Here is a 47569-nt window from a genome sequence, read left to right as displayed (position 1 = left end):
ACACCCAACACCCAACACCCAACACCCAACACCCAACACCCAACACCCAACACCCAACACCCAGTGCATTCTCCAGTCTGCCAGTTTCAAAATAAATCATCACTCAAACAAATTCGTCAGCCCTGAATCACAGACATAAAAAAAGACGCCGTAGCGCCTTTCAGACTGCTGACAAACCCCGATGACTCGATCGATAACGGCGAGGATAGGCAGAAGAGTAAAGCGTCCGCGCCAGGGAGGGCGCGGCTCGAGCCATCAGGGATGATTTTACGGCGTCTTTACGATCTGCCTGTTCTCTCTGCTCAGGCGGCTTTGTCAATAACCTCAAAGGCGCCGTAGCGCCTTTTTAGAGAGTTTTTTCTGAAGCTTAGAGCACCAGGCCGGCGATAGAGGCGGACAGCACACTGACCAGTGTAGAGCCGTATAGCAGTTTCAGACCGAAGCGAGAAACCACGTTGCCTTGATGTTCATTCAGACCCTTAATCGCACCGGCTACGATACCGATAGAAGAGAAGTTAGCGAATGAAACCAGGAATACCGACAAAATACCCACGCTACGTGGTGAGAGTTCTGATGCGACTTTCTGCAAATCCATCATTGCCACGAATTCGTTAGAAACCAGTTTAGTTGCCATGATACCACCGACTTGCAAAGCTTCATGAGTCGGTACGCCCATGACCCAGGCAAACGGGAAGAACACATAGCCCAGGATCCCCTGGAAGCTAATCCCGAACAGCAAGCTGAATAAGGCATTCATTGCGGCAATTAATGCGATGAAACCAATCAGCATAGCAGCAACGATAATGGCTACTTTGAAACCGGCCAGGATATATTCACCCAGCATTTCAAAGAAACTTTGGCCTTCATGCAAGTTGCTGAGTTGTAACTCCTCTTCATCTTCCGCTTTATACGGGTTGATCAACGACAACACGATAAAGGTACTGAACATGTTAAGCACCAGTGCTGCGACCACGAATTTCGCGTCCAGCATTGACATATAAGCACCGACAATCGACATAGAGACTGTCGACATTGCAGTCGCCGCCATGGTGTACATGCGTTTTTCAGACATTTTGCCCAAAATGTCTTTATAAGCGATGAAGTTTTCAGACTGGCCCAGAATCAATGAACTGACGGCGTTGAATGATTCCAACTTGCCCATGCCATTAACTTTGGATAATAAAGTCCCGATAATCCGAATAACGACCGGCAGCACTTTGATGTATTGCAAAATACCAATTAGAGCAGAGATAAAGACGATAGGGCATAACACTCTCAGGAAGAAGAATGCGAGACCTTTATCACCCATATTGCCAAAGACAAAATCAGTACCGGTCGCGGCGAATCCAAGTAATTTGTCGAATAGACCGGCGAATCCTTTCACAAAACCTAATCCAGCTTCCGAATGAAGGAAGAAGTACGCCAACAACACTTCAATAACTAGCAATTGAATAACAAACCGAATGCGAATACTTTTACGATCTTTACAGATCGCCAAAGCTAATATGGCCACCACGACTAAGGCCAACGCAAACTGCAGAATATGGGACATGTGTGCTCCAAATTTGAGGCAGGCTAGATTTTGGTGGACATTTTATGTAACGGCTACATTAAAAACGAGATGTAGGCAGCAAATATAGAAATTCGTTTTCATAAATGCAAACAAATTAGTGGGGTTGGTCACAAAAAAAACGCTGTTAATCATTTGCTGTGGCAGTAGGTTAGCTATGCTAGCTTGAATAATTGTAGCGCCTGCCTTGAAAATAGTAATGTCACATTTAGCTCTACTTTCTAGCAATCAAAAGCCAATGATAATGAGATGGCAGATTAATTGGGATCGTCTATTAAAGAGATAATTTTTACTGATCTAAATGCGCTTGATAATTATTATCATTTAGATATTATGAATAGTAAGTAAAGAAGACCTCATTTTCCAAGGGTAATACTGAATGCTAAATAGCCGTGCTGTCGATACATCCCGCCGTACATCAAGGAGAGTTAAACTTTCCCTGATGGGGCCTGCTTTTATCGCCGCCATTGCTTATATTGATCCCGGTAATTTCGCGACTAATATTCAGGCCGGTGCCTCGTTCGGTTATACCTTGCTATGGGTGGTGGTGTGGGCCAACGTGATGGCGATGTTAGTTCAGCTGCTCTCTGCCAAACTCGGTATTGCGACGGGCAAGAATCTGGCGGAGCATATCCGCGACCGCTTCCCACGACCCGTGGTTTGGGCATACTGGGTGCAAGCCGAGATTATTGTGATGGCGACCGATCTGGCTGAGTTTATCGGGGCCGCCATCGGCTTCAAATTACTGCTGGGGGTTACGCTACTGGAGGGGGCAGTGTTAACCGGGATTGCCACTTTCCTTATTCTTATGCTGCAAAATAGGGGGCAAAAGCCTATCGAGTTGGTGGTCGGCGGCTTGTTATTGTTTGTTGCGGCCGCCTATATCGTCGAGCTGATTTTCTCTCAACCCAATATTGCGGCACTTGGTCGTGGGATGCTCATCCCAAATTTACCCAATGGTAACGCGGTATTCTTAGCTGCCGGTGTGCTGGGGGCGACTATCATGCCGCATGTTATTTATCTGCATTCAGCATTAACTCAGGCGGAAGGGAGCGAGTCCAAAGCTCAGCGTTATGCTTCGACCCGATTTGATGTGGCGATTGCGATGACCATTGCCGGTTTCGTCAATCTGGCGATGATGGCAACTGCCGCCGCGGCTTTTCATTTCAGCGGTTATCAGGACGTCGCTGAGATAGAAGAGGCCTATTTGACCCTACAGCCCCTGCTGGGTAATGCCGCCGCCACTGTTTTTGGTTTGAGCTTAATCGCGGCGGGGCTTTCATCCACTGTCGTCGGTACGATGGCGGGGCAAGTGGTTATGCAGGGTTTTGTCCGGTTCTATATTCCAATGTGGCTGCGCCGCTCGGTGACCATGTTGCCCTCCTTTATTGTGATTCTGGTAGGAATAGATGCAACACAAATATTAGTGATGAGTCAGGTATTACTGAGTTTTGGTATTGCGCTGGCGCTGGTGCCATTGCTGGTTTTCACCGGTAATAAAGAGTTGATGGGGGATTTGGTTGATACAAAATTCACTCAAATTCTGGGTAAATTAGTCGTCTTATTCGTGATTGGGCTAAATGCTTATCTGCTGATTAGCTTAATTTAACCTATTGAGGCGGGCGGAGTTAAATAACCTGCCTGCGCCTCTTTAGTTAATCATCATCGTGATGATCGTGGCCGTGACCTTTACCTCGAGGGTGGTTTTTACCTTGATAATCCTTTTTACCGTGTTTGTCATAGTGCTTATCGTATTTCCAGTAGCGGCCTTCACGGTAATAATAATTCTTCTTCCACCAATCTCTATCTTGCCAGCGATGTCCATCCCAGTAATGCCCATGGCGGTTACGTTCACCTAAATCCCGCCCTTGATGATCTTGCCACCATTGGCGGTCACGCCAGTCATAACCATCCCAATAATTCCCGCTACGATCTTGCTCGCCAATGTTCAAAGTAACACTGGGCAATAACTCAATGCTCTCAGCATTGGCCATCGGAATGAGCGGTAGCCAGGCTAATATTGTTAGCAGCAGCAGGGGTTTTACTCTTCTTGGTCTTACGACACTCAGTTTCAACATCGTCGACTTAAACTCGGTCACCTTTAGCATGATTGATCCTTACCAGACCTTATTTGTATGTTCGTATCTTAAACGGTTCACCCGCTGCTGGGATTCGGATAAAACTGTAAAATATAGATTTAGGATTTATCTGTGGGAGTGATAGGGGCGAATGGATCAGGGGCCGTTGAGTACCCCTGCCGATGTTTTAAAGGGAGAGCGTTTACACCAAAATGGCTTCGATTATGCTTATCTCTTCAGCGCTGAATTCACTATTCGCCAACATCCCCACGGCGTCATCAATCTGGCTGATTTTGCTGGCACCAATCAGTGCTGATGTCACCCGCCCATCGCGTAATACCCAAGCTAAAGACATCTGCGACAATTTCTGCCCACGAGCAAGCGCCAGCTCATTGAGTCGACGAACTTTAGTCAGTTTTTCTGCCGTAAGTTGTTCAGGATTAAGGAATTTACTGTTGCTGGCGGCACGAGAGTCCTGCGGTATACCCGCTAAATAGCGATCCGTCAATAATCCTCCAGCCAGTGGGGAGAAGGCTATCGACCCCACGCCGTATTCATCCAGCGCATCTTGCAGGTCGGCTTCAATCCAGCGTTCAAACAGGGAATATTTAGGTTGATGGATCAGACAAGGTGTACCCAGCTTCGCCAGAATTTCAAATGCCTGACGCGCTTGCTCAGCAGGATAGTTGGACAAACCGATATAGAGTGCTTTCCCCTGGCGCACCAGCAGATCCAAGGCGGCCATGGTCTCTTCCAATGGGGTATTAGGGTCGGGACGGTGATGATAGAAGATATCAACATAATCCAGCCCCATACGTTGCAAGCTTTGATTGATGCTGGCTACCAGATATTTCTTCGAACCCCAGTCACCGTAAGGGCCGGGCCACATGGTGTAACCCGCTTTGGAGGAGATAATTAGCTCATCACGATAAGGGCGCAGATCCTGCTGTAGGATCCGACCAAAGTTCAGCTCAGCAGAGCCGGGAGGAGGGCCATAGTTATTGGCTAAATCGAAATGAGTGATGCCCCTATCAAAAGCGCGGTGAATGAGATTACGGCTATTTTCATACAGCGTGCTGTCACCAAAGTTATGCCACAGGCCCAGAGAGATGGCGGGAAGCATTAGCCCACTACGACCACAATGATGATATTTCATCTCCTGATAGCGGGAGGACGCTGCTTGATAGACCATGATGCCCCTTATTGAAGAGAGTAAATGACACTTTAGTGTATGCGTTTTCACTGGTTGATGAAGTTGGCAGGATCACAGAGTTGATCAGCAGTGGTTCGTCCCAGAATAGGGAGGGCAGTAAATGATGACGGTGTTAGCTAATCAAAGCGCTTGAAGCTCGGAATGGGGCTATTTGATATCACCGGTTAACTGCTCCAACAACCAATAGCCTGCCGGACCTGGCGGGCTTTTTTTCGACCAAACTGCATCAATAGAGATCATTTTTGGCCAGCCAATAGTCGATAACGGCACCAGTTTTCTGCGGCTGTATTGATCAACCAGCCAGCGAGGCAAAATCGCCCAACCGAAGCCCTGCTCGGCCATTTCCAACAACATTAAATAACTGGGTGCCGACCAGATTAATCCCTGTGGCTGATTGCGTTCGGTGCGATTGTAGGTGTTGAGACAGAGTTGGCGGGTGGTGGCCAACTGCTCGCGGTGAACTTGAGGCAGCTTTGCCAGCGGGTGGTCAGCTTGCACAAATATTGCCATTTCAGTTTGAGCGGATAAGCGGCGGGCTGCAACGTCCGGCGGATAGCTGCTTTGAACCTCTACCACACCAATGTGCGCGCGCCTGAGCTGTAATAGGTCAATGACGTCGGCATCTTCGGCGATCAGGCACTCAAATTCGATATCAGGGTAGCGCTGCTCAAATCGGCGCAGCAGATTTTCATGATGTGTCGGCTGATAGGTGTCGGACAGTACAAAGGTCAGTCGGGTTTCAACCTGACCGGCCAGACGAATTGACAGCGAATCCAGCCGTTCGCTGGCGGCCAGAATCTCTTGCACGTGGGACAACACTCGGCGGCCATGATCGGTTAACACTGGCTGGCGTGCCTGTCTATCAAATAGCGACAACCCCAGATCTGCCTCCAGATTGGCGATGGCGGTGCTGATCGTCGACTGACTTTTGCGTAGCTTACGGGCGGCCGCCGAAAACGAGCCGAGTGCGGCGGCTTCAACAAAGGCAATCAAAGCTTCGGGAGAATAGTGCATAAAGTATCTATTTTATCGATGGGTTCTATTTTCAATCTATCTTAAAAAGCGATGATAATCACCCCAGACAATCAATTGTCGGTTAATTAAATAGGTGTTTTATGCAAGTTCATCACAAATCTCTTTCTGAGCGGTTTATCCATGCTATCGGTTTTGAAGTGATCGCCGTTGCGATTTGTGCACCAATTGGGGCATGGTTGCTGGATCGTTCAATCCTGCAAATGGGAACCTTGACTATTATTCTCTCTTCCGTGGCGATGCTGTGGAATATTATTTATAACAGCCTGTTCGATTATTTCTGGCCCGTTAGCCGGGTAGCCAAAACTCTGGGTGTGCGAGTACTCCATGCCTTGGGCTTTGAAGCCGGTTTTATCCTGGTTGGTTTGCCGATTGCGGCTTATGTATTGGGCGTTTCGCTGCTACAGGCACTTATGCTGGAGATCGGTTTCTTCCTGTTCTTCCTGCCTTACACCATTGTTTATAACTGGGCCTATGACGGCTTGCGGATGCGAATTATCCGTGTCCGTCAGCCTGCGATGTTGGTCCCAGCACCAGAAAAAGGTCGAGGATCATCTGAGAGTTAATCGCCATTTTTCACTTTCAGCAGCGGTATTTTGCCGTTGCTGAAACGTTTTTATGTGATCGTCATCGCAAAGCGAAAGGGTTTACCGCATTGAGATTGTTGTTTCTCCAACCTAATTTTACAGTGGTGAAAGTAGAAGTTAAGCATCCCTGTAACGGAGAAGTTTCTGATGACGAGCTATGCCCTGGTGGGTGACGTTGGCGGCACTAATGCCCGTTTGGCGCTTTGCGCTGTGGCGACGGGCGAAATATCACAAGCAAAAACATATTCAGGGCTGGAATACGACAGTTTGGAAGATGTGATTCGGCAATATTTGTCAGAGCATACAGTGACAATAACAGATGCCTGTATCGCCATTGCTTGCCCAATTACCGACGATTGGGTCGCAATGACCAATCATACTTGGGCATTTTCCATTGCCGCCATGAAGCAGAGTTTGGGGCTGAATCATTTAGAAGTGATTAATGATTTCACTGCGGTATCGATGGCGATCCCGGTGCTGTCCGCGCAAGATGTGCTGCAATTTGGCGGCACTGCGCCCCAGCCGGGCAAACCGATAGCAGTGTATGGTGCGGGTACTGGGTTGGGGGTGGCGCATTTAGTTAATGTGGATCGCCGCTGGATAACTCTGCCGGGTGAGGGCGGGCATGTCGATTTTGCGCCAAATAGCGAAGAAGAGGACCGGATCCTGGCGGTATTGCGTCAGGAACTGGGCCATGTCTCTGCCGAGAGGGTACTCTCTGGGCCGGGGTTGGTTAATCTCTATCGGGCGATCGTTATCTCTGATGCCCGCCTGCCAGAGAATCTGGCACCGAAAGATGTCACAGAGCGGGCGCTGGCTGATAGCTGCACTGACTGTCGCCGCGCATTGTCGCTGTTCTGCGTCATCATGGGGCGTTTTGGCGGCAATTTGGCGTTGAATCTCAGCACCTTTGGCGGCGTATATATCGCGGGCGGTATCGTGCCGCGCTTTATGGAGTTCTTTAAAGCCTCCGGTTTCCGTGGTGCTTTTGAAGATAAAGGCCGCTTCAAAGATTTCCTGCATGACATTCCGGTTTATATGATTACCCATCAACAGCCGGGATTATTGGGCGCGGGGGCTTATCTGCGCCAGACGCTAGGTCATACCCTTCGTCCTTGAAGCCGCAGGGGTGTTAGCTTTCGTGTTACCCGTTGAAGCAAGCAAAGCTTTGGATCTGCTTCAGACTGATAACAAATCTCGACGACTCGATCTCAAGAGGTGAGGGCAGATAGAAGAGTAAAGCGTCCGCGCCAGGGAGGGCGCGGTTCGAGCCTCCATGGATGGATTTACGGCGTCTTTACGATCTACCTGCCCTCTCCGCCGCTGGCACTTTGTCAATAACCTCAAGCAGAGCTAAGGCTCTGCTTTTTTATGGCTAAATAGTCTCACCTATCAAGCATGGCTACTGGCGGTGGTGCCGGCAGGGGCGGAAATAGTGCTTTCTGCCTCGGTGGCGGCACCTTTTGGTGGCTTGATAATGAGAGTCAGCAGCAAGGAGAGCACTGACAGCACCGCGATGACGATAAAGGTGGCGTGATATCCCCCCAGCCGCGCGGCAATAAATGAACCTGCCAATGCGCCCAATCCAAAGCCCTGATAGATGACCCCGTAGTTTTTGCTGTGGTTTTTCAGGCCAAAGAAGTCGCCGACGATGGCGGGGAACACGGTGATATTGCCGCCGAAACAGAAAGCAATGGCCCCAACGCACAGGAAGAACAGGGCGTGAGTCAGCGGCACAAAGGTCAACACGGATACCGCCAGGGTGGTGACCAGCAAGGTGAAACTAATCACCCGCAGGCGGCCCACTTTATCGGATAGCGCCCCCAAAATAATTCGTCCGGCGGTGTTAAAGATGGCGATAGCTGAAACGGTATTTGCCGCCGTAGCTAAATCCATCCCTGCCAGCTGTACACCTAAGTCTTTCACGATACCAATCAGATATAGGCCACTCATACAGGCGGTGAAGAAGATGATAAACAGGAAGTAGGACTCTTTGACCGCCAGCATCTCACCAACGCTAAAGTCGCGCCCCGCGTTAGCTGTTGGTTGGCTGTTGGCAATTGGTGGTGTGACCACTTTTTCCCGCAGCAGGAAAGAACCCGCCCCGACCAATAGCATCACAATAATACCCCAGTAGAAGAACGCCAACGACACGCCCTGATTAGCAATTAAGCTGGCATTCACATATTTGAATAGCAGGCTACCGGTGCCAAATGCCCCGACGGAGATACCTGAAATCAGCCCCTTGCGTTCCGGGAACCACTTAATCAGATTCGACAACGTGGTGATGTAGGCGGTGCCATCGGCAAAACCAACCACAATCCCCGCCAGCAGATAGATCATCCCCAGTGAGGTGGCAAAGGAGCTGGCAATCAATCCCAAACCGAGAATGATGCCGGAAATCAGCGTCAGCTTGCGGATACCAATACGTTCTTGCAGGCGACCTGCAAAGAGTGTCGCAATAGCCAGAGAGAAGCTGGTGATAGAGAAGGTGGTTGCAACCGCCCCCAATGACCAACTGAACTTCTCCCCCAGGGGCTGATTAAATAAGCTCCATGTATAGATTGTGCCCAGACCCATCTGAACAATGATAGTACCTACAACGATTAGCCAACGATTTACCGGTTTACTGCTCATGCCGGACTCCTTAAACATCAATGCAATGTGGCCCGAATATGGCTATTGATGGAGATAAATAGCGTCGGAAGCCTAAAAGTTACGCGCTGATGGAGCACCAGAAATCTTGTGTTGAGGTGTTATCAGCCCGCCGAATGAAGCCAGTATACGGGCGGGCTAATAGCTATAGATCGAAAGGGGAATGAGCTGCATTCCACGTGGAGTGAAATGCACTTAAAGGCGCATCAGTTGCCTAAACTCTTTTATCTTGCTGCGGCTGACCGGGACTTCAAAGTCCAGCTCACTGAGCCGCAGGATGTAAGTGTTGTTAAACCAAGGGACGATTTCACGGATTTTGGCTAAATTGACGCAATAAGAGCGGTGGCAACGGAAGAAATACTCCTCCGGCAAGCGGCTACAAAACTCAGTGATATTCATCGGCATGATGAATTCTTCGCGGCGGGTGTAGACCAGCGTGACCTTCTCCTGCGCCGTCGCATAGTAGATATCATTGATGTCAGTGACGATGATGCGTTCGTCTTTCATCAGATTGATGGTATGTGCCGCTGCACGGGGAGTGGGGCTGCTGGTTTGCTCTCTATTTTGACCATCACGCTGATGCAGTGCTTCCAGCTTTTGCAGCATGGTGACGATACGTGACTCATGGTACGGCTTCAAAATATAGTCGAATGCTTCAATCTCAAATGCTTCAACCGCATGTTCTTTATAGGCGGTGATAAAGATAATATAGGGTTTATGGGTAAATTTGCTGATGTTTTGAGCCAGCAATACGCCATCTAACGACGGAATATTAATATCGAGAAAAATAGCATCAACCTGATGATTTTGCAGGTATTTAAGCACATCTAACCCATCTTCAAAAGTGGCCTCAATGGTGATGTGGCTGTGCTGGTGAATCAGGTAGCTCAACTCTTCCTGAGCCAGAAACTCATCTTCAACAATGATTGCTTTCACGGGTTAAACTCCGGCTGAAATGCTGGGTTCTGCATGGATTTTGCCGCCATTTTTGCTGATATAAAAAGAGATTTCGGTGCCCGGTTCCATGCGGCGGATCTGTAAACCCTCGCCATAGAGTAATTTCACCCGATGATGCACATTCAGTAAACCGATTTTATTGCCCGGCATTTCATTATTGGCGACGCGCTCAATGGTTTCTGGATTAATACCATTACCGGTATCTTTCACTGAAATTTTAATTTGATCGCCCTGCTCTTTGACCGCAATGACCACCACGCCTTTGCCACGATAGGGCTGAATGCCGTGCACAATGGCATTTTCCACCAAAGGTTGGATCAGCAGGCTAGGGATTTTCAGCGCAATATCGTCGTCAATATCATAAATAACCGTCAATTTGCTGCCGAACCGGGCCTGCTCAATGGCGATATAGTCCTGAATTTGATGGAGTTCTTTGCGGATATCAATTTGTTCATCATTTAGCTCAAGGTTATAGCGCAAGTAGCGAGATAAATTGATGATCAATTGACGGGCGGTGTCTGGATTAATGCGGATTGACGACGAAATCGCATTCAAAGCATTAAATAAAAAGTGCGGGTTAATTTTGCTTTGCAGTGCGCGCATTTCCGCTTTATTCGCCATTTCACGCAGTTGCTCGATGCGGGAAACCTCAATTTGGGTTGAGATAATCTGCGACAAACCCACCGCCATGACTTTCAGCGAATAGGTGATTTTATGGGCATGGCAATAATAGATTTTCAGCGAACCCGTGACTTCACCTTTTTCCCATAACGGGATAATAATCAGCGAGTGAATTTGCGGTGTGCGGTGAACTTCATCGTTATTGCGGATGGTAATTTTACCGCGCTGAATACTCTCTTTGGTGATATCACTGATAATCTCATGGCCGATATCGTAGGTTTCAACCCCGACTCCCACATAAGCCAAAATATTCTGGGTATCGGTGATAGCGACCGCATCTGCTTTGATATCGTTGCGAATAATTTCGCATACGCTACGTAAGGATTCGCCATTAATATTGCGGAAATAGGGCAAGGTTTTATTGGCGATATCCAGGGCGAGTTTGGCCTGCCGTGCCGCAATCACCTCTTTTTCATCCTCGACACTCTGCACCAGCAGCACAATCAGCCCGATACACACCGCGCCTAAAATCATCGGAATAGCAATTTTAGAGACAATATCGATGCCTAATGCCGTCGGTTTGGCCCAGATGACCACCAATAGCATGGTCAGTGATTCGCAAATCATGCCCGCTAAAATACCGACACTCCATTGCCGCTCTTTCTTCACTTTCAGGTTGATGTAGCCCGACATCAGGCCAGCAATAATACTGGTAATCAGGCAGGGAACCGAGGTAATACCATCAATATCAATCAAGTAGCGGTGAGATCCGGCGATCAATCCGGTCATGATCCCGACCCATGGGCCAAAGAGAATTCCGCCAGACATGACGGCAATAACACGGACATTGACCAATGAACCTTCGACGTTAATACCGGAATAAGTACCGAAAATCGCGAATAGCGAGAAAATTGCCGTCACGGCAGCCAGCTCCAGCGGGGTGTGCTTCTCTTTTTGCAGTAACTGACGGAACAGGCGGGTGCGGGTCAGGAAGAACAGGCAAATTAGCATTAGTGCGGCGCGATCAAACACCGCCAGTAGCATTTCAAATATCTGGTGCACGCTATTTTCTCTTGGCTACGAGCTGGGATCTTAGGTCGAAGATAGTCAGATCTTGAGGCGAATAAGCGGCTAACTATAAGGAAAAGGGCAGCTGACTGCTACTTTATCCGTGCTATCGAGGGGCTGCCGGAGGCCAGGCTCCGGCAGGGAGAGTGGCGGGATAAAATTATTCAGTCATCCCCAGTTGCTGCTTGCCTATCGGGGTCAGGTTTTCGGCAGTCGCTCTGCCGGAAAAATCAACTTCGAAATCATCGGCGGCGAAGTCTGGTGGCGAGCGACCATCAATAAAGCTGGCTAACTGGCGCGGCAAGTAGGCGGCGTTTTTTTCGCACCATGGGGCGGCGGCGATGTACATCACATTGCTGTCAAACTCACCATTATGCTCGTTTTCTACTGAGTGAATCACATCGCAATGCCAAAATACGGTGTCGCCCGCTTCCAAGTCAGGAATAGGGGAAATCGCTTCGATTAAAAGAGGATGCCACTGTTCGGAAGCTGACAGTGCACGACCTGGCGCGGCACCACAGAGGTCATCGTCGGCAACATCATCCTGAATAGCCCGCAACAAGATATAGGCCATGGCATTGGCGATTGGGATAACGTTTAATGTTCCGGCATGAGTACGTTGAGGTGTCAGCGCGGTCCAGCCCTGGAAGGTGCGGAACATCGAGCATACTGCCGGTGACGGGAACTCGCGCACTTCTGGGCGACCTTCTGCCGCGAATGGATCATACTTCTGCCATTCACCAGAGAATACGTGACGATAGACATGGCGGAAGTTTTCATCCAGCCAGCGCTCAATGGAGCCGCCATCCACATGGGGTGACAGGCCCAGAGAGGAGGATTTTGGCGGGCGGCGACGAGTGCGGTCAGCATAGGTCACGACGCGGTTAGCATCAAAATGCTGCTTGCCGTTGCTCTCGGTTTGCCACAGATTATTCAAGAATATCTGTACCGCATTCATGCGCTGATCCTGACGGGCTTCAACTTGCGGTGTTGACCAATAAATACCGTAAATTTGTGGCTTGCTGGCAGCCAGGGCGCCAAAGTAATTATCTTCGGCGGCATTTTTCAGGCGCTCGACAAAGTTATTACGATCCAGATAGTTACCGATTTCACGGTTCCAGGCGGCGGCTTTTTCTGTCGGGAAAACACCAAGAATGGCACAGCATCCCCGTTGCTTTATTTGCGCTTTTTGTTCATCAGTCACTTTGCCATTGATAATATCATCAGCATGAATACGTGGGACGGGGTTTTCACCCTGCGCCAGAGTGCGGCGAATTTCGGTAACTTGCTGGCGAATGTTCTCTTCAACGGCTTGAAATACCTGCTGGTAATCAGGTAGCGCCTGACGTAATTGTTGTTTCACCGCTTTGATTGCTGCGGGAATATCGTCTATTTGTAATGAAGCCATAATGCTGATTCTCCGATAGCGGTAGGGTTGAGGCGGTGGCACGGGTCGGGTGGTGCTGACCATTTGTTTGTTTTTTGTTATCTTGGAGTAAACATTATTCAAGTAAAATGGAGAAGAATAAAGGGATGAGGTTATGACGAAATTTCCCCTTTAATTTTCGATCCTCTTTTTCTGGCTAACATCATAATTTGAGAGAAAAATGGCACCTGTGATTCAAATGTTCAGTCGTTCCCCTATTTCACTAAAAACACCACGGCTGCTGCTCGATAGTCTTAACGAGCAGGATTGGCCGCTGTTTTTACGTTTATATCAAGACCCAGAGATCCAGCGTTATATCTCTGATCCGATGGATTTAGCTGAAATTCGTGCGCGGTTTGAGTCGCGGTTGCTGCCGTGGGAAAAGAGCGCCAGCCATTGGCTATGCCTGGTTATCCGCGAAAAGAGAAGCGGGCAACCCGTGGGGTTGACGGGATTTTTAGCTGAATGGTTGTCGTTACAGCAAGCTGAGGTGGGCTATGCCATGTTGCCCTCTTATCAGGGCAAAGGTTTTGCCAAAGAGTCACTGATGGCGGTATTGGCGTTTGGCTTCCAGCAGTGCTTGTTCCATAAAATGAAAGCGACTGTCACGGTGGGAAATCATGCTTCTCGGGGGCTGCTAGAGCGCTGTGGTTTTCAGTTGGAGGGCACTTTGCGTGATAACTATCAGTTGGGTGGGCAGTGGTGTGATGATTGGGTTTTGGGGATGCTTAACCACGAATTTCAGCCGTAGTCACTTCTCCGATGAGTGAGATATTTATGAGCAGCCACTCGACACCAATACGGCACTGGGATATGTTCATAAATAGACCATTTGCTGGTCTGCGTCGCTCGGATGGTCCGGGCGCTCACGTATCCCGAGGAAATTATGGCTGAATCCCCTTCCAAACGTCGTTTTACCCGAATTGAACGTCTTCCCCCTTATGTTTTCAATATCACCTCTGAGCTAAAAATGGCGGCGCGCCGTCGTGGTGAAGACATTATTGATTTCAGTATGGGTAATCCGGACGGCCCGACACCGCCACATATCGTTGAGAAAATGTGCAGTGTCGCGCAACGTGAAGACACCCACGGCTATTCAACCTCCCGTGGGATCCCACGCCTGCGCAGGGCCATTTCCCGCTGGTATGCCGATCGCTACCAGGTGGAGATTGACCCGGAAAGCGAAGCGATTGTCACTATTGGCTCGAAAGAGGGGCTGGCGCATTTGATGCTGGCAACACTGGATCACGGTGATACCGTGCTAGTACCAAACCCGAGCTACCCGATTCATATTTATGGTGCGGTCATTGCTGGCGCACAAGTGCGTTCGGTGCCACTGACTGAGGGCATTGATTTCTTCGGTGAGCTGGAGCGCGCGATCCGCGAAACCATTCCTAAACCGAAAATGATGATCCTCGGCTTCCCCTCTAACCCGACGGCACAGTGTGTCGAACTGGACTTTTTCGAGCGAGTCGTGGCGCTGGCGAAGCAATATGACGTGCTGGTGGTGCATGACCTGGCCTATGCCGACATTGTCTATGATGGCTGGAAAGCGCCGTCAATCATGCAGGTTCCTGGTGCGAAAGAGATTGCGGTTGAGTTTTTCACCTTATCCAAAAGTTACAATATGGCCGGTTGGCGCATTGGTTTTATGGTCGGCAATCCTGAACTGGTCAATGCGCTGGCGCGCATTAAGAGCTATCACGATTACGGCACTTTTACCCCACTACAGGTTGCGGCCATTGCGGCGCTGGAGGGGGATCAGCAGTGCGTGCGAGATATCGCCGAGCAATATCGCCAACGTCGTAACGCCTTGGTGCGCGGGCTGCATGAAGCGGGCTGGATGGTCGAAAACCCGAAAGCCTCGATGTATGTTTGGGCTAAAATTCCAGAGCCTTACGCGCATTTAGGGTCGCTCGAGTTTGCTAAACGTCTGCTCTCACAAGCGAAAGTTTGTGTCTCGCCGGGGATTGGATTTGGCGATTACGGTGATACCCATGTTCGTTTTGCGCTAATTGAGAACCAAGACCGGATCCGTCAGGCGGTGCGCGGCATTAAAAGTATGTTCCGCGCTGATGGTTTGCTAAAACCAAGTAAACCTACACCAGATGAAACGGCGTAACGCGCTGTTTTAGCCATGTAATCACGATTCTGGCTGATTGCTTAAGGTGATCGGTCAGAATAACAGTGCTCTTTTGCAAAATAATACCAATAGCTCCTTAATGTTCTCTTCAGCTGTGATACACCATACTCATCATTGATGAAGCAAATTTTTGTGACATATTGGAGTGGGCAGCTATGAGAGATCGCTATTCGTTACCCCAAATAACCCTGCATTGGCTAACCCTATTGATGCTGATTTTGACCTATGCGGCCATGTTGCTCAGTGACAGCGTGCCTGATGAAGATCGAACATTAGTGAAAAATCTGCATTTCAATTTTGGTATTTCTGTCTGGCTATTGATGCTGATGCGCCTTTGGTTGCGCCATCGAAATGTGACACCCGCTATCACCCCGAAATTACCGGATTGGCAGCTGTTAGGTGCTCATATTTTGCATTGGGGGCTGTATCTGATGTTCTTATCTTTGCCGATACTGGGCGTACTGGCGCAAGCTTACGGCGGGAAAACCTGGTTTTTACTGGGCTGGCAGGTGCCGCAGTGGGTGACACCAAATGATGAAGCGCGATCCTACCTTAAGCAGACCCACGAGCTAATCGCCAATTTGGGCTATTTTGTGATTGGGGTTCACGTTCTGGCGGCACTCTATCATCACTATATTCGCGGTGATGATACATTGCGCAGAATGATGCCGGGCAGATGAGTCGCTAAACATAAGAATGATAAAGGGCGCAAATGCGCCCTTTATACGATGTCAGATGGTGAATGGTTCGAGTCAATATTACTCGACCATCATCATGAAAGTACCAATCCAAACCACCAACATGATTGAGATACCCATAAAGAAATATTTCACTGAACAACTCCCCTTGGAGCTACCTCGCCAGTAACGATCCCAATTGCTGTGCTGAGTATCAAATGGATGAATAGGATCGCGCTAATGTAATCGCAACAAGGAGAGACTTACAATACTGTAATTTTATGCATTAGATCACAATTCCACACATAAGTGGCAAGTATTGTTAGCCAATGTATTGAAGTGTGAAGCTATTAACGTTTTTTTTAATTATCTATAGATAACAATTTGTTACTTTGTTGACTGAATTTTAAGCCGCCTAACGGCGTGTTAAGGCCATCAACTGATCTTTCTGACCGCGACATCTGCCTCAAAGCCCAGTAGATACAGGGCTTGCTCCAGTGCTTCAACTTTAGAGGCGTAATAGACATCCAACAGGCGATCCATCTGTGCCGCATTCAAACCGAGCTTGCGAGCCATATCGGCTTTACGGGTATGGGTGGTGAGCATGGCATTGTGCAATTCAGCTTTCAGGCGCACCAAAATTGGCACGTGAACGGATATATCACCAGCTTGCAGCGCCGACGGAGCAGGGACTGGACGACGCTCTTCCATCTCTGCGGCGATACCATTCTTAATGCCATCCTGTGCTTCCAACTCAATATCTTCCAGGGAGTAAGTCACTGAGGCCAATTCAGGGAAGTCGCGATACTGAATGTGGTATTCGCCGCTGGCTTCATCGAGGGTATAACTGACTGGATAGTGGAACACGGTGTTACTCCTGTGGGGAAACGTGGTACTCAAAGTACTGGCATTGTACTGACATCAGCCAGTCTGGGTTACTTATTTAATGTATTGATCCAAATGATGGCAATTTATCAGCGTTAGCCGAAATTTATTATTCTACCCGCTAATTATCTTGTTTTTCAGGCGGCGCAGTAACGAAAAAAAAACATCCATTATAACTATTTTCATACAATTGGTTACTACACAATCAACGATAATAATAAGTGATAAACTAATTTCGCTTTAAATAAAATGCGTTTTTTAAACATTAAGTAAAATTTAGCTACATAGATTGGGTTTAATATTTCAAAATATATTTTACATCTGCTATTATCCACCCGCTTAAATCCTTTTTAAATCAATGATAAATATGTGTGCATTTATCAGTAATAACTCTTTGTTATTATTATCTCTCTATGCTATTTAAGGTCTAATAATTTATCTTAAGTTAAATTATTACTATTTATTTCTTCCAGTTATGGCGTTCAATCTTTTATTGAGAATATTGCTTTTATGATGAAAAAAATATTTTTAGCTTCCACGTTAATAACCGCGTTCTTATTAAGTGGATGCGCCTCTGAGTCCTCCCGTTCGTTAGAAGTGGCGAAAGTTGCCTCTTACGGCACGCAATATAACGGCCCCCGCAGCCCTATTTCTGTGGGTAAATTCGACAACCGTTCAAGCTATATGAGCGGGATATTCTCCGATGGTGTCGATCGTTTGGGGAACCAGTCAAAAACCATTCTGGTGACGCACTTACAACAAACTGGCCGCTTTAACGTATTAGAGCGCACCAATATGGAAGAGCTGAAAACAGAAGCGGCCATTTCAGGGCAAAACCAGCAATTGAAGGGTGCGACCTATGTCGTGACCGGCGATGTAACCGAGTTTGGCCGCAAAGAGACAGGCGATCGTCAGCTATTTGGCATTTTGGGCCGGGGCAAATCTCAGATTGCCTATGCCAAAGTCAATCTGAATATCGTCAATGTAAAGACCTCTGAAGTGGTCTTCTCTTCACAGGGTGCTGGCGAGTATGAACTCTCCAACCGCGAAGTGATCGGTTTTGGTGGGACGGCAAGTTACGACTCAACCTTAAATGGCAAGGTGCTGGACTTGGCTATCCGTGAAGCTGTCAACAATCTGGTTGCTGGTATTGAATCGGGTGCATGGCAACCGGCGAAATAAGTGTTAATAGCGAAATAATTCTTCATCACGAGTATGGATACCGCAACATGAAATTAATGAAAAAGCTCTCTCTGCTGCTGGCTGCCGCTGTATTGGCGGGTTGTGCCACGGCACCGAAACCTATTTACAACTGGGATAACTACCAAACGACGATTTATGATTACTATAAATCTGATGCCAGTCCTGAACAGCAAATTGCTGCTTTAAAAGAGAATATCGAAAAGTCACGTGCGAAAAACATGCCAGTTCCTCCGGGCTTACATGCTCATTTGGGCATGTTGTACGGCAATACCGGGCATACGGATTTAGCGATGGCTGAATTCAATACCGAGAAAACGGCATTCCCTGAGTCTGCTCCGTTTATGGATTTCTTGATGAGCAAGGATAAAGGGGCATTTAAATGAGAGCTATTTTCGCAATATGCGCAGTCATGATGGCACTGTTGTTGACTGGCTGTGCCAAGCCAGTACAGCAGGACTACTCTGCATTTAAGCAAAGCAAACCAAAAAGCATTTTGGTGCTGCTGCCACAGAACCAATCGCCAGAAGTGGCTGCCAGCCATGGTATGTTGTCTCAGGTCACTTACCCGTTATCTGAAGCGGGCTATTACGTGCTGCCAGTGGCTGTAGTGGAAGAGACATTTAAGCAAAATGGTATGACAAATGCGGGCGACATCAGTGCTGCCAGCCCAGCCAAACTTCATAAAATCTTTGGTGCAGATGCGGTGCTGTACATCACCGTAGTGCAATACGGTACCTCTTATCAGATCATCACCAGTGATACTCGCGTCACGGCGAATGCCAAATTGGTTGATTTGAGAAGCGGCAAATTGTTGTGGAGCGGCAGTGCGACTGCATCCAGCAATGAAGGCGATAACTCCTCTGGTGGTGTCATCGGCATGTTGGTTCAAGCTGCGGTAACGCAGATCAGCAATACCCTCACTGATCGTAGTCATGATATTGCCGGTGTTACCAGTACACGTATGCTGACTGCTGGAACGCCTAACGGTATTCTGTATGGGCCACGTTCACCCAATTACGGTAAAGATGCGCAGTAACTCTCTTTAGTGCAGATGCCCCCTGACGTTGCAGGGGGCATCTGTTACTCTCCCCGCTGTGTTTGATTTAATCGCTGACTTTCCGGTGCTTTAACCCGTCCCACGTAAACTGCTATTCTCTATCACGACTCTTCATTGTATTACCACGCAGGGAATCAGCGCGATGTTGAATATGAGAAACCGATTTGAGCGTAATAATCTCTTCGGGGAAAAGAATATCCATGCTGTTTTTGAAATCAGTCTGCTGCTAAAAGCGATACTGGCGGTATTGGAGATCATAGCCGGCATTTTAACGTATTTTATCACGCCGCAGTTTTTACTGAATTTGCTGCATCACATTACGCAAGTTGAGTTTATCGAAGAGCGCGGGGATGTCGTGGCTAACTATTTGCTGGATGCTGTGCAAAGTCTCTCCATCAGCAGCTTACATTTCGCCGCTTTTTATCTGGTGGCCCATGGTGTGATTAAGCTATGGATCATTATTGGATTATGGCGCAAAAAATTGGGTTATTACCCCATGGCCATGGGGATTTTTAGCTTATTTATTGTTTATCAACTCTATCGCTATACCTTTACCCACTCGCCACTGTTAATTCTGATAACCATTTTGGATGCGGTGGTGATTGTGTTGACCTTGCTGGAATATCGGCAATTGCGGCATCAACTGCGACCTGCTGGCTGAACATCTGCCGCCAGCAGGTGAGTTAGTGTCTTAATCAGTGCTTTTAATGACTAAAGACATGGGCCTGACCAATAATCGTCAGGTCAACCATTAAGCCTATGCTAATACCTTCCCGACTGATGGTTTTGATCTCGACACTCTCTTCGCTACCGACGATATATAACGTAATTGTCGAGATAAAACCGGCAAAATCAATATTAATAATTTTCGCCAGGCAGTGAGTCGGGTAGTGATGAGCGACGGGCAATGGAGTCATGGTAATTTGTTCGGGGCGCAACATAATCCGCGTCAGTCCATGGCGTTTCGCATCGTCAACCTTGACCCGACCTAATGCACAATCGGCCCATCCGCTGTCGATATTGGCAGAAAGGATCAGTGTTTCACCCAGGAAGGTCGCTGTTGGTTCATCAATAGGCCGCAGGTAAAGCTCTTGTGGCGGGCCAACATGGGCCAGTTTACCGGCGCGCATGACCGCGACCTGATCTGCAAACGACAGCGCTTCAGTTTGATCATGGGTCACTAAAATAGAGGCAATATTTGCCTGTGCCAGTAGTTCGGCGACCGCTTTGCGGGTTGAGGCGCGCAATGCGGTATCCAGCGCAGAAAATGGCTCATCCAGCAGCATCAGCACCGGGCGTTGTGCGAGTGCTCTGGCGAGAGCCACCCGCTGTTGTTGCCCTCCAGAGATCTCATGGGGCCAAAGTTGGGACAATCTGCGGTCTAGCGCGACCATCTCCATCAACTCATCAATCCGGTGTGCTTTCTCCTGTTTTGTACCTTTTAGCCCATAACCAATGTTGCCCGCCACGGTGAAGTGTGGGAACAGCGCACCATCTTGCGGCACAAAACCAATTCCTCTTTTATGTGCTGGTACTTGAGTTGTGCTATCAAATACCGGCACCCCTTGTAGGATCACTTTGCCGTGATCAGGGGTTTCGAAACCGGCAATGATCCGTAGTAGTGTGGTTTTGCCTGAGCCAGAAGGGCCGACAATGGCGGTGCGACTACCCGAGGTAACCTGTAAGTCAATTCGATCTAATACGGTAACCGATTGATAAGACTTGCCGATTTGCTGAAGTTCAAGCGTGCTCATAGTCCTGCCGTACGTTGAGATTGAGAATAAAGCAGCCAGGTTAGCGGCAGAGAAAGTGCCACCATCAGCAGTGCATAAGGTGATGCTGCAACATAATCGATTTCGCTGGTCAATGCCCAGAAACCCGTCGCCAGGGTGCGAGTACCATTGGGAGCCAGTAATAGCGTGGCGGTCAACTCATTGGAGATGGCGAGGAACACCAATGCTGCTCCGGCGGCAGCGCCCGGTGCTGCAAGGCGCATGGTGGTGCTCCAAATAGCCTGAGTGGGCGTTTTGCCCAGGCTACGCGCCACGTTTTCTAATTCAACTGGCGCTTGGGCAATCCCAGCCCGCAAACTGATCAACGCCCGTGGCGTAAACATCAATAAGTAGGCCAGCAAAATAGTGAATTCGGTTTGATACAGCGGGCGGGCAATGCGGATAGTGATGGTGACCAGTGCCAGCGCGACCACGATACCGGGCAGGGAGCTGGTGACATAATTACAGCCCTCCATTAGCCGATGCAAACGCCCTGGGTAACGTACTGATAACCATGCCATAGGGATGGCGCATAGTGTGATAATCACCGCACCACTCAGTGCTAATGCCAGTGTCTGTTTCAAGGCAGGGAGCAATTCAGGGTTCAACCACACATCGATGCCACCAATATAGAGCCAGCGGGCGAGAGTGATAAAGGGCACGCCCAGCGAAAGGGCGGTGAGCACCAGCGGCAATAACAGGCAAAATAGGGTAAGAGCCGAACCCATCGCGTAAGCGGTTTGGCTTCTTGCGCTACCTGAACCGACTCGTGCGTAGCGATTATAGCCGCGGCTGGTGGCCTCAATTAACAGTAACCCCAGGCAACATAGTGCCAGCACGCCGGCCAACATATTGGCTGCCGGGCCATTAAAGGTGGACTGGAACTGGTCAAAAATGGCGGTGGTAAAGGTATCGAAGCGGATCATGGCATACAGCCCATATTCGGCCAATAAATGTAGCGCAATCAGTATCGAACCACCCCAAATGGCTAATTTTAGCTGTGGTAGCACCACTTTAAAAAATACCGCAGTGGGGGTGCTGCCCAGTGATGCGGCGGCGTCTTCAAGGCCGGGATCGAGACGGCGCAATACCGCTGATGCGGGCAGGTAGATAAAGGGGAAATAGGCGATGACAGAGATAAAGACTCCTGCGCCAAGCCCGTGCATGGCGGGCACCAGACTAATCCATGCATAACTTTGCACAAACGCGGGTACTGCTAATGGCGCGATAGCCAGCAGTGACCAAATCCGCCTGCCGGGTAGGGCGGTGCGTTCGGTCAGCCACGCCAGTGCGACACCAATAATGGTGCAAAGGGGTAAGGTAAAAACCACCAGTAGCGCGGTGTTGATCAGGAGTTCACCCACGCGAGGGCGAAAAACCAGTGCTTTGACGGTTGACCAGCCAGTATCGATGGCAATACCGATAACAAACCCCAATGGCAGCAGGGATAGCAGCGAAAGCATAATCGCGATAACCACAATCCCAGAGCCTGGGCGGTGGTTATACTGCCGTGTTGCTGCCTTATTCAGTGCAACCGGATCAACATCGGTACTTATATTGGCCATAATCGTCAAGGCACTCAGCATGTTAAATGCCCGCCGGGCTAGAGACGCGGCGGGCTAAAAAATCAGTCAGTTGACTCTATTACAGCAGGCCAGCTTCTGTCATCAATTCAACCACTTTCTTGCTATTTAGTTTGGATGGTTCGACTTTCGGTGCTTGCAGATCTTTCAGTGGCACCAATTTAGGATTTGAAGCCGCATCGACGCCGACGGCATATTCAAAGGCATCGTTGGTGCGCAGGATATCCTGACCTGATTTGCTAGTGATCCATTTGACGAACTCTTGTGCTTCTTTCGGATGCTTGCTAGAGGCTAACACGCCACCGCCAGAGATACTCACAAACGCGCCAGGATCTTCATTTTTGAAGTAATGCAGCTTGGTTTTGCCGCTGTTTTCGCCGGTTTTTGCCTGATCAACAAAGCGGTAATAGTGATAGATAACCCCGCCATCGATTTGGCCCGCATTCACCGCTTTCATGACGGTGCTATTGCCTTTATAGGCGGTAAAGTTGGTTTTCATGGCTTTGAGCCACTCTAATGTGGCTTTTTCGCCTTTTAGCTCCAGCATAGCACTGACAATGGCCTGGAAATCTGCGCCGGATGGTGAGGCTGCCCAGCGGCCTTTCCACTCAGGTTTAGCCAGATCCATAATGGATTTAGGCAATTGCGCTTCGCTGATTTTTTCCGGATTATAGACAAACACGGTGCTACGGGCGGCAATGCCAGTCCAGCGGCCATGCTCAGGGCGGTACTCTTTAGCCACCTGAGCTTGTGTCGCCCCATCCAGTGGTGCGAACAGTTTGGCATTATCGACCAGCACCATAGCGGGTGAGTTCTCGGTTAGGAAAACGTCTGCTGGCGATGCACTGCCTTCCTGAACCAGTTGGTTACCTAACTCGCTATCCCCGCCATTACGTAGGGTGACTTTGATGCCAGTATCCTTGGTAAAGCCATCAACCCAGGATTTCACCAGGTTTTCATGCTGAGCGTTATAAATCACGATACCTTCATCATTTGATGCGGCATGAGCAGAAAATGCCAACATCATTGAGGAAGCCAGTATAGAAGAAGAGAGCAGTGCGACAGAGCCGAGAGCGGGGAAACGTAACTTCATAGCGACATCCTTTTAAAAGGTCAGAGAAGAAAACGGTTGGTCTGATAGTGGCGAAACAAAACGATTGTATAGAAAGAAAATGGTAATCATAGTGAAAATCATTCGCAATATATGCTACAAGATGTTTCATTTTTCAACGCTATTTTTTGTATGGGTAAATCCTCCAGCCCCTTGTATTAAGCTCTTCCTCGCATTTATCTGTTTGTTGGCAACAGACAATGACTTAACATAGCTATCACTTTTTTGCATGGTTCATGGATATTCGATGCGCTATCTGGCTGTTATTCTTCCCTTACTCACGTTGCTCTCTGCCTGTAGTAGCAAGCCGACACCTCCCACCGCTGCCACGCCATCCGATGGCTTGATACAGAGCGGTTTTTTACTTGAACCGGAACATCAGGGGCATCTGCAAAACGGTGATTTTGCTTATAACGCCGACACTGCCCGTTTTGTCGACAAAATGGTGCGTGAGCACGGTTTTGAGCGCCAACAACTGCATGATGTATTGGCCCAGACCCAAAAGCTGGACTGGGTTATCCGCCTGATGGATAAGCAAGCCCCCACTTCAGGTCGCCCTTCCGGGCCAAATGGGGTTTGGAACCGCTATCGCAACCAATTTATTACGCCGGATAATGTGCAAAATGGCGTGAATTTCTGGAATCAGCATGAAGAGGCGCTGCAACGCGCTTATGAGATCTATGGGGTTCCTCCAGAGATTATCGTCGGTATCATCGGCGTTGAAACTCGCTGGGGCCGAGTGATGGGCAAGACCCGCATTATTGATGCATTGGCGACACTCTCTTTTGCCTATCCGCGCCGCGCCGCGTACTTTACTGGCGAGCTGGAGACCTTCTTGCTGATGGCACGTGCTGAGGGCAATGACCCGCTCAGTCTGCGGGGTTCCTATGCGGGTGCAATGGGTTACGGTCAATTTATGCCATCGTCATTTAAGAGCTATGCGGTTGATTTTAATGGCAATGGCCATATCAATTTGTGGGACCCGGAGGATGCGATTGGCAGTGTTGCCAACTACTTCAAATCTCACGGCTGGACGAAAGGGGCGGCAGTCGCGGTGCCCGCTAATGGTCAGGCACCCAATCTCGATAATGGTTTTAAGACCAAATATCCGCTATCGACCTTATCTGCGGCGGGGCTAAGCCCAACAGCGCCACTGGGCGACTATCAGGAGGCTAGCCTATTGCGCCTTGATGTCGGCACGGGTTATCAATACTGGTACGGTTTACCTAACTTCTACACCATTACCCGCTACAACCACAGCACCCACTATGCCATGGCGGTGTGGCAATTGGGTGAGGCGGTCGGCAGGGCGCGTAGAGGTTATTGAAATAGCTGCTGACAAAGCTGAACCAAGGGGAAACGTGCCGTTGGGGTCGTAAGCGGCGTAAGCCGCCGAAGTGCCCCGAGGTGCGGTCACCCCTTGGCTCACAACCGTTTTCATCATACTCAGGGCCACATCAGTGGCCCTTTTTACCACTAAACTAGCGGCTTACAGCAGATGTGAAATATCATCCGGATTCACTGATGGTGGGGATTTACGCCAACCACGGGTGAGCCACAGCAGATAGATAAATCCTGCCAGCAACCACAGTAAACCCACCTCCAGTGCGCGCTGCTCTAAATGCACCCACAGCCAGACTGACATCACAAATCCCATCATGGGTAACAGCCCATACTTGAACATGGCCGATGCGCCACGGCGCTTCTCATTGATCAGGAAGTGCTTTATCACACTCAGATTGACAAAGGTAAAAGCGCCTAGCGCGCCAAAGCTAATCATCGACACCACTAAGTTCAGGTCAAGGAACAGCGCCAGTAGCGAAATTGTCGCGACGAACAAAATAGCCCGCCATGGCGTGTGGAACTTGCGATGCAGATGGAAGAACACTTTACGTGGCAATACCCCTTCACGGCCCATGGCATAGAAGATGCGCGATACGCTGGTCTGCGCGGTCATTGCCGAGGCATACACGCCCGTCAGGTAGGTCGCCATAAAGAAGTTATACATCCACTTGCCGCCGACATGCTCGGAGATAATCAGGCTGGCGGTATCTTGATGTGGGATCAGCGACTGCCAATCGGGATAGGCCAGATGAGCAGCATAGGAGACGGCGATAAAAATGGCACCGGCACTGATGACGGTAAACAAAATAGCGCGCGGTAGAGTGCGCTTGGCGTCGTGTGCTTCTTCGGCCATGGTGGCGATGGCATCAAAACCGAGGAATGCCAAACAGAGCACCGCAGCACCGGACAACAAACCAGAGAGATCACCGGTATTCACCAGCAGCGGCTTCATCAGCGCTGCCGGGCTAAGATCTGCCTGACTGAATGAAAGGGCGATAAATAGCACGATAAATACCATCTGTGCGGCGATCAGTGAGAAATTCACCGAAGTGAGCAGTCGCACACCGAGGATATTGAGCAAGCTGACACTGACGATAGACGCAATGATAAAGAGCGGTGCGGGAATAGCCGGGAATGCCTCGTGCAAGAAAATACCTAAAACCAAATAGTTCAGGATCGGCAGGAACAGATAATCCAGAATTTGCGCCCAGCCCACCAGAAAGCCGGTTTTTCCGCCAAAACTGCGCTGAACATAAGAGTAGGCCGAACCTGATAGCGGCATGGCGCTGGTCATCCGGCAATAACTGAGGGCAGTAAACAAAATGGTGGCAACAGTTACCAAATAAGCGATGGGCAAGTGGCCCTGACTTAATACGGTCACCTGTCCATAGGTGGTAAATACGCCTAATGGCACCATGTAGGCAAGGCCGAAAGCGACCAGCGCGGGGGTTTTAAGCACTCTGCGCAACTGAATATTTTGTGGCATTACCCTATCATCTCCTGGTGTAAACGAGCACCGTTGAGCCGCATTTTTATGCAGCTGTAAAACACAAAGGAGCGGATTTTGACACAAGGGGGGCAGGTTTGAAAGTCCATCACCACCCGACTCGGTAGCGGCGGGCGTTAAGCGCAATTATTTACCTGAATCACTGACGTAACTCAGTGATTCAGTTTGTCATTGCTTGCGCTTATTTATCCGAATCAGCGGCTTGATAAACTAATTTACCGCCAATCAGTGTGGTCTCCACCTTAGTTTGATAAATCCTCTCTGGCGACTGCTCAAACAGGTTATTTTTCAGAATGATGATATCGGCGAATTTACCTGCTTCCAGTGAGCCGATATATTGCTCTTTAGCAATCATATAAGCGGCATCAATGGTGGCAGATCGCAGAGTTTCGATCAGTGTCAAATCCCGGTCAGTATCCAGACGCGGGCCTGCTGGATTGCCATCAAGATCCCATGCGCGGCGGGTCATGCCCACTTGCAGGTTGTACCACTCATCCAGGCGATCAATAGGCCAGTCACTGCCATAAGCGATTCGTGCACCAGCATCGAGAAAACGGGCGGCTGGCTCCATATGCTGAAAACGGGTCTTGCCCAGCATGGCGCGCTCTTCATCAATTAGCACGCCCGGTAAGCCGGCCCACTGGAAGGAGAGCACCGCCGTGGCACCCAGTTTGGCAAAACGGTCATATTGATGGGCTGCAACCAACTCATTGTGCGCCAATCCCGGCCGAATATCCTTGCCCGGCAGTGTCGCACGCATCTGCTCCACCGCATCTAACACCATCTCGATGGCGCCATCCCCCACGGTGTGAGTATGGGGATGCAGGCCGGCGCGGGCGCACTCCAGAATCACGGCATTGACCACCGGCGCGGTAAAGTAGAGATCGCCATAGCGCTCGGTATTTTGCCAATCTGGCTGCTGCGCGGTGCCATGGTTTGCCCGGTAGGGTTCGAGCAAGGCGGCAGTCATGGTCGGCGGTTGTAACACCCCGTCGATAAAGAGTTTCAGGTGATCGACAGCAAAGCCCGGCGCAGGGCTCCATTCGCGGCTGCCCCATTCACGACCAAACTCCACCACCTCCTGCACCACGCGCGCGGCGTCCTCTGGCCCTTGCAGGCTATCGGGGGTGACCTCTTTAGCCCCCAGCACTCGCAGGGTCAATTCATTACGCTCATGTAACCGACGAAACGCCAGCAACTGCTCGGCAAATACACGGGTATCCATCACTGTCGTCACGCCCTGAGCATTCAGGACCTGCTGCACATGGGTGGCGATTTGCACATTTTTTTCTGCTGTCGCGGATGGGATGCTATCAAAGGCGCGCATGGCGGGTGCATCTTCCAAAATACCGGTCAGTTTGCCATTCGCGTCACGGGCAATTTTGCCGTCTGGCGGCACCGGGGTATTTTCATCAATGCCCAGCAGCTCCAGCGCTCGGCTGTTGGCGGCCAATGTATGGCAGTCATTGGAGAACAGGGCAACCGGGCGGCGGGTATTGAGGGAGTCTAGTGCCGCGCGGCTCATATCGGCACCCACTGGCGTCATCGCCTGACGCTGCCAGGCGCGGACAGTCAGCCAATCATTTTCGCCTTTAAAGGGGTCATTATCGAGGTGCTGCTGGATGATATCCAACGTCTGCTCAACACTCAGCGCAGCATAATTAAGATTACAACCGATCAGCTGTTTTCCGCCCCAAAATGGGTGCATATGGCTGTCAATCAGGCCGGGCATCATAAATTTGCCGGTCAGATCGATAAGTTGGGTTTTCGGGCCGGAAAACAGGGGGATAAGTTCATCGCCGCCAATGGCCAGAATATAGCCATGGCCCAGTGCGATGGCGCTGCAAACCCGGTCATTGGAATCTGCCGTGTAAATCGTGCCGTTGTAATAGATAACATCGGCTACAGACGTCTGTTTAGTCATGTTATGGACTCAATAAATCCCCTTTTAACTGGGGATAGGGATCATTAAATAGCGATTATAGCCTGTTATTAATGGCAAAGCCGCCACAGTGAGAGACGGGCTAAGGCCAAGAGGCGAGTATCGATTTTTTAGCGATTAAATTTCCAACAATTCGGTCTTAATCATCGCATTCAGATGGCGCAGTATCTCAGCTTCTGAAAAGCCTAATTGGGTAAATTGGGTCAGGCCATCCAGACCACAGACCAGACCAATTAAGCGCCATGCAACATCACTGGCGTTAATGTCTGAGCGGAATTCATCATTGGCAATGCCGGCATGAATGACCGCTAGCGTCGCCTGGTGCCAGTCTGACATTGAGGCGGCATAGGCGGCTTTAATCAGCTCATCTCGCTCAGCCAAAATCGAAACTTCATTCCACAAACGCGTCTCTCTTTGTCCCATCTCATCTTGCGGATAGCCCAGTACTTGTTGCAGCCGTTCAATGGCAGGTAAATTTTGGCACTCTACCGTAAAAGCCGCTAACGACTGTTTCACCAATAACAGAAAAGCATCGGCCCGCAGGCGCGATACTGACGCGAAGTGGTGGTGAACTTGCCCAATCGCCACGCCAGCTTCACTGGCAACACGGCGCACGGTAGTTGCGGCCATGCCCTCAGATATGGCGACACGCATCGCCGCGTGCAAAATGGTGTTGTGGCGCTCTTCGCGATTCAAATAGGCCAAAAATGGCTCCTTATCTGGCTGAACACTGTTTTGGTCATTATGTGATGAATTGGACGCTAGTTCAACTTTCAGTTATTATTGGTGTATTGAACAGGTGTTCAACATTATTTTTTGCCCTATTTGAGCGTGTTTTGTATGTCTAAAAAGTGGATGATTTTCTACGTTATTATTCTGATGTATCTCCCCGTTTCGATTGATGCCACCGTATTGCATGTGGCGGCTCCTCGGCTGGGTATTGCCCTGTCGGCGACTGGCAGCGAATTGCTGTGGATCATCGATATTTACTCGCTGGTGATGGCGTGTTTGTTACTGCCGATGGGGGCGCTGGGTGATCGCATTGGCTTCAAACGGCTGGCTTTAATGGGGTCGGTACTGTTCGGATTGGCATCACTGGCGGCCGCCCTTGCGCCGTCGGTTGCGGCACTGATTGCGGCGCGCGCGTTTTTGGCGATCGGTGCGGCGATGATCCTGCCAGCCACTTTATCCGCCGTGCGCCATATTTTTACCGATGAGCGGGAACGTGCGCTGGCGCTGGGGATATGGGTAGCGATTGGCACTATGGGGGCCGCGATGGGGCCGCTGGTGGGCGGAATATTGCTGGAGTACTTTTACTGGGGGGCGGTTTTTCTGATCAATATTCCCATTATCATCGCCGTGGTGATTGCGACCTTGCTGGTGATCCCCAGCCAACCCATGCGCACTGAACAGACATGGAAATTGGCTCCGGCACTGGTATTGATTACCGCGATCCTGATGCTGGTCTATGCCGCGAAAACTGGGCTGCGTGGTGGGGGCGATATAGTTGTCACCTCTCTGGCGGCGCTGTTGGGTGGCGTGATGCTGTTTGCATTTGTTCGCCATCAGCTAGCCACGCAGGCCCCGATGATTGATTTTCGGCTGATTAGTCAGCGGGTGATCGCGGTGGGTATGGTGATGGCGATGACCGCCATGATCACGCTGGTGGGTTTTGAGTTGCTGCTGACACAGGAATTGCAGTTTGTCTTAGGTAAAAGTCCGCTCGAAGCGGGCATATTTCTACTGCCGCTAATGATTGCCAGTGGGGTGAGCGGGCCGATATCCGGTTGGCTGGTCGCCAGACTGGGGCTGCGCACCGTCGCCAGTGCGGGTATTGCATTGAGCTCATTGAGCTTTCTGGGGCTAGCCTGGACTGACTTCGCCACTCAAGCTTATTTGGCATGGGGGTGGATGATATTGCTCGGTTTCAGTATTGAAGCTTCGTTGCTGGCCTCGACGGCGGCCATTATGAGCGCCGCACCCCCTGAAAAAGCCGGTGCAGCGGGGGCGGTCGAGGGGATGGCTTATGAGTTGGGGGCTGGGCTAGGGGTGGCAATATTTGGTTTGATGCTCTCGCGAGCTTATACCGCCTCGATTGTGTTACCGGCGAGTCTACCCGCAGATTTAGCGGCTCAGGCCAGTGCTTCTATCAGCGAAACCATTCAGGTGGTGAATGGCCTTGGTGGAAATGAACAGCTGCTTGCCAGTGCTAAACTGGCTTTTTCAGCCTCACACAGCTTGGTATTGGGCACCGCTAGCGCACTGCTGATCCTACTGGCGGTGGCCGTTTGGTTTACCATGCCGGGGAAACGTATCCTGCAATTGGCGCACTGATTGTTGGCTTGAAAGGCCGCCAATGATCTTTTAACTATATAGTCATTACTCTTACTAAAGTGTGTGATATATCTATTTAAGGTAGCGACTTGGGTTTTGGTATGCTGACGATGCCACAACCCTATCTTAATAAAGAGTAAGGCTTTCTCTATGACCGAGCGGCAGTTCACAGCACAACTCGATATCGACAGCTCGGCTCAGCCGGTCCGGGTTGCGGCTAAAGGGGATTGGGTCTTGGCGCACTACCGTGCCCTGGAGCCGGAAGTGACCCAATTGCGGGCGAATTTGCCTGCCGCTGTGGTATTTGATCTCAGCCAATTGGGCGCGTTGGATACCGCGGGTGCGACGCTGCTGGTATTGCTACTCGGCGAGGAGCGTGTCAACCAATTGCGCGAGCTTGCCCCCACACTACCTGATGAGCGCCGAGTCTTACTGGAAACAGTTAGCCACGTTTTACCCGATTTAGCGCCGGAACCTGTCACCAAAGTTCCCCCATTCTGGCTGGAGTTATTGTCCAATATTGGCCGTTCAATGGACAATTTATGGCAAGATATCAAATCTTTACTGGGCTTTACCGGCCTAACCCTTGAGGCTCTGCTGAGCACGATATTTCGCCCCTCCCGCTGGCGAATGACCTCGCTTATCGCCAATATTCAGCAAATTGGCCTGAATGCTGTTCCTATCATTATGCTGCTGACCTTTCTGGTCGGGGCTGTCATCGCCTTTCTCGGTGCCACCGTGTTGACCACCTTCGGCGCGGGTATTTTTACCGTCGATTTAGTGGTGTTCTCTTTCCTGCGCGAGTTTGCGGTATTGCTCACCGCTATCCTGATGGCAGGGCGCACCGCCAGTGCCTTCACCGCCGAAATCGGCTTGATGAAAGCCAATGAAGAGATTGACGCCATCCAAACACTGGGACTCAATCCGGTTGAGCTGCTGGTGCTGCCCCGGGTATTGGCGCTATTGATTTCGCTGCCGATGCTGACATTTATCGGCATGGTTTGCGGTATTTTTGGTGGCATGGTGGTGTGCGCCTTAACGCTAGATATTTCGCCGACCATGTTTTTGTCGATCATGCAAAACAGCAATGGATTGCAGCACTTTCTGGTGGGGATCAGTAAAGCGCCAGTTTTCGCTTTCCTGATTGCTATCATTGGCTGTCTGGAGGGGTTCAAAGTCACGGGCAGCGCGGAGTCTGTGGGAGTTCATACCACCACCAGTGTGGTGCACTCTATCTTTGTGGTCATCCTGCTTGATGCTGTCGCCGCGCTATTTTTCATGGAGATGGGGTGGTGAGCCAAATGAAGCAAGATGCAATCATTCAAATCCGTGGTTTGGTGAACAGCTTTGGCAAACAGACGGTGCACCAAGACCTGAATCTTGATGTTCAGCGCGGCGAAATTCTCGGCGTGGTCGGTGGTTCGGGAACCGGAAAGTCCGTGCTATTGCGCAGTATCGTCGGGTTGCGCCGCCCCACCGGCGGGCAGATCCACGTCTTTGGTCAGGATTTAATGGCGCTGTCGGGGATGTCGCGCTCTATGGTCGAACGCCGATTTGGCGTGCTGTTTCAACGGGGGGCGCTGTTTAGCTCTCTGACGGTGACTGAAAACGTGGCATTGCCGTTAATCGAAAATGCCGGTTTGCCACGGGCTGAAGCTGAGCGCCTGGCGCAGGTCAAATTGGCACTGGCGGGTTTACCGCCGGGCGCAGGCAGTAAATATCCGGCGTCTCTGTCGGGCGGTATGGTCAAACGGGTGGCTTTAGCCCGTGCGCTGGCGCTGGACCCCGATATTTTGTTTCTTGATGAGCCGACTGCGGGTCTTGATCCCATTGGTGCGGCGGCCTTCGACAGTTTGATTCGCACACTGCGTGATGCCCTCAATCTGACGGTGTTTTTGGTGACTCACGATCTGGATACGCTCTATACGCTGTGTGATCGTGTGGCGGTGCTTTCACAGAAGAGAGTGCTAGTGGTGGATACATTGGATAACGTCGCTGCGACCGATGACGACTGGATTCAGGCGTATTTTCATGGCCCACGTGGCCGGGCTGCCTATCAGGCAGCCACCAATAGTGGAGAGAGGTGGTAATATGGAAACCCGTGCTCATCATGTTGTCATTGGTTTGTTCACTCTCATTGTGGTCAGTGCCGCGCTGTTATTCTGCCTTTGGCTAACCAACGCCGGCTCTAATCGTCAGTTCAAACTGTACGATATTGTCTTCAATGAACCGGTGAGTGGCCTCTCTCAGGGCAGCACCGTGCAGTACAGCGGGATCCGCGTCGGCGAAGTCATTCAACTGCGTCTGGATAGCGAAAATCCCAATAAAGTTTGGGCGCGGATTCGGGTGTCGGCATCAACGCCCATCCGCCAGGATACCCAGGCGCGCCTGACGGTCGCCGGGATTACCGGCACTTCCAATATTCAGTTCAGCAGCAGCAGCCAATCAAGCCCACTGCTGGAGGGGCAAGATGGTGAGATCCCCATCATCATTGCTACCCCATCGCCGATGAGCCAATTATTGGCTAACGGTGAGAATTTCATGAGCAACGCCAATGAAGTGCTGGTGCGCCTCAATCAACTCTTGGAGCCTGATAATCAGCAGCGCCTCATCAGGACGCTGGATAATCTGGCGCTGATTACCCAGACCGTGGCTGATCAACGTGGCGATATCCGCACCATGTTGCAGCAGTTGGCGCAAGCCAGCAAACAGGCCAATGAGACACTGGCACAGACCAATCGCTTACTGCGCAATGCCAACGGATTAATGGATGGGCAGGGCAAACAGCTAGTTAGTGATGCCGCTAAGACCATGGCGTCGTTACAAAAAACCAGTACCATCCTCAATCAATTGGTGAGTGAAAATAAAACCTCGCTCAGTAATGGTATGCAAGGGATGAGTGAGTTGGGACCAGCGGTTGATGAGCTGCGCAGAACATTAGCCACATTACGTGCGGCGGTTTCCCGCCTGGAAGAGAACCCAGCGGCCTTGCTGCGTGGCCGCGAAAGAACACAGGAGTTTACGCCTCGATGATATCACTTAAGGTAATGCGTTATGCAGGCCGCCGCACTTGGCTATTGATGTTATCAATGCCGGCTATGTTGCTATCAGCCTGCACCATTTTACCCACCGCGCCGGTATCACAGGTCTATCTTCTGCCGGTGCCACCAGCGACGAATGCCCCGCGAGCGCAGACCGTCGATTGGTCGCTGCGGGTTTCTCAACCGGCAACCAGCCAGTTCTTGAATAGCTCACGTATCGCTGTGCAGCCGCAGGGGCAGGAGATTGCGGTCTATCAAAACTCACGCTGGAGTGACCCCGCGCCGATTTTGCTGCGTAATCGCTTGATTCAGGAGTTCCGCGCAGATGGCCGTATTCGTGCCGTCAGTAGTGATGATGACAGTTTGCAGGCTGATGTTGAGTTGAGCGGTGATCTCTCTGCATTTCAGGGCGTCTATCTAACGGATAAGAGTGAAGTGCTGATCCGCTTTGATGCCCGACTGGTCAGAATTTCGGATCGGCGGATTATTGCCACCCGCCATTTTGAGATCCGCCAGCCGATAAAAGGCACGGAGATGAATGAGGTGGTTCAGGCGTTTGGTCTGGCGAGCGATCAGTTAGCCACTCAAGTGCTTAACTGGATGTTGCAGCACTCTCTTGCGTCATCTTAAAGCTTATCTCCCCCGATCAGACGGACTGAATCGTATTGGTCGGGGTATTTATTGCCCCGCGTCACTCTATTTATCCGGTTTAACTCAATATTAATGGCATGGGGAAAAGTGTGGCGTACGCGTAATCAATAAACATAATCTTATTTTTTATGCTGACCGCGAGGCGCTAGGACTAATCTCCCCCCTTTATATTTCTCTATATCTGTTATCTCACTGTCAAGTTAAGTAAAGTCAGCCAATTAAACTGACAAAGTCCTGTTCGACTCCGGCAAAATAACTGAAAGCGGTTAGGGAAGTATATTTAATATCAAATAAGTGTTGATTTTATGTTTCATAATGTTTGACTATTGCACAATAAATTGAGCAAAAGGGAATCATTATGCTTTGGAAAAATACCAGGGAGCAGTTTGGTCGCATCACTATTGGCATCCACTGGCTGGTCGCATTAACCGTCTATGGGTTATTTGCTCTGGGGTTGTGGATGGTGACACTGGGCTACTACGATGGCTGGTATCATCAGGCACCTGAAATACATAAAAGCATCGGCTGTATATTATTTGCTGTGATGATATTCCGGGTTGTTTGGCGCTTTATTTCGCCGCCACCAAAGCCCTTATCCAGCTATAGTCGTTTCACGCGAGTTAGCGCGATATTGGCTCATCTGATTTTATATATTGTTCTATTTTGTATTATGTTCAGCGGATATTTGATCTCGACGGCGGATGGACAACCTATCAATGTATTTGGTTGGTTTACTCTACCTGCGACATTAACCGGCTTACCTGACCAGGCTGATACCGCTGGCACTGTGCATCTTTATCTGGCCTGGGCCGTGGTAGTGCTTTCACTATTACATGGGCTGGCCGCGATCAAGCACCACTTTATTGATGGTGATATTACCCTTAAACGGATGCTGGGACGTAGCACCGATTAACCAACTCTATTATGGAGAATGAATATGTTTAATAAGACCCTATTGGGACTGACTGTTGGCGCACTGATGTTTACCGCAGGCAGCGCCGTAGCCGCCGAATATAAAATCGATAAAGAGGGGCAACACGCCTTTATCGAATTCCGGATTAAACATTTAGGCTATAGCTGGTTATACGGTAGCTTTAACGATTTTGATGGCTCTTTCACTTTTGATGAGAAAAATCCGGCTGCCGATAAAGTGAATGTGGTGATCAACACCAATAGTGTTGATACCAACCATGCTGAGCGTGATAAACATCTGCGCAGCAAAGAGTTCCTAAACGTCAGTAAATTCCCACAGGCGACATTTGAATCAACTGAAGTGAAGAAGAGTGGCGAAGGTTATTCCGTGGTGGGTAACCTGACACTGAATGGCGTCACTAAGCCTGTAACACTGGAAAGTAAGCTGACCGGCCAAGGCAATGACCCATGGGGCGGATACCGCGCGGGTTTTGAAGCGAACGGCAATATTAAGTTGAAAGATTTTAATATCACCACCGATTTAGGCCCGGCTTCACAAGAAGTCGAGCTGATTTTATCCGTCGAAGGTGTTCGCGCTAAATAGTTTTGTTTGGGTTAACTCGTTTTTTGGTTAAAGAAAGGCCCATAACTGACTGAGTCTCTGAGAATCAGGTCAGACTGAAACAGATTTTCGTTTGATAAATAGCCCCCGTCCAGCATGGATATTAACCGGTTGATAACTTCATTTATCATGCTGCTGACGGGGTCTTTAATGCTGGATAACGATGGGCTAAGAAAAGGAGCAAGCGGAATATTATCAAAACCGATGATAGATATTTCGTTTGGTACCCGAATGCCCACTTCAGTTAATTTTTTCATCGCGCCAATCGCCATATCATCATTACTGGCGATGATTGCGCTAAAAGGCAACTGAGTGGCGAGTAATGACTCTACCGCGGCAGAACCACTCTGCGGCGTCCATCTCCCTGGTGCAATAAGTGTTTCTCGCACAATCAATGAGTTGGCCATTAATGCGGCTTTGTAGCCGGAAAGGCGCTCAATAGCGGTGGGTGAATCCAGTGAACCGGTAATAAAGGCGATATCCCGATGCCCCTGCTCGATAAGGTAATTTGTGGCGTTATAGCTGGAGCCTTTATGATCACAGAAAATAGAGTGGCTATGATTTTTTCTTAATTTCCTGTTGACCACCATAATCGGCTGCTTATGTTTATCAATAATCAGATCCATAGCATCAACAGTTAAAAATCGCGGATAGATGATAATGGCATCACAGCGGAGATCTAGCAGGAACTGAATTGCCGCTTGTTCCTCTTCTGCGCTATGTTTCCCGTCTACCAATACCAACTGACGGCCACTATTTTCTAATTTTTTGGCCGCCTGAGAGAGAATTTCATTAAAGTAATTCCCATTGTAAAGTGTATTGGTCACCACGAAACCGATGCATTCTGATTTATTGGTTGCCAGATTTCGCGCTAATAAATTTGGCCGGTATCCCGCCTCTTCGATCGCCTTATAAACCTGCTCTTTTGTCGCTTCGCTGACATAACCTTTGCCTGACAGAACCCGTGAAACAGTGGCTTTTGATACGCCCGCTTTCTTTGCCACTTCCTGCATCGTAGACATAGGCCCTTCCTGGCTTTTAAATAATAATGACTATTCTACAGGTTACGACAGGCAAGCAACATGCTATTGAGCAGAATAAATCACCGCACTTATGCTGATCACCATCACAAAACGTAAATTGTATTAGCTCATCTATTGAATTCCATCTCGTAATTAACGATTCTCATGTGGAACCGGTTACCTATCTGTTTGGAAAGAACAAAATAGGCTGATTACCGGCAGATGGGTTAATTATAACTATATGAATATAATGGCTAATTGTACATTTATGCTGATGAGGGCAGTTTCCCTTCGGCCGCAAATGGTTCGCTTAGTCCGGCGTGCGTCGTTACGGGGAGTTGTTACTCATGTCTAAGAATTATGCCGTAGTATCTCAACAGATAGCCGATGCCATTGGTGGCGTCGGCAACATCGGAGCTGTGACCCACTGTATGACGCGGTTACGTTTTGTGCTCAATGATGATAGCGCGGTCGATCTGGCTAAGTTAAAGGCCATCAGTGGTGTACTGGGCGTGGTGCGCAATGAAAACCAGTGTCAGGTCATCATTGGTAATAACGTCTCCTATGCTTATGCAGAAGTTCTGAAACTGCTGCCGGAAGGCGCATTACCTGAAAGCAGTGCACCGCAAAAAAATAGAGTGACCTTAAGGCGAATAGGGGCTGGGATCCTTGATGCGCTGATTGGCACTATGTCACCGCTGATACCGGCGATCATTGGTGGGTCGATGGTCAAATTGCTGGCGATGATACTGGATATGACCGGTATCTTCGGCAAAGGCTCCTCAACACTGATCATTTTGAATGTCATTGGCGACGGCGCTTTCTTCTTCCTGCCTGTGATGGTGGCCGCTTCCGCCGCAGTCAAATTCAAAACCAACATGTCGCTGGCTATCGCCATTGCCGGGGTGCTGGTCCATCCCACCTTTATTGATCTGATGGCGAAGGCCGCGCAAGGCCAACAGGTTGAATTTATGGGGTTATCCGTCACCGCAGTGAAGTACACCTATACCGTGATCCCGGCGCTATGCATGACCTGGCTGCTCTCTTATATTGAACGTTGGGTTGACCGTATCACCCCTGCGGTGACCAAAAACTTCCTTAAGCCGATGCTGATTGTGCTCATTTCCGCCCCGATTGCCATTATGTTTATCGGCCCGCTGGGGATCTGGATCGGCAGCGGCATCTCCTCTTTGGTCTACACCGTTCATGATTATCTGGGCTGGCTCTCTGTCGCGATTATGGGCGCACTCTGGCCTCTGCTGGTGATGACCGGGATGCACCGAGTCTTTACCCCGACGATTATTCAGACCATTGCCGAAACCGGGAAAGAGGGCATGGTTATGCCGTCCGAAATTGGTGCTAACCTTTCGCTCGGTGGCTCGTCGCTGGCGGTGGCATGGCGAACCAAGAACCCAGAACTACGCCAGACAGCGCTGGCAGCGGCTGCATCCGCAATTGTGGCTGGCATTTCTGAGCCCGCGCTTTATGGTGTCGCTTTACGGCTCAAGCGCCCGCTGATCGCCAGCTTAATCAGTGGGTTTATTTGTGGTGCTGTCGCCGGGATCGGCGGGTTGGCCAGCCATTCGATGGCCTCTCCTGGGCTATTTACCAGTGTTCAGTTCTTCGATCCGGCCAATCCAATGAGTATCGTCTGGGTGTTTGGCGTGATGGTGCTGGCGATAGTGATTTCGTTCGTCACCACACTATTGCTGGGGTTTGAGGATATTCCCGTTGAGAGCAGTGAAGGCGAAAACACCGCTCCTGGCGACGACGTGCTGGTTTCGCAGAATGCAGTGAAAATTAACTAAATAACGAGGTATTTCATGGCGGTATCAACATTTCCTGACGGTTTTTTATGGGGTGGCGCATTAGCCGCAAACCAGGCCGAAGGTGCATGTTTTGAAGGTGGTAAAGGGCTGACGACAGTTGACATGATCCCCCATGGGCCGCACCGCCTGGCGGTAAAGCTGGGGCAGGAGAAGCGTTTTACATTGCGGGATGATGAATTTTATCCCAGCCACCAGGCCATTGATTTTTACCATCGATACAAAGACGATATCGCATTAATGGCTGAAATGGGATTCACCGTATTTCGCACATCAATAGCGTGGAGCCGAATTTACCCTAATGGCGATGAAATGACGCCAAATGCGGAAGGTATCGCCTTTTACCGCGACCTGTTTAGCGAATGCAAAAAGCACAATATCGAACCCTTAGTCACCTTGTGCCACTTTGATGTCCCGATGCATCTGGTCACAGAATATGGTTCGTGGCGCAACCGGAAAATGGTGGAACTCTTCACGCGCTATGCGCGCACCTGTTTCGAGGAGTTTGATGGTTTGGTGAAATATTGGCTCACTTTTAACGAGATCAATATTCTGCTGCATAGCCCATTCTCCGGTGCAGGATTGGTGTTTGAGCCAAATGAGAATCAAGAGCAGGTCAAATATCAGGCCGCCCATCACGAGCTGCTTGCCAGTGCACTGGCGACCAAAATTGCCCATGAGGTCAACCCGGATAATCAGGTGGGATGTATGCTGGCTGGCGGGAATTTCTACCCGCGCACCTGTAAGCCGGAAGATGTCTGGGCGGCGCTGCAAAAAGACCGCGAAAATCTGTTTTTCATTGATGTACAGGCGCGGGGTGCTTATCCGGCCTACACCAAACGTCTCTTCAGAGATAAGGGTATTTCAATCGTCACTGAAGCGGGGGACGACTATATCCTGAAGGATACCGTGGATTTCGTCTCCTTCAGTTATTACGCCTCCCGTTGTGCTTCGGCGGAGATGAACGACCATAACAGCAGTGCGGCCAATATCGTAAAATCCCTGAAAAATCCTCACATTGCGGCCAGCGAATGGGGTTGGGGCATTGATCCCTTAGGTTTACGCATCACCATGAACATGATGTATGACCGCTATCAGAAACCGCTGTTTCTGGTTGAAAATGGGCTGGGTGCGAAAGATGAAATTAACCCGCAGGGTGAAATTGAGGATGATTACCGCATTAGCTATTTGCGCGAGCATATTAAAGCCATGGGCGAGGCGATTGATGATGGTATTCCGGTTATCGGCTACACCTCATGGGGCTGCATTGATTTAGTTTCCGCCTCGACCGGGGAGATGAGCAAGCGCTACGGCTTTATCTATGTTGACCGCGATGACCAGGGAAATGGTTCTTTAGCACGTCGGAAAAAGAGATCTTTTTATTGGTATAAAAAGGTTATTGCCAGTAACGGTGCTGATTTGGGTTAAAAATGCGGGGAATATCGTCGATAATTGATATTCCCGCGAGATAGCGCATAAATGGCCTTATTCTGTTTTACTGTTCGCTATCCTGGTGGCGGTCGCGAGGTGAGCCTTTTTTCAGCAGAGTCATAAACTCCATAAATGCCGTGCGCAACGGGGCAAACAGCGGGTGTTTGCGGTTCTCCATCATGGTTTCGGAAAACAGTTTCAGGCCCACAGCAAATGCCGCTGTTTTATCTTTGCCGAACTGCAGATCTTCGCGCGCTTGTAATCGGTCGATGATGCCGAGGATCTCATCATGATTCTCGACTTCGAAGGTGACCGGTGCTTTATCCATTGGCTCACCTTTACGATCGGTGAGCGGCTCAACAGTAATGCGATAACGATAGCCGGACATCAGTTTTTCTCCTGTGCATCCGCATCCGCCGCCACTGATTCGGGCGTTAACTCTTTTTCGATAGCCTCTACTGCGGTCATTAAAGCGGCATTTATGCGCACAACCTGCTCTGGTGTGACATCTGACCGCACCATGTTGCTGCGCAAAATGTGACGTAGACGATGCATTACATCGGAAATACCTTCCGCCAGATTCCCCTCCGGGCGACGGTTTACCTGCGCCAGCCGAGAGAAAATCACATCAACGACTGCTTTATTTTGCTGCAATTCAACCTTACCGGCCTCGGTGATTTGGTAGCTTTTGCGGCCATTACCGGTTGCCACAGGTGTGACAAAATCTTGCTCTTCCAGCAGGGTGAGTGTTGGGTAGATAACCCCTGGGCTTGGAACATAAAGCCCTGATGACGCCTCTTCGATAGCCTTAATCAACTCATAGCCATGGCTGGGTTTTTTATCAACCAGAGCCAGCAAAACAACACGTAAATCACCGTGTTCGAACAGGCGATGCATTTTGTCACCACGCCCACCTCTACCGCCTCTTACTGCTTCCGCTCTGCCATCCATCATCGGGTGACGACCACCACGATGCATTCTCTCGCCACAACGGCGCTGCCCTTCATGATGCCCTTCGCCATGACCACGTTTTGAAAATCCAAACATAATGACTCTCCTTTAGATATATCGAAACAATTCCGATATATCTAATGTAGATCGATATATCGAAGTTAGCAAGAGGGCGATGCAAGAAAGATATATCTAAATAAAAACCAGGTCGGGATGGGGAAGGTGAGTGAGCTTAGGGGAGAGGCTAGAGTTATGAAAGTCTGGACACTGCGTTATGGCCCAAGATCTGACAATAAGGCATTAGTACAAATAACCAATGCAGATCATGATTGGGATAAGAAAATTCAAGTGATGGATGTAGAAAATAAAGAGGCGCGTAGTGACTATAGCGTCGCTGTTAATGGGAAGAAATTTGTGGTGTTAGTGATTAACAACAATAATTCGGGGCTATTGTATCTCCCTGGCGAGAGTGGCAATCATCCCATTATTTATAGCCCATCGCTTTCTGACGAAGGTAATGCGCAATATTTCCTGACTGATTTTCTTAAGCAAGAAGGCAAGCAGGCGCAATATATATTGCTATAAATCATCTCCTTGCTCGGCTGAACAGTGCCGAGCAAGGGGGAGATATTATGTATTACTGCTAACTCGTTAGTAAATATAATAAATATTCACTTAGTTAACATGTGGTAAATTAATTTATGAATTAATTATTGATAAATAAATTGATAAATATCAATAAAATAGAGACTATGCCAATAAGGGTTATTTTTGAATAAAGAGCCTAAAATTGATAAAACGCAAGAAAGTAGAGATGCAGGAAATATCCTACACCAACCCCACTCTATATCTTATATTCAGCCCCGTCTTGACTCCGTACTGTAATACTAACTTATCACTCTTCCCTCAAAAACAATTCAAATGATAATTACTTGCATTGGCCGCTGTAATTGTTATTTGCATTGTTAATTTTCAGTTTATTTATTGTTGTAATAAGTACGTGTATTTAAAACAATAAATCTAAAAATAACTATTACTTTTATTAACTTATCTTAATCTAACATCAGGTAATTACTTATATGAAAATACGTTCAGGCGTGAAAGGCATATTTCGCCAAACATGCTTTTGTACGGCCCTTTCCGGTTTAGTCCTGAATGGGTCTTATGTTTTTGCTACGAATGTACCAATTGATAATGACCAGATAATTATTGTTTCACCCACGGAGATTTCCCCTTGGAGTAACGATAGCCTCTGGATTGGCAACACGAGCAATGGCACGTTACTGATTCAGGATGGCGGAAATGTAACCCTTTCTAGTGCATCTGATATCGGCAGGCTCCTCAATGGCGTTGGTCTTCTTGACGTGTCCGGTAGTGGGTCGGCGTTTACTATCGGTAACGGTAACATCCTCACCATTGGCTACAATGGAAATGGCACGCTTTTAATTAGTGATGGTGGTGTAGTTAGTCATGGCGATGGCTTTATTGGCTACGGTGCTAGTGCGACTGGTGCCGTTCGAATGTCCGATGGCGGTACGTGGAATACCGTCACGGTTCATGCTGGTTTCTATGGTAATGGCACCCTTGCGATTAGCGATGACAGCATAGTAAATAGTACCGGGCTTGGCATTATTGCCGATAAGGCCGATTCGTCTGGCGCGGTTGATGTGTCCAGTGGTGGTTGGTGGAATATCTCGCAAGGCCTCTATGTTGGCCGTGGTGGTAATGGTTCGCTCTCGATAAGTGATGGTGGAACGGTTAACAGTAGCCTGGGATCTATCGGCGTGGACCTCAATTCGACGGGGATTGTCGAGGTTGCCGGTGTCGGATCGCAGTGGCGCAACAGTGGCACCCTTGCTGTTGGTAATGTTGGCTCTGGTGCCCTTAAGGTGAGTGATGGTGGCGTTGTTAGCAATACTGCGAGCTACCTCGGCTACTATAATGGTTCTATCGGCATTGTCGAGGTAAGCAATGGTGGTGAGTGGAATAACAATGGCACCCTCTATGCCGGTTACAACACTCAAGGCAATCTCACGATTAGCAATGGTGGCATTGTTAGTAGCACATCGGGTTATCTTGGTTACAACAGCACTTCAGAGGGTGTGGTTGACGTGACAGGTGCTGGCTCACAGTGGAATAACAGCGGTGGTCTTTTGGTTGGCTACTACGGTAGTGGCCAACTGACTATCAGTGATGGGGGTATTGTTAGAAATACTGAGGCCTCGATCGCCAGAAATCTCAGCCCAGTGGCCATAGTTGAAGTATCTAATGGCGGTTTGTGGGATAACAACGGCACCCTCAGTGTTGGCTATTCTGGTAATGGTACGCTTAAAGTCAGTGATGGCGGTATCGTCAACAGTAATCAGGGCTATATCGGTGTTATGGCCACTTCGACGAGCGCTGCCGAACTCTCTGGCTCGGGGGCGCAGTGGAATAACAGTGGCGCACTCACTGTGGGTCAATTCGGTAATGGTACGCTGACTATTGCTGATCAGGCTATCGTTTCTGCCAGCACCACGACTCTAGCCATGTATGTTAGTGGTAGTGATGTCAGTAGTGGCACCTTAAATATCGGCAACGGCAATCTGGCCGGCACCCTTAATACGGCTAAAATCACCGGCGGAGCAGGCACCGCAACCATTAATTTTAATCATATCGATGCGATTGATTTTTCACCACTGATGACAGGAAGAGTGGCGGTGAATCATTTCACCGGTGGCACCACGCGTTTGCTGGCGGCAAACAACTATACCGGTGCAACCAACATCAACGCAGGGACTTTGCAGGCGGGGGCGACAAATACTTTTAGTGCTGCCTCTAACTACAGTGTAGAGACAGCAGGTCAGTTGGATCTAGCCGGTTACAGCCAAACCCTCGCCAGTCTGAGCAACGCGGGTGTGGTGAGCTTTAATGGCGCGCCGGGGGCGATTTTGAGCATAACTGGTGATTATATCGGCAATGATGGTTTGCTGAATTTCAATACAGTTCTGAATGATGATACCTCAGCGACCGATAAACTGGTGGTCAACGGCAACACCTCCGGTAGCACATTGGTGAGTGTGACCAATGCGGGTGGCAGCGGTGCGGCGACCCTGAACGGTATTGAGCTGATACAGGTTAATGGCAGCTCTGACGGCGAATTTGTTAAAAATGGCCGTATTGTGGCGGGGGCTTATGATTACTATCTGGCTCGCGGGGTGGATGCCAAAGCCAGCAACTGGTATCTGAGCAGTGTGATATCACCGGTTATACCAAACTCAGAACCTGAGACCGAACTGGAACCGATCCCACAACCAGGCCCAAGAGTCACTCCTGACTCAGGTCAGATGATTGAGCGCCCGGAGGCTGGTGGCTATAGCGCGAACCTTGCCGCCGCCAACAACATGTTTGTCACCCGCCTGCATGACCGCTTGGGTGAAACGCAATATATTGATGCGCTGACTGGCGAGCACAAAGTCACCAGCCTGTGGTTACGTAACGAAGGTGGCCATACCCGTTCGCGCGATACCCAAGGCCAACTGGGGACGCAGGCCAATCGCTATGTGCTACAAATGGGCGGTGATATTGCCCAGTGGAGCAATAACGACCTGGACCGCTTCCATCTGGGTGTGATGGCCGGTTACGGCAACAGCAAAAGTAAAACCGAATCCCGCGTATCCGGTTACAGCGCCCGCGCATCCGTCGATGGCTACAGCCTTGGGCTGTACGGCACCTGGTATGCCAATGAAGTCGATAAATCGGGCTTATATGTAGACAGCTGGGCGCAATACAGCTGGTTCAATAACACCGTAGATGGTCAGTATCTGAATACCGAAGAGTATAAATCCAAAGGGGTGACCACCTCAGTTGAGAGTGGCTATACTTTCAAAGTGGGGGAAAACCCGGAGAAAAATGCCCGCTACTTTATCCAGCCGAAAGCACAGGTGATCTGGATGGGCGTCAAAGCAGACGACCATAAAGAAGCCAACGGCACAAACGTTTCTGGCGAAGGCAATGGCAATATCCAGACTCGCTTGGGGGTGAAAGCCTTTATGAACGGATCCCACGAAAGTGATAAAGGCAAAGACTGGGTATTCCAGCCGTTTGTTGAAGCCAACTGGATCCATAACAGTAAAGATTTTGGTACTACTATGGACGGTATCTCGGTGAAACAGGCTGGCGCGCGTAATATCGGCGAACTGAAAACCGGGGTGGAAGGGCAAATTAATAAGCAGTTAAATCTGTGGGGCAATGTTAGCCAACAAATCGGCGACAAAGGCTACAGTGATACGGCGGTAATGTTAGGGGTTAAATATAACTTCTAATTAGTTTTCATCAGTGTATTTCGGGATATCAGTGCATAAAAGGTGCTGATATCCTGCATTAGTCACTCAGTAAGACGTTCTACAACTATGCATTGTTACCGCTAAAGCTTATGGCAAGCCAATACCTACCTATCAGGTTGATGGCGAGGGGGCACAATGTTAGATAATTTAGCAGGACTCTATTTTACCTGTAATGCGTCGATGGAAAACTGGGCAGTGTTTTGCAAATATTCCGGCAGTGGCAGCAACTTATTGACATTATTATCCCCTTGCTCTGCAGAACCACACCGAGCAAGGGGGAAATAATCGGTTATGGCATTAGTTCTTCTTAACAAACTCAGATTTCAGCTTCATCTGACCAAATCCATCAATTTTACAATCGATATTGTGGTCGCCCTCAACCAGACGGATACCCTTCACTTTGGTGCCGATTTTCAAGGTTGAAGAGCTGCCTTTTACTTTCAGATCTTTAACAACAGTGACCGAATCGCCGTCAGCCAGCAAGTTACCATTGGCATCACGCACCACCAGACCCTCTTCATCTGTTGCTGAAGCACCGCTTTCTGACCACTCATGGCCACACTCTGGGCAATTCAGTTGTTCCCCCTCCTGCCATGTAAATTCAGAACTGCATTTTGGACAGTTTGGTAAACTCATCTCGCTAACTCCTTGAAATTAAATTTAATAAACATAAAAAAGTGATAAATAATCGGTTACTGTCTTGATAATCACCTATTTTACACTTTTTATCAGGTTATTGACTAGTCAGACGAGGAGTGAAGAGCGTAAAGGGGGGCTAACTACTTTTTGCATCATGTTTTATAGCGATAATCTTATGGGAAGAAACCCCTTTTCTAGGATAAATAAGAGTAAATCATCATTCTATATTCCCCCCTTCTGTTTATGTCATGGAGTACAGTGACTCCAGCAGAACAAGAGATGACAAAACATGCTCGGTGACTGTGAGTTCTGCGGGTGACTCTATTTATGGCTGGCGTTTGGATGGTGTCGATGCATATGTATCAGGTTACTCGGTCATTGTTGAACCCCCTCGGACAGTACCGTTATCACAAATCCCATTTATGGTTGTGTAGCCTATAACTCATCTAATGTTGCTGATAATACGTCAGTGAATATAAACATTAATGCTATATCCAACTCAGTCAATATTAATAATGGCATATTTAATGGCGATTTTATGGGGGCAGGCTTATACCGAGATTAACAGTGGTGGTAATAATGGTTCTATTGTTATCAGCAATATCATTGATTAATAGCAGGTCATTACGCGATTTATGGGCGGCTAAATGATGCTTACTGGCAGCCAGCGCCGGATATTTTAGTGATATGGAAATAGTAATATTTCCATAACCGTTTTTTGTGGTTCGATTTCCACGCAATATAATCAGAATATTTCCAACGACAGATCCGCCCAAGCTTAATCTGTTTTCGAGAGTTCCCGTGATTGATCAACCCATAAAACCATTTAGCCACTTACTTAGCATCAACCGGAACCAGCCTTCGCTCTGCAATCGTATCTACGCACTCATCAAAGTCAGACGTGTATGCATCGAACAGTTGCTCTTTGTCCCGATATTTTTGCATGCCATCCCACCATAATTTCTGCCCGGAGCCGCGAACCACCGCAAGTCGCTTAGCCCAGTCTGGCGCGCCATTGAAATCACTGTGCGAACCTGATAGCAACTTCCACTGCATTATCTAAATACTCCCCGAATAATCTCATTTTAAATCGTATAAATAGTCATTAGTACTACCAATCCAATGACGACAATAAAGTACCAAGTACCGGCTAATATTTTTGATAATCCCATGCGGCCGTCATTAACATTCGTCTTCACTGATGCTCTTGCTTTAATTGGCCTAAGTGGGACGGCGTAGCACAGGTGCCGGATTATTTGTGTTATCGGCAGCTCGGCAGCGTTACTTAATATTTATTTTCCACAGGTAGGCTTCTTTGTGGTTATGTGAGGTAACGTCGATTGTCTGAGAGCTTTACTATGAAAGGGTTTTCGGTGTGATGTGG

The 47569-nt window shown here is 49.2% G+C and carries 43 protein-coding genes; 22 read left to right on the top strand and 21 right to left on the bottom strand.

Features of this window, described 5'->3' with window-relative positions; genetic code table 11:
• Positions 1 to 367: 367 nt before the first annotated feature.
• Entirely contained in the window at positions 368 to 1552 is a 1185-nt protein-coding gene (locus AACW11_RS12040) for a NupC/NupG family nucleoside CNT transporter (protein ID WP_212586775.1), read from the bottom strand.
• A 397-nt stretch (positions 1553 to 1949) separates the two neighbouring features.
• On the opposite strand from AACW11_RS12040, the gene AACW11_RS12035 reads away from it, so the two are divergent.
• Positions 1950 to 3179, top strand: a complete 1230-nt coding sequence (locus AACW11_RS12035; protein WP_212586774.1) for an Nramp family divalent metal transporter — start codon at positions 1950 to 1952, stop codon at positions 3177 to 3179.
• Positions 3180 to 3225: 46 nt separating this feature from the next.
• Here the strand turns inward: AACW11_RS12035 and AACW11_RS12030 are convergent, their stop codons facing one another.
• The 3 genes from AACW11_RS12030 to AACW11_RS12020 all read right to left on the bottom strand — a co-directional run bounded on the left by AACW11_RS12030 (position 3226) and on the right by AACW11_RS12020 (position 5875).
• Positions 3226 to 3678 (bottom strand): DUF2502 domain-containing protein, encoded by a 453-nt coding sequence (locus AACW11_RS12030; RefSeq protein WP_212586773.1) that lies wholly within the window; start codon positions 3676 to 3678, stop codon positions 3226 to 3228.
• 172 nt (positions 3679 to 3850) lie between these two features.
• Positions 3851 to 4840: an aldo/keto reductase gene (locus AACW11_RS12025; RefSeq protein ID WP_212586772.1), complete on the bottom strand. Its 990-nt coding sequence runs from the start codon at positions 4838 to 4840 to the stop codon at positions 3851 to 3853.
• 168 nt (positions 4841 to 5008) lie between these two features.
• Entirely contained in the window at positions 5009 to 5875 is an 867-nt protein-coding gene (locus AACW11_RS12020) for a LysR family transcriptional regulator (protein WP_212586771.1), read from the bottom strand.
• 101 nt (positions 5876 to 5976) lie between these two features.
• On the opposite strand from AACW11_RS12020, the gene AACW11_RS12015 reads away from it, so the two are divergent.
• Positions 5977 to 6459: a multidrug/biocide efflux PACE transporter gene (locus AACW11_RS12015; protein ID WP_212586770.1), complete on the top strand. Its 483-nt coding sequence runs from the start codon at positions 5977 to 5979 to the stop codon at positions 6457 to 6459.
• 168 nt (positions 6460 to 6627) lie between these two features.
• Positions 6628 to 7599: a glucokinase gene (gene glk / locus AACW11_RS12010; protein ID WP_212586769.1), complete on the top strand. Its 972-nt coding sequence runs from the start codon at positions 6628 to 6630 to the stop codon at positions 7597 to 7599.
• 273 nt (positions 7600 to 7872) lie between these two features.
• On the opposite strand, the gene AACW11_RS12000 is transcribed toward glk, so the two are convergent.
• The 4 genes from AACW11_RS12000 to AACW11_RS11985 form a co-directional block, all read right to left on the bottom strand.
• The gene (locus AACW11_RS12000; protein ID WP_212586768.1) at positions 7873 to 9117 is read right to left on the bottom strand and encodes an L-lactate MFS transporter; all 1245 of its coding nucleotides are present in this window, start codon (positions 9115 to 9117) and stop codon (positions 7873 to 7875) included.
• A gap of 213 nt (positions 9118 to 9330) precedes the next feature.
• A complete protein-coding gene (locus tag AACW11_RS11995; RefSeq protein WP_212586767.1) occupies positions 9331 to 10071 on the bottom strand; it encodes a LytR/AlgR family response regulator transcription factor in 741 nt (246 codons plus the stop codon).
• Between the two features lie 3 nt (positions 10072 to 10074).
• Positions 10075 to 11775: a LytS/YhcK type 5TM receptor domain-containing protein gene (locus tag AACW11_RS11990; protein ID WP_212586766.1), complete on the bottom strand. Its 1701-nt coding sequence runs from the start codon at positions 11773 to 11775 to the stop codon at positions 10075 to 10077.
• A gap of 166 nt (positions 11776 to 11941) precedes the next feature.
• Entirely contained in the window at positions 11942 to 13189 is a 1248-nt protein-coding gene (locus AACW11_RS11985; RefSeq protein WP_212586765.1) for a DUF1479 domain-containing protein, read from the bottom strand.
• Between the two features lie 259 nt (positions 13190 to 13448).
• Between AACW11_RS11985 and AACW11_RS11980 the strand changes: the two genes are divergently transcribed.
• From AACW11_RS11980 to AACW11_RS11970, 3 genes are all read left to right on the top strand, one after another.
• The gene (locus AACW11_RS11980; RefSeq protein WP_212586777.1) at positions 13449 to 13958 is read left to right on the top strand and encodes a GNAT family N-acetyltransferase; all 510 of its coding nucleotides are present in this window, start codon (positions 13449 to 13451) and stop codon (positions 13956 to 13958) included.
• Positions 13959 to 14093: 135 nt separating this feature from the next.
• Positions 14094 to 15329, top strand: coding sequence for an alanine transaminase (gene alaC / locus AACW11_RS11975; protein ID WP_212586764.1), 1236 nt, complete (start codon positions 14094 to 14096; stop codon positions 15327 to 15329).
• A gap of 176 nt (positions 15330 to 15505) precedes the next feature.
• Positions 15506 to 16030 carry a cytochrome b gene (locus AACW11_RS11970; protein ID WP_212586763.1) on the top strand — a complete coding sequence of 175 codons (525 nt, stop codon included), beginning with the start codon at positions 15506 to 15508 and terminating at the stop codon, positions 16028 to 16030.
• Positions 16031 to 16108: 78 nt separating this feature from the next.
• Here AACW11_RS11970 and ypdK read toward each other — a convergent pair whose 3' ends face one another.
• Positions 16109 to 16183, bottom strand: a complete 75-nt coding sequence (gene ypdK / locus AACW11_RS11965; protein WP_099460453.1) for a membrane protein YpdK — start codon at positions 16181 to 16183, stop codon at positions 16109 to 16111.
• 279 nt (positions 16184 to 16462) lie between these two features.
• Positions 16463 to 16894 carry a hypothetical protein gene (locus AACW11_RS11960; RefSeq protein ID WP_212586762.1) on the bottom strand — a complete coding sequence of 144 codons (432 nt, stop codon included), beginning with the start codon at positions 16892 to 16894 and terminating at the stop codon, positions 16463 to 16465.
• A 528-nt stretch (positions 16895 to 17422) separates the two neighbouring features.
• Here AACW11_RS11960 and AACW11_RS11955 point away from each other — a divergent pair.
• The 4 genes from AACW11_RS11955 (at position 17423) to AACW11_RS11940 (ending at position 19833) form a co-directional block, all read left to right on the top strand.
• Entirely contained in the window at positions 17423 to 18094 is a 672-nt protein-coding gene (locus AACW11_RS11955; protein ID WP_005275442.1) for a CsgG/HfaB family protein, read from the top strand.
• Positions 18095 to 18141: 47 nt separating this feature from the next.
• Complete coding sequence (locus AACW11_RS11950) at positions 18142 to 18498, top strand: DUF4810 domain-containing protein (protein WP_212586761.1); 357 nt, start codon at positions 18142 to 18144, stop codon at positions 18496 to 18498.
• Positions 18495 to 19151, top strand: a complete 657-nt coding sequence (locus tag AACW11_RS11945) for a DUF799 domain-containing protein (RefSeq protein ID WP_212586760.1) — start codon at positions 18495 to 18497, stop codon at positions 19149 to 19151. The genes AACW11_RS11950 and AACW11_RS11945 overlap by 4 nt, the downstream gene beginning before the upstream one ends.
• A 163-nt stretch (positions 19152 to 19314) precedes the next feature.
• Entirely contained in the window at positions 19315 to 19833 is a 519-nt protein-coding gene (locus AACW11_RS11940; protein ID WP_212586759.1) for a DUF2127 domain-containing protein, read from the top strand.
• A 43-nt stretch (positions 19834 to 19876) separates the two neighbouring features.
• Here AACW11_RS11940 and AACW11_RS11935 read toward each other — a convergent pair whose 3' ends face one another.
• The 3 genes from AACW11_RS11935 to AACW11_RS11925 all read right to left on the bottom strand — a co-directional run bounded on the left by AACW11_RS11935 (position 19877) and on the right by AACW11_RS11925 (position 23620).
• Complete coding sequence (locus AACW11_RS11935; RefSeq protein WP_212586758.1) at positions 19877 to 20926, bottom strand: ABC transporter ATP-binding protein; 1050 nt, start codon at positions 20924 to 20926, stop codon at positions 19877 to 19879.
• The gene (locus AACW11_RS11930) at positions 20923 to 22509 is read right to left on the bottom strand and encodes an ABC transporter permease (protein WP_212586776.1); all 1587 of its coding nucleotides are present in this window, start codon (positions 22507 to 22509) and stop codon (positions 20923 to 20925) included. The genes AACW11_RS11935 and AACW11_RS11930 overlap by 4 nt, the downstream gene beginning before the upstream one ends.
• A gap of 79 nt (positions 22510 to 22588) precedes the next feature.
• The gene (locus tag AACW11_RS11925) at positions 22589 to 23620 is read right to left on the bottom strand and encodes an iron ABC transporter substrate-binding protein (RefSeq protein ID WP_212586757.1); all 1032 of its coding nucleotides are present in this window, start codon (positions 23618 to 23620) and stop codon (positions 22589 to 22591) included.
• 265 nt (positions 23621 to 23885) lie between these two features.
• Here AACW11_RS11925 and mltB point away from each other — a divergent pair, with 265 nt between their 5' ends.
• A complete protein-coding gene (gene mltB / locus AACW11_RS11920; protein ID WP_212586756.1) occupies positions 23886 to 24965 on the top strand; it encodes a lytic murein transglycosylase B in 1080 nt (359 codons plus the stop codon).
• 162 nt (positions 24966 to 25127) lie between these two features.
• On the opposite strand, the gene AACW11_RS11915 is transcribed toward mltB, so the two are convergent.
• The 3 genes from AACW11_RS11915 to AACW11_RS11905 all read right to left on the bottom strand — a co-directional run bounded on the left by AACW11_RS11915 (position 25128) and on the right by AACW11_RS11905 (position 29136).
• Positions 25128 to 26468: an APC family permease gene (locus AACW11_RS11915; RefSeq protein ID WP_212586755.1), complete on the bottom strand. Its 1341-nt coding sequence runs from the start codon at positions 26466 to 26468 to the stop codon at positions 25128 to 25130.
• A 202-nt stretch (positions 26469 to 26670) separates the two neighbouring features.
• Positions 26671 to 28413: an amidohydrolase gene (locus AACW11_RS11910; RefSeq protein WP_212586754.1), complete on the bottom strand. Its 1743-nt coding sequence runs from the start codon at positions 28411 to 28413 to the stop codon at positions 26671 to 26673.
• 135 nt (positions 28414 to 28548) lie between these two features.
• Complete coding sequence (locus AACW11_RS11905) at positions 28549 to 29136, bottom strand: TetR family transcriptional regulator (RefSeq protein WP_212586753.1); 588 nt, start codon at positions 29134 to 29136, stop codon at positions 28549 to 28551.
• Between the two features lie 135 nt (positions 29137 to 29271).
• Between AACW11_RS11905 and AACW11_RS11900 the strand changes: the two genes are divergently transcribed.
• From AACW11_RS11900 to AACW11_RS11870, 7 genes are all read left to right on the top strand, one after another.
• Entirely contained in the window at positions 29272 to 30765 is a 1494-nt protein-coding gene (locus AACW11_RS11900) for a SmvA family efflux MFS transporter (RefSeq protein WP_212586752.1), read from the top strand.
• A gap of 150 nt (positions 30766 to 30915) precedes the next feature.
• On the top strand, positions 30916 to 32061 hold the full coding sequence (locus AACW11_RS11895; protein ID WP_212586751.1) for an MlaE family ABC transporter permease: 1146 nt from the start codon (positions 30916 to 30918) through the stop codon (positions 32059 to 32061).
• 5 nt (positions 32062 to 32066) lie between these two features.
• Positions 32067 to 32855 (top strand): ABC transporter ATP-binding protein, encoded by a 789-nt coding sequence (locus AACW11_RS11890; protein WP_212586750.1) that lies wholly within the window; start codon positions 32067 to 32069, stop codon positions 32853 to 32855.
• 1 nt (position 32856) lies between these two features.
• The gene (locus AACW11_RS11885) at positions 32857 to 33798 is read left to right on the top strand and encodes an MlaD family protein (protein WP_212586749.1); all 942 of its coding nucleotides are present in this window, start codon (positions 32857 to 32859) and stop codon (positions 33796 to 33798) included.
• Positions 33795 to 34436 carry an ABC-type transport auxiliary lipoprotein family protein gene (locus tag AACW11_RS11880; RefSeq protein ID WP_212586748.1) on the top strand — a complete coding sequence of 214 codons (642 nt, stop codon included), beginning with the start codon at positions 33795 to 33797 and terminating at the stop codon, positions 34434 to 34436. The genes AACW11_RS11885 and AACW11_RS11880 overlap by 4 nt, the downstream gene beginning before the upstream one ends.
• 379 nt (positions 34437 to 34815) lie before the next feature.
• Positions 34816 to 35370: a cytochrome b gene (locus AACW11_RS11875; RefSeq protein ID WP_212586747.1), complete on the top strand. Its 555-nt coding sequence runs from the start codon at positions 34816 to 34818 to the stop codon at positions 35368 to 35370.
• A gap of 24 nt (positions 35371 to 35394) precedes the next feature.
• A complete protein-coding gene (locus AACW11_RS11870) occupies positions 35395 to 35973 on the top strand; it encodes a YceI family protein (RefSeq protein WP_048616655.1) in 579 nt (192 codons plus the stop codon).
• 11 nt (positions 35974 to 35984) lie between these two features.
• On the opposite strand, the gene AACW11_RS11865 is transcribed toward AACW11_RS11870, so the two are convergent.
• On the bottom strand, positions 35985 to 37013 hold the full coding sequence (locus tag AACW11_RS11865) for a LacI family DNA-binding transcriptional regulator (protein ID WP_212586746.1): 1029 nt from the start codon (positions 37011 to 37013) through the stop codon (positions 35985 to 35987).
• A gap of 347 nt (positions 37014 to 37360) precedes the next feature.
• Here AACW11_RS11865 and ascF point away from each other — a divergent pair, with 347 nt between their 5' ends.
• Both ascF and AACW11_RS11855 read left to right on the top strand, forming a co-directional pair.
• Entirely contained in the window at positions 37361 to 38821 is a 1461-nt protein-coding gene (ascF, locus tag AACW11_RS11860) for a PTS cellobiose/arbutin/salicin transporter subunit IIBC (protein WP_212586745.1), read from the top strand.
• A gap of 15 nt (positions 38822 to 38836) precedes the next feature.
• Positions 38837 to 40267 carry a 6-phospho-beta-glucosidase gene (locus AACW11_RS11855; protein ID WP_212586744.1) on the top strand — a complete coding sequence of 477 codons (1431 nt, stop codon included), beginning with the start codon at positions 38837 to 38839 and terminating at the stop codon, positions 40265 to 40267.
• 67 nt (positions 40268 to 40334) lie between these two features.
• On the opposite strand, the gene AACW11_RS11850 is transcribed toward AACW11_RS11855, so the two are convergent.
• Both AACW11_RS11850 and AACW11_RS11845 read right to left on the bottom strand, forming a co-directional pair.
• Positions 40335 to 40658, bottom strand: a complete 324-nt coding sequence (locus AACW11_RS11850) for a DUF3861 domain-containing protein (protein WP_212586743.1) — start codon at positions 40656 to 40658, stop codon at positions 40335 to 40337.
• On the bottom strand, positions 40658 to 41317 hold the full coding sequence (locus AACW11_RS11845) for a PadR family transcriptional regulator (RefSeq protein WP_212586742.1): 660 nt from the start codon (positions 41315 to 41317) through the stop codon (positions 40658 to 40660). The genes AACW11_RS11850 and AACW11_RS11845 overlap by 1 nt, the downstream gene beginning before the upstream one ends.
• 156 nt (positions 41318 to 41473) lie before the next feature.
• Here AACW11_RS11845 and AACW11_RS11840 point away from each other — a divergent pair, with 156 nt between their 5' ends.
• Positions 41474 to 41806 (top strand): hypothetical protein, encoded by a 333-nt coding sequence (locus AACW11_RS11840; protein WP_249192941.1) that lies wholly within the window; start codon positions 41474 to 41476, stop codon positions 41804 to 41806.
• Between the two features lie 494 nt (positions 41807 to 42300).
• Positions 42301 to 45525, top strand: a complete 3225-nt coding sequence (locus AACW11_RS11835) for an autotransporter outer membrane beta-barrel domain-containing protein (protein ID WP_212586741.1) — start codon at positions 42301 to 42303, stop codon at positions 45523 to 45525.
• A gap of 318 nt (positions 45526 to 45843) precedes the next feature.
• On the opposite strand, the gene AACW11_RS11830 is transcribed toward AACW11_RS11835, so the two are convergent.
• Together AACW11_RS11830 and AACW11_RS11825 are read right to left on the bottom strand one after the other, a co-directional pair.
• Positions 45844 to 46182, bottom strand: coding sequence for a zinc ribbon domain-containing protein YjdM (locus AACW11_RS11830; protein WP_212586740.1), 339 nt, complete (start codon positions 46180 to 46182; stop codon positions 45844 to 45846).
• Positions 46183 to 47019: 837 nt separating this feature from the next.
• Positions 47020 to 47241, bottom strand: a complete 222-nt coding sequence (locus AACW11_RS11825) for a hypothetical protein (protein WP_212586739.1) — start codon at positions 47239 to 47241, stop codon at positions 47020 to 47022.
• Positions 47242 to 47569 lie beyond the last annotated feature (328 nt).

It is taken from the genome of Yersinia sp. Marseille-Q3913 (genome assembly GCF_963892745.1).
GTDB classification, from domain to species: Bacteria; Pseudomonadota; Gammaproteobacteria; order Enterobacterales; family Enterobacteriaceae; genus Yersinia; species Yersinia bercovieri.
This window is presented reverse-complemented; position numbering and strand designations above follow the sequence as displayed.

Excerpts from the sequence above, each read along its gene's own strand:
- AACW11_RS12040 (WP_212586775.1), bottom strand. The coding sequence starts at position 1,552 with ATGTCCCATATTCTGCAGTTTGCGTTGGCCTTAGTCGTGGTGGCCATA.
- AACW11_RS12035 (WP_212586774.1), top strand. The coding sequence starts at position 1,950 with ATGCTAAATAGCCGTGCTGTCGATACATCCCGCCGTACATCAAGGAGA.
- AACW11_RS12030 (WP_212586773.1), bottom strand. The coding sequence starts at position 3,678 with ATGCTAAAGGTGACCGAGTTTAAGTCGACGATGTTGAAACTGAGTGTC.
- AACW11_RS12025 (WP_212586772.1), bottom strand. The coding sequence starts at position 4,840 with ATGGTCTATCAAGCAGCGTCCTCCCGCTATCAGGAGATGAAATATCAT.
- AACW11_RS12020 (WP_212586771.1), bottom strand. The coding sequence starts at position 5,875 with ATGCACTATTCTCCCGAAGCTTTGATTGCCTTTGTTGAAGCCGCCGCA.
- AACW11_RS12015 (WP_212586770.1), top strand. The coding sequence starts at position 5,977 with ATGCAAGTTCATCACAAATCTCTTTCTGAGCGGTTTATCCATGCTATC.
- glk (WP_212586769.1), top strand. The coding sequence starts at position 6,628 with ATGACGAGCTATGCCCTGGTGGGTGACGTTGGCGGCACTAATGCCCGT.
- AACW11_RS12000 (WP_212586768.1), bottom strand. The coding sequence starts at position 9,117 with ATGAGCAGTAAACCGGTAAATCGTTGGCTAATCGTTGTAGGTACTATC.
- AACW11_RS11985 (WP_212586765.1), bottom strand. The coding sequence starts at position 13,189 with ATGGCTTCATTACAAATAGACGATATTCCCGCAGCAATCAAAGCGGTG.
- alaC (WP_212586764.1), top strand. The coding sequence starts at position 14,094 with ATGGCTGAATCCCCTTCCAAACGTCGTTTTACCCGAATTGAACGTCTT.
- AACW11_RS11970 (WP_212586763.1), top strand. The coding sequence starts at position 15,506 with ATGAGAGATCGCTATTCGTTACCCCAAATAACCCTGCATTGGCTAACC.
- AACW11_RS11955 (WP_005275442.1), top strand. The coding sequence starts at position 17,423 with ATGATGAAAAAAATATTTTTAGCTTCCACGTTAATAACCGCGTTCTTA.
- AACW11_RS11950 (WP_212586761.1), top strand. The coding sequence starts at position 18,142 with ATGAAATTAATGAAAAAGCTCTCTCTGCTGCTGGCTGCCGCTGTATTG.
- AACW11_RS11945 (WP_212586760.1), top strand. The coding sequence starts at position 18,495 with ATGAGAGCTATTTTCGCAATATGCGCAGTCATGATGGCACTGTTGTTG.
- AACW11_RS11940 (WP_212586759.1), top strand. The coding sequence starts at position 19,315 with ATGTTGAATATGAGAAACCGATTTGAGCGTAATAATCTCTTCGGGGAA.
- AACW11_RS11935 (WP_212586758.1), bottom strand. The coding sequence starts at position 20,926 with ATGAGCACGCTTGAACTTCAGCAAATCGGCAAGTCTTATCAATCGGTT.
- AACW11_RS11930 (WP_212586776.1), bottom strand. The coding sequence starts at position 22,509 with ATGGCCAATATAAGTACCGATGTTGATCCGGTTGCACTGAATAAGGCA.
- AACW11_RS11925 (WP_212586757.1), bottom strand. The coding sequence starts at position 23,620 with ATGAAGTTACGTTTCCCCGCTCTCGGCTCTGTCGCACTGCTCTCTTCT.
- mltB (WP_212586756.1), top strand. The coding sequence starts at position 23,886 with ATGCGCTATCTGGCTGTTATTCTTCCCTTACTCACGTTGCTCTCTGCC.
- AACW11_RS11915 (WP_212586755.1), bottom strand. The coding sequence starts at position 26,468 with ATGCCACAAAATATTCAGTTGCGCAGAGTGCTTAAAACCCCCGCGCTG.
- AACW11_RS11910 (WP_212586754.1), bottom strand. The coding sequence starts at position 28,413 with ATGACTAAACAGACGTCTGTAGCCGATGTTATCTATTACAACGGCACG.
- AACW11_RS11900 (WP_212586752.1), top strand. The coding sequence starts at position 29,272 with ATGTCTAAAAAGTGGATGATTTTCTACGTTATTATTCTGATGTATCTC.
- AACW11_RS11895 (WP_212586751.1), top strand. The coding sequence starts at position 30,916 with ATGACCGAGCGGCAGTTCACAGCACAACTCGATATCGACAGCTCGGCT.
- AACW11_RS11890 (WP_212586750.1), top strand. The coding sequence starts at position 32,067 with ATGAAGCAAGATGCAATCATTCAAATCCGTGGTTTGGTGAACAGCTTT.
- AACW11_RS11885 (WP_212586749.1), top strand. The coding sequence starts at position 32,857 with ATGGAAACCCGTGCTCATCATGTTGTCATTGGTTTGTTCACTCTCATT.
- AACW11_RS11880 (WP_212586748.1), top strand. The coding sequence starts at position 33,795 with ATGATATCACTTAAGGTAATGCGTTATGCAGGCCGCCGCACTTGGCTA.
- AACW11_RS11875 (WP_212586747.1), top strand. The coding sequence starts at position 34,816 with ATGCTTTGGAAAAATACCAGGGAGCAGTTTGGTCGCATCACTATTGGC.
- AACW11_RS11870 (WP_048616655.1), top strand. The coding sequence starts at position 35,395 with ATGTTTAATAAGACCCTATTGGGACTGACTGTTGGCGCACTGATGTTT.
- AACW11_RS11865 (WP_212586746.1), bottom strand. The coding sequence starts at position 37,013 with ATGTCTACGATGCAGGAAGTGGCAAAGAAAGCGGGCGTATCAAAAGCC.
- ascF (WP_212586745.1), top strand. The coding sequence starts at position 37,361 with ATGTCTAAGAATTATGCCGTAGTATCTCAACAGATAGCCGATGCCATT.
- AACW11_RS11855 (WP_212586744.1), top strand. The coding sequence starts at position 38,837 with ATGGCGGTATCAACATTTCCTGACGGTTTTTTATGGGGTGGCGCATTA.
- AACW11_RS11850 (WP_212586743.1), bottom strand. The coding sequence starts at position 40,658 with ATGTCCGGCTATCGTTATCGCATTACTGTTGAGCCGCTCACCGATCGT.
- AACW11_RS11845 (WP_212586742.1), bottom strand. The coding sequence starts at position 41,317 with ATGTTTGGATTTTCAAAACGTGGTCATGGCGAAGGGCATCATGAAGGG.
- AACW11_RS11840 (WP_249192941.1), top strand. The coding sequence starts at position 41,474 with ATGAAAGTCTGGACACTGCGTTATGGCCCAAGATCTGACAATAAGGCA.
- AACW11_RS11835 (WP_212586741.1), top strand. The coding sequence starts at position 42,301 with ATGAAAATACGTTCAGGCGTGAAAGGCATATTTCGCCAAACATGCTTT.
- AACW11_RS11830 (WP_212586740.1), bottom strand. The coding sequence starts at position 46,182 with ATGAGTTTACCAAACTGTCCAAAATGCAGTTCTGAATTTACATGGCAG.
- AACW11_RS11825 (WP_212586739.1), bottom strand. The coding sequence starts at position 47,241 with ATGCAGTGGAAGTTGCTATCAGGTTCGCACAGTGATTTCAATGGCGCG.